The organism is Pseudomonas sp. R37(2017) (assembly GCF_002113375.1).
Classification (GTDB): Bacteria; Pseudomonadota; Gammaproteobacteria; order Pseudomonadales; family Pseudomonadaceae; genus Aquipseudomonas.
Genome location: NZ_NEHO01000021.1, coordinates 1 through 55,355, shown reverse-complemented (window position 1 = coordinate 55,355; position 55,355 = coordinate 1). Strand labels below are relative to the sequence as shown.

Sequence of the window (55,355 nt, the reverse complement as noted above, 5' to 3'; positions counted from 1 at the left end):
CTGTTCGATCCCGAGGGCGGGCATTTGAACCCGCTGAAACTGGCCCTGGGCCTCGCGGATGCGATTGAGCGGGCCGGTGGGCGCATCCACGAGCAAAGCAAGGCGCTGAGTTATGGCGAGGAGGGCGACGGCTTTGTGGTGACGACCGAGCGCGGTCGTATTCGCGCCGATGTGCTGGTGCTGGCGTGCAACGCTTACCTTGATCGGCTTGATCCGCAACTGGCCAGTTGTGTGTTGCCGGTCGGGACGTATCAGGTGGCGACCGAGCCGCTCACCCGGGACCAGGCCACGGCGCTGTTGCCGAGCAATGTGTGCGTGACCGACAACCAGTTCGTACTCGATTATTTCCGGCGCACCCCGGATAACCGCCTGCTGTTCGGCGGTGGTTGCACTTACCTGGGCGGCATGCCGAAGGACATCGCCGCGGCCACCCGGCCGTTCCTGGAGCGTGTGTTCCCGCAACTCACGGGCGTCGGGCTGGAGTTCGCCTGGGGCGGGCACATCGACCTGACCCTCAAGCGCACCCCGGATATCGGGCGACGGGGCGATCTGTACTGGATGCAGGGCTATTCCGGGCATGGTGTGCTGCCGACCCTGGCCGCGGCGCGGGCGGTGTCCGATGCGGTACTCGGTCAGCCTGACGAGTTGTCCTTGTACCAGGGCCTGAACAACGGCAGTTTTCCCGGCGGCAAATACCTGGCCGCGCCGTTGGAAGCCATTGGCAAGGCCTGGTATCGACTGCGCGACAGCATTTGAAGCGACACTTTCCGGAAGCCTCGATATGGACATGCAAGAAGAAATCTCGGCGCTGGCGATCCTGATCCAGGACCTGCGCAAGCACAAGAAATACACCCTCAAGGACCTGGCGGACAAAATCGGTCGCTCGGTCGGTTTCCTGTCCCAGGTCGAGCGCGGCCTGTCGCGCCCGACGGTGGCGGACTTGACCGCCATCAGCGAAACCCTGGGCGTGCCGACCACCTATTTCTACAGCCTGCCCAAACCCATGGCCTTGTCCTGGGTCACCCGCCCGGACGAGCGGCGCACGCTGTACTACGCCGACGGCATCACCGACATCCTGGTGTCGCCAAAAATGCGTGCCTCGTTCTCGATGCTCGAAAGCCAGCTCGAACCCGGCGCCAGCAGCGGCGACCGGCACATGAAGGACAGTTCGGAGCAGGGCGGTTACGTCCTCGAAGGCGAGCTGACCCTGTGGCTCGACGACAACGAGCCGGTGACCCTGCGCCCCGGTGACAGCTTTCAACTGGCCAGCCATGCGCACTGCCGCTACGGCAACCTGTCCGACCAACTGACCCGCGTGCTTTGGGTTTACACCTGATAACAACAAGGAACAAAACGATGGATGCTGTGTGCTCTGATCTGCTGGCCGAGGTTCGCAACTTCCGCCACTGCAACCCCGAAGTGCGTTACGTCGACCTGATTTCCCTGGACATCCCGGGGCATTTCTACGGCAAGCGCTACCCGATCGAGATGCTGGAAAAAGTCGCTGCCGGCAGTGCCCTGAAACTGCCGCAGAACTGCATACTGCTCGGCACCCAGGGCGGGTTGTTCAAGATCGGTGATTACTGCTTCAACGATGGCGATCCGGATGCGCTGCGCCGCCTGGTGCCTGGCACGTTGAAGCGGGTGAACTGGGAAAAGCAGCCCCTGGGGCAGATGCTGATCACCTCCGACGGCACGGAAAAACCGATCGAATTCGAGCCACGGGAAGTGCTGGCGCGGGTGCTGGACCGGCTCAAGCGCAAAGGCATTCATCCGGTGGTGGCATTCGAGCTGGAGTTTTACCTGTTCGACAGTCGCTTGAAGGACGGTTTGCCGCAGTTTCCCCGTGATGAGTTGAGCGGCGATGCCGATGATCAGCCGAACATGCACATCGAGCGCTTGTCGCGCTTCGCCCCGGTGCTCGATGAAATGGTCGAGACGGCACGAGCCCAGGGCGTCGATGCCACGGTGATCACCGCCGAACTCGGCCCGGGCCAGTTCGAAATCAACTTCGGCCATTGCGACGACGGCCTGCGCGCCGCCGACTGGGCGGCCCTGTTCTGCCGCAGCACCCGCGGCGTGGCACTCAAGCACAACTTGCGCGCCAGCTTCATGGCCAAACCTTACTTGCAGCACCCCGGCAGCGGCATGCACGTGCACGTCAGCCTGTATGACCAGGCCGGCAACAACTTGCTGGCGGCGAACGGCCAGCGGGCGTTGCGTCATGCGGTGGCCGGTTGCCTGGATGTGTTGCCGCACTGCATGCCGATTTTTGCCCCGAACCACAACGCCATGCGCCGCTTGAGCGCCACGGTGAACGTCGCGTCCCGCGCCAGTTGGGGCTTCGAGGATCGCGACGCGTGCTTGCGTATTCCGGAGTCGGACATCAAGAACCTGCGCATCGAACATCGCCTGGCGGGCGCCGATGCCAACCCGTACCTGGCATTGGCGGCGATTCTGGTGGGGTTGGAGCAAGGTCTGGAAGCGGAGCGCGAGCCGATTGCACCGCTCAACGAAGACCGCGGCAGTGGCATCGATTTTCCGTTGGAAATGCTCGAAGCGGTGCGGTCCATGCAAAATCATTCAGCGCTGCGCGAAGGCTTGGGGGCGGAGTTCGTGGACGTCTACTGCGAAAACAAGCGTCAGGATCATCTGGCATTTCTGCATGACATCAGCGCGCGGGAGTATCGCTGGTTCCTCTAGTCGTCCTTAGAAAATATGTGGATATTGAAGGGGTTAGAAGAATTAGTAACTGGATAGTGAATAAAAATATCTTGTTACAGCAAGAAATATTCCGTAATATTCGCGCCGCGTTCACCACCACGGTTTATGCATTTTTAGATCCCGGGCGTCCATCAGCTGCCCGGGATTTTTTTTGCCTGAAATTTTAGTCGGTCGCTGATTCCATCATCGGCGCCCGCTTGCCGAGCTTCATCAGCCAGTAATAACTCAACGCCGGCACCAGCAACCCGACGACCCACGCCAGGTCCACCCCGTCCAGCGCGGTGGCCACCGGGCCGACGTACAGCGTGGTGTTCATGAACGGAATTTCCAGGGCAATCGCCAGCAGGAAACTGCCGCAGGCGATCCGGTTGACCCGGCCGTAGATCCCGTTCAGGTCGAAGATGTCGTCAATCCGGTACTGGCCTTTGCGCAGGCAGTAGTAGTCCACCAGATTGATCGCCGTCCACGGGATCAGGAAATAGCTCATGAAGAAGATGAAGTTCAGGAAGAAGTTGATGAAGTCGTCCTGACCGATGGTGCACAGGGCCGTGGCCACCAGGCTGATCAGCAACATGAACACAGCGCGTACCCGCGGCGTTACTTTGAGTCGGGCAAAGGGTTCGATCACGGTGATGGTCGACATGAACGCGCCGTACAGGTTGAACACGTTGATCGACACCTGGCCGTAGACGATGAAAGCGAACAACAGCACCGCGCCAGTGCCGAACAGTCCGGCGACATGTCCGCCGACGTTGCTGGAGAAGTCGCCGATGCCAACGCTCAGGATCGCCCCGAGAATCATCATCCATGCGCCGCCGCTGACCGTGCCGGCGTAGCTGTACCAGAACACCCGGGCGGTCGGCGTGCTGCTGGGCAGGTAGCGCGAGTAGTCGGCGACATAAGGTGCGTAGGACAACTGCCAGGTCACGGCAATGCTCACCGCCACCAGGAACTTCGACAACGAGAAGCCGTTTGGCAGCCATTGTTCGGCCGGGATCGGCAACTGCAAGGCGAGCACCGTGGCGGCGGCAAACACCAGCAGCGACAGGATCGACAACAACTTCTGCAAACGGTGAATCAGGCGATAGCCATAGAGTGCGACGACAAAGCACGACGCGCCGATCAGGTAGATATTGCCGGGCATTGGCAATGGGCTGACCGATGCCAGCGCCTGGGCCGCGAGCAAGGTGTTGCTGACGAAGAAGCCCAGGTAAATCAGCATCACGAACAGCAGCGGCAACACCGCCCCCAACACGCCGAATTGCGCCCGGCTCTGGATCATTTGCGGAATGCCCAGCTTCGGTCCCTGTGCCGAGTGGGAGGCCATGAAGATCGCCCCCAGCAGCGAGCCGATGATGATCGCCAGGGCACTCCAGAACAGGTTGAGCCCCATGACCACCGGCAACACGCCGGAGGCGATGGTGGTGATGTTCATGTTGGCGCCGAACCAGATATGAAACAGCGAGCCCGGCTTGCCGTGGCGTTCGGTCTCGGGGATGAAATCGATGCTTCTTTTTTCGACTTGCATGGCGATCACTCCTGAGTCCGGACGAGATGGGATTGCAGGCGGGCGATGGTGCCGGGCAGCTGATGGGGCTGGTGGGCGAACAGGTCCGGATGCTCGGGAATCAGGCTGATGTAATCGAGTTGTTGCAGGGCGCGCCGGCATTCGGTGGTGGTGAGGACTTCCAGCGAATAGACCCAGTTGGCCATGATTAACAAGGCCGAGTAGTGCCCGGCTTCGGTGGTCGTGGTGCAGGCGTCGTTGACCAGGCGCACGCGATAGCCCAGGGCGAAGGCATCGAACACACTGGTCAGCACGCAGACGTCGGTCAGCACGCCACAGACGATCAGCGTGTCGACCTCCAGTGCCTTGAGTCGGGCATCCAGGTCGGTGCGGTGAAAGGCACTGTAACGGCCCTTGTCGATGATCCATTCACCGGGCTGCGGGGTCAGCGACTCGATGATTTCCACTTGCCGGGTGCCGGCGCGGTAACTGCCGGGGCTGCCATCGGCGGCAAGGGGTTCACCGGGAGGCATGTCACTGCCGTCGGCCTGATTGATGTGGCGGGTATAAATGACAGGCATCCGCTGATGGCGGACGGTATCGAGCAGGGTGGCGGTATTGGCGACCACCGTGTCGAGATTTTCCAGGACGAAGCCGTCCTCTTGCTGCATGTCGATGATCAACAGCGCGTTGTTATTGTTCATTGGGCAAACCTGATCAAGGCGAAACACAAGGCACCGCACGCGTCATGCCATGGCGAGACGCGGGGTGCGTGATTGGCTGTTCGGGTGGGCTCAGTGAACTATTTGCCAGAAGCCGTTCTGCTTGGCCGAAACGCTGGCGCGCAGGCGCTTGAAATGCAGGTGCGAAGCGGTCCATTCACCGCGCAGGTAAGCCCGCGCGGCGCCGCAGGGAAGGGCGAGTGATGGGAGACGAGCAGTCTTCATTGGAATCGACCCCTGTAGGAGCGAGTGCCCGCTTGCGGCATGCTCGCGATTGCGCTCTGACCGCCGAAATTGATGAGCCTGAGATAGCGCTTTCGCGAGCAGGCTCGCTCCCACAGTTGAGGTGTGCTGCGCCCCGGCTTCGCGTCCGGGGAGCAGGGTGGTGAAATCAGCGGAACGCTGGCACCACGTGCTTGATGAACAGCTCCAGGGATTTTTTCTTCTCCGCGTGGGGCAGGCTGTTATCGCACCAGAAGCTGAATTCGTCGACGCCCAGTTCCTGGTAGTACTTGATGCGCGGAATGATTTCTTCCGGGGTGCCGATCATGGCGGTCTTGTGCAGGCTCTCCAGTTCGAACTCGGGGCGACCGGCGAACTTCTCTTCCGGGCTCGGTGCGAGGAAGCCGTTGACCGGGGTGGTCTTGTTGCCGAACCAGGCATCGAAGGTGCGGTAGAACTTCGAGATCGCCTTGGCCCCGACTTGCCAGCCTTGCGGATCGTCGGCGGTGTGCACGTGGGTGTGACGCAGCACCATCAGTTGCGGGCGCGGCACGCCAGGATTGTTGTCGAGGGCGGCCTGGAATTTGTTCTTCAGGTCGAGGACTTCTTCATCGCCCTTCATCAGCGGCGTGACCATGACGTTGCAGCCGTTGGCCACGGCGAAGTTGTGCGAGTCCGGGTCGCGGGCGGCGATCCACATCGGCGGGTTCGGCTGCTGGATCGGCTTGGGCACGCTGGTGGACGTCGGGAATTTCCAGATGTCGCCGTCATGGGCGTAGTCGCCTTGCCACAGTGCGCGCACCACCGGAACCATTTCCCGCAGCGCCTGGCCACCGCTCGAGGCAGGCATGCCGCCGGCCATGCGGTCGAATTCCACCTGATAGGCACCGCGTGCCAGGCCGACTTCCATGCGTCCGTTGCTGATCACGTCGAGCAACGCACATTCACCGGCCACCCGCAGCGGATGCCAGAACGGCGCGATGATGGTGCCGGCGCCCAGGTGAATGGTGGTGGTCTTGCCCGCCAGGTAAGCCAGCAGCGGCATCGGGCTTGGCGAGATGGTGTATTCCATGGCGTGGTGTTCGCCGATCCATACGGTGTTGAAACCACCGGCCTCGGCCATCAGGGTCAGTTCGGTCAGGTCTTCGAACAACTGGCGATGGCTGACGCTTTCGTCCCAACGTTCCATGTGTACGAACAGGGAAAATTTCATGACGCTACCTCGGATTTCTTGTGGTCGTCCCGTCGACTGCGGGGTTGATGGTTATTGGTATACCATAATACGGTTAGGCTGCAAATTTTTTGCTGCTTTAACCTGTAGGAGCGAGCACGCTCGCGATGGTCGTCAATGATGACGCTGGGAGCCTGACACCCCTCGGTGTTCTCAGGTTCATCGCGAGCGTGCCGCAAGCGGGCACTCGCTCCTACAGAAAATGTGTGATCAAGCCAGAACGGGCAGGGCGCCCATCTTGCCGTGGCAATACACCAGTGGCCCGCTGCTCTGGTGGGGCACGATCAGGTTTTTCACGGCGCCGACCATGATGGCGTGGTCACCGCCTTCATATTCGCGCCACAGCTCACATTCGATGACCGCCGTGGCGTTGGCCAGAATCGGGTTGCCCAATTCGCTGAGCGTCCACTCGATCCCCTGGGCCTTGTCCTTGCCCTTGCGCGCGAAGGCATAGGCTTCGTTTTGCTGGCCGCCGGAAAGCACGTGGATGGCAAAGCGTTTGTTCTTGATCAGGACCGGGTAGGAATCGGAGCTGTAGTTGGGGCAGAACAGCACCAGGGCCGGGTCCATCGACAACGAGCTGAAGGCGCTGGCGGTCAGGCCGACGATTTGCCCGTCGTCGTCAAGGGTGGTGATCACGGTCACTCCGGACGGGAACGAACCCATGACTTGTTTGTAGATGGCGGCATCGATCATTGGACGGTCCTCGGGTGGTGTGACGCGTTTTTATGTGTTTGTAGGTATGATGGTATACCGTAATACATCGAATGCAAGGTCTTTTTAGGTGAACCGATAAACGTATGACTGTGGTCTGAAAGTCAATGATTACGGGGCTTTCGGCTAGTCCGTGCGAAGAGGTTTCGGCCAGGATTGCGGCTCAGATGCGCGTTCAAAGACCGGATCAGTCTTGTTTAAAGTTTGGAATACCATAATATGGTCTGCATCTGAGGGGCGACCAGAGAGTCCCCCCGGTTTGGCTTCATACAAAGACAAGAACAGACAAACTCGAGTTCATGCACATGTCCCAGATGTCCCGGCAAGATCCGTTGATCGAGAACCACACGGTCGACTACGTTCCTCTCGCAGAGCGCCATGGGAAGGCCCGCGATCTTTTCACCCTGTGGTTCAGTACCAACATCGCGCCACTGCCCATCGTTACTGGCGCCATGGTGGTCCAGGTGTTTCACCTCAATCTGTTCTGGGGGCTGCTGGCGATTGCGCTGGGGCACATGGTCGGCGGGGTGGTGATTGCCCTCGCATCCGCCCAGGGGCCGTGCATGGGCATTCCGCAAATGGTGCAGAGCCGTGGCCAGTTCGGCCGCTATGGTGCGTTGCTGATCGTGTTCTTCGCGGCGCTGATCTACATCGGCTTCTTTATTTCCAACATCGTGTTGGCGGGTAAGTCGATCGTCGGCATTGCGCCGTCGGTCCCGGTGCCGGCCAGCATCCTCATCGGTGCCCTCAGCGCCACGGCCATCGGGGTGATCGGCTACCGCTTCATCCATACCCTCAACCGTATCGGTACCTGGGTGATGGGCAGTGCGTTGCTCGCGGGCTTCCTCTATATCTTCGCCCATGACCTGCCGGCGGACTTCTTCACCCGTGGCGGATTCAACCTGTCTGGCTGGTTGGCCACGGTGTCGCTGGGCATCATCTGGCAGATCAGCTTCTCGCCCTATGTGTCAGACTACTCGCGTTACCTGCCGGCGGATATCGGCATCGCCCGGCCGTTTTTCGCCACCTACCTGGGGGCGACCCTGGGTACGATCCTGTCGTTCACGTTCGGTGCCGTGGCCGTACTGGCGACCCCGGAAGGCACCGAGGCGATGGCGGCGGTCAAGCAGTCCACCGGTTGGCTGGGGCCGATCCTGATGGTGTTGTTCCTGCTCAACATCATCAGTCACAACGCCTTGAATCTGTATGGCGCGGTGCTGTCGATCATCACCTCGATCCAGACCTTCGCCAGCCAGTGGACGCCGAGCATCAAGGTGCGTGTGCTGTTGTCGAGCATCGTGCTGGCGGGCTGCTGCGTGGTGGCGCTGGGCGCTTCGGCGAATTTCATTTCGCAGTTCATCGGCCTGATCCTGGCGCTGTTGCTGGTGCTGGTGCCGTGGGCGTCGATCAACCTGATCGACTTCTACCTGATCAAGCACCGCCGTTATGACATCGCTTCGATCTTCCGTGCTGACGGCGGTATCTACGGGCGCTTCAACCTGCACGCGATCATTGCCTACTTCATCGGCATCATCGTGCAGTTGCCATTCGCCAATACTTCACTGTACGTCGGGCCCTACGCCAATCTGGTCGAGGGCGCGGACCTGTCCTGGCTGGTGGGGCTGGTGGTGACGTGCCCGTTGTATTACTGCCTCGCCACGCGCAGCCAGTCGCAGCAAAGCCCTTCGGTGAAGTTCGGCTACACCGATTGAGGCAAAAGCGTTTCGTGTTCGTCTGAAAATGCCGGGCCCTCTGTAGGAGCGAGCATGCTCGCGATGGACGTCAACGATAACGCGTGCTGTCTGAATGCCCGCGTTGTCCCGGCGTTTTTCGCGAGCATGCTCGCTCCTACAGGGGAATCCATGCTCAGAACTGTTTGAAGGCATTCAGGCCACGCTGTACCGCCGGCCTGGCTTCGATTGATTCGAACCAGCGCGACAGTTGCGCAAGCTGCTTCCAGTCCAGCCGGTCTCGGAATGCGGTGGCAATGGTGAACGCCGAGATGTCGGCCATGGAGAACTGCTCTCCCGCCATGAAGCCCGCCGTCAGAAAGCTTTCCGAGTAGGTGAGCTGGTCGATCACCCGCAGATCGATGATCGCCGCCGCCTTGTCTTGCCCCGCCTGGTGCAGAAAAAAGGCGGCATGGCTGGGGGCGATGACGTCGGTCACGAAGAAGAAATAGCGATCGATCACCCGGGTGCGCGCAGGCCCTGGATGCGCCGGTGCCAGCTTTCCGGGCGCGATGGAATCGGCGTACTGGATGATGGCGTTGGACTGGTTGATGATCAGCGCCGGCGTGGTTCCGTGGTCGACCAGGGTCGGGACTTTCCCGGCCGGATTGAGTGCCAGGTAGGTCGACCCGCGGTGCTCCTGTGCGTACAGGTCGATGCTGCATGCCGTGTAGGCGATGCCGGCTTCTTCCAGGGCAATCGCGGCCCGCAGACTGTTGCCGGTGTTGGCGCCGTAAAGCTCGATTCGATTGTTCATGGGTCATCGCTCTTGTCGTGACATACAGGCAGCCAGCGAGTACTGCCCGTGCTCTCAGTATGGTGAAAATCCACCGCACCGATATTCAAAAAAGCTGAACGTCCATACCCCTGCGCGACAAGCCTTATCCCTGCACGAAAACTACTTTCACTGGGTTTGATAATGGCCGCTCGAAATGTTTTAAGAGTTTCACAAGCCATTCAGTCAACCCTTGTCTTGAACCTCCGATGCGTATGTCACTCGTCGGGCGCGCCTGCTTGCGCGCTCGTCTCGAGCGCAGATGCGTGGGCGGCTATCGGGGCCCTGGCTGGCGGTGAACCCTTCGAATAACGATAAGAAACACCCAGGAGCACCCTATGTTCAAACGAGCCATTCCCACCGCAGTTCTGTTGGCCAGCGGTTCGCTGTGTGCACAGGCCGCCGATTCCGCCGCCCATGGCTTTCTCGAAGACAGCAAGGCCAGCCTGTCGATGCGCACGTTGTATTTCAACAGCGACAATCGCGACGGTGCGGCCGATCCTTCGAAAACCGAAGAGGCGGCCCAGGGCTTCGTGTTGCGCTACGAGTCCGGTTTTACCCCGGGCGCGGTGGGGTTCGGCCTCGATGCCCAGGCATTGCTCGGCATCACGCTGGACAGTGGAGCGGGGCGCCACGTCGGTAGCGGCATGATTCCTTCTGACGGCGATGGCGCGGCCGACGCCTGGAGCAGCTTCGGCCCGACGGCGAAGATGCGTCTTGCCAGGACTGAATTGCGCTACGGCACCTTGTTGCCAAAGTTGCCGATCCTTCTGGCGAACGATGCCCGTGTATTGCCGCAATCCTTTACTGGTGCGCAGGTCACCTCGAACGACATCGATGGCCTGACGTTGACCAGTGGTGTGCTTGAGCATGCGGTAGGGCGCGCCTCGACGGACCGCACCGGCCTGTCGGTCGCCGGCGGCACCCGGGACAGCAACAAGTTCTACTACGCCGGCGCTGACTACAACCTCAGCAAAACGCTCAAGACCCAGTATTACTTCGCGCAACTGGAAGATTTCTACAACCAGAACTTCCTCGGTCTGACGCACATTCTGCCAATCGACAGCGCCAGCGCATTGACCACCGACCTGCGCTACTTCCGCACCACATCCAGCGGTGCCAACAGTTCGGCCGCCGGCCGCGCGCAAGGCTATCGGGTATCGGGCTACACCGACGACAACGACGGTGAAATCGACAACAGCACCTGGTCCGCGATGGTTACCTACACCCATGGAGGCCATGCGGTGACGGTGGGGCATCAGCGCGTGGGCGATGGCAGCAACTTCGTCCAGCCCAACCAGGGCAGCCTGGTGGACAAAGGGGCGGGCGGTGGCAGCGTTTACCTGCCCACCGACAAGATGATCCAGAACTTTGCCCGGGCCGGCGAGCAGACGAACTTTGGCCAATACACCTACGACTTCGCGCCCTTGGGCGTACCTGGCCTGAAAGCTTCGATCGTGTACCTGAAGGGCACGGACATCAAGGCGCAGAACGCCAGTGACCAATCCGAATGGGAGCGCGACATGACCCTGGATTACGTGCTGCAGTCGGGTATGTTCAAGGGGGTGGCTTTCTCCTTGCGCAATGCCAAGTCCAATACCGATGCGGGCCGTAATGTGGATCAGAACCGGTTCATCATCAACTACACCTTGTCGCTGTTGTAAAACGCCACAAGCCCTTGTGGGAGCGAGCCTGCTCGCGAAGGCGGCGTGCCAGGCGACATCAATGCGTCTGATACACCGCTTTCGCGAGCAGGCTCGCTCCCACAGTGAGTTGTGTACAGCCACAGAAAAGCGATCTCTCAAGGCTGGCCGTTGCTTGCACTCACCCGTGGTTGCTCCTTGTCCCAAAGCGCAACCAGCCCGCCGAAAGTCCCGACATAGGCCGTACCGTCCGGCGCCAGGGTGATCGGCGACCAGTTGTTGTCGAAGGCCTGGCCGACTCCGCTCAATGCCTTGAATCGGGTCTGGCCGCTGGCGAAATCCAGCGCCATCAGGTACCAGGCGTTCTCGCCGTCGGCCTGGGGCTCGAAGGTGTAGAAGTACAGCAGACCGTTAGCCACCGAGAGTTTCGGCACCACCGAAGGCGAACGTTCTTTCGATTCCCAGACTCGGTCGCAGCCCGACTCGTCGGCGCGGATGTCGATACGGCTGATACCGCCGTGCACGGCCTGCCAGTCCTTCTGCGCGAAGGCGCTGGTGTAGCCGGCGTTGTTCTCGAGAATGATCGAGCGTCCCCAGCCAATAGCCGAGTTGTCGGTGGCCGAGGCGTTGTTGTCGAACACCGGCAGTTTGCAGATCAGGCGATTGCCCGCGTAGTCCTGTTCGCGACGGTAGACCAGCAGGTTGATGCGCCCGTCGCTGTTGTCGGTGATGGTGACGTAGCGCTCGCCGAGCAGGGTCGGCGTGGTGCCGCTGCCCTGGTTGATCGCGCCGACCTTGCGCCCGGTGCCGCGGTCGTAGGCTTCGCGCCAGCCTTGCACTGGCTTGCCGTCGGCATCGGCGGCGAAGCGGTACATGGCGTGATCGGACACCAGGTAGACGCCATCGGCCGCCACCGACATGCCGTTCTGGATTTCTTCGTTGGCCAGTTGAATGCCCTGGACCTTGCCGGTATTCGGGTTCAGGGTGCCGATGCGTCCGCGTCGGGTGAGCCACCAGATCAAGCCCTGGTGGTCGGGCATGACGCCGGTGATGGGGTCGCATTCACCCTTGGGAAACCAGGACGTCGGGCGTACGCAATCGTGGGGCACCTTGTCGCTCAGGTCCCAGTCATCGACCTTTTCGAAAGTCCAGTCACCTGACGGGGCCTGACGATGCACGACGCGCTGGATGTGTTGCTCGGCATCGGCGATGACCACGCGGTTCTGCTCGTCGACATAGAAATAGGCGCCGGAGGTGTCCGCCATGATCTTGTCCGGGTCCAGGGTAATGAGCGCGTGGAAGGTCGACGGTCGCGGCGGCAGTGGGTAGCGGGCCAGCAACTTGAGGGTGCGCGGTTCGAGCAGTTGCAGTTCGAATTGCATCAGGTTGGCGCACAGCACCACCAGGCGACCCTGCTGATCGAAGGTATGGATCGGGCACATGCCGCCGGGCTTGCGACTGCCAACACGGCTGTTCACGTGCATGTCGCCGCCCAATGGGCCAGGGCCGGGGTGCGTGTCTGAGCTATGGCCGTCGGAATGCATGTAGCTGCTGCCATTGCTGGCCATGAAGGGGTTGGCGGTCACGGTACCGCTCAACGGTTGCGCCACAGCGGCACTGCCGATCAGTGGCGCGGCAGTGCCGGTGCTGGTCAGCGGTTGCGGGTCATAGGGTTCGGAACAGGCACTGAGCAGGCCGAGCAGGGGCAGGGCAAGCAGAAGTGGAGCACGCATCGAAGCCTCGCGATCTTGTTATTGGCGTAGTGCGTAATAGGCAGCAAACAGGCTGGACTGGCATCGGCAGTTTGGACTAATCCTTGCTCGAATGCCTCGCGACGCCGATCAAAGCGGACAGTTATTTTGGCCGTTTCGATCTCCTTTTGGCCTGCCTCACGCTGTGAACCGTTCACGCTGTCAGCAAGAATCAGGCACGGGTTGCCAAGCCCACCCAGAGTCGAATCACAACCAGAAGCTTCACTTCCTTGCCCTTGGCTGTTTTCAAGGCCGCTGCCGTGTACAGAACATAAAAACCATCGAACTCACGCCACACTTGGGGAAATGATCCATGGACACAATGAAACGCATACTGGGCGCCACCGTTTGCGGACTGTCGCTGCTGGCCAGCGCGGTACAGGCCGAACAGAAAGAATTGCGCGTGTACAACTGGGCGGACTACATCCTGCCGTCCGTACCCAAGTACTTTGCCAGGGACACCGGGATCAAGGTGACCTGGGACACCTTCGACACCAACGAGTCCCTGGAAGCCAAGCTGCTCACCGGCAACTCGGGCTACGACCTGGTGGTGCCCTCGAACCAGTTCATCGAAACCCAGATCAAGGCGGGCGTGTTCCAGAAACTCGACAAGTCCAGGTTGCCGAACTGGTCGCACCAGGACCCGGCGTTGCTCAAGTTGCTGGACAAGAACGACCCGGGCAACCAGTACGGCGTGCCCTACATGTACGGTACCGTGCTGATCGGCTTCAACCCGGCCAAGGTCAAGGCGGCGCTGGGCGAGAATGCGCCGGTGGACAGCTGGGACCTGGTGTTCAAGCCCGAGAACATGGAGAAGCTCAAGGCCTGCGGCGTCGCCATGCTCGACTCGCCTTCGGAGATCCTGCCGCTGGCCCTGCATTACCTGGGGCTGGACCCGAACAGCCAGAACCCCGAAGACTACGAAAAAGCCAAGGCGCTGATGCTCAAGGTCCGCCCTTATGTCACCTACTTCAACTCCGCCAAGTACATGACCGACATCGCCAACGGCGATATCTGCGTGGCCATCGGTTACTCCGGCAGCTTCTACCAATTCGGCAACCGCGCCAAAGAGGCGGGCAACGGCGTGGTCGTCGACTGGCGCCTGCCCAAAGAGGGCGCGCCGATCTGGTTCGATACCTTCGCCATCCCGAAAAGCGCGAAGAACGTCGCCGAGGCCCACGAATTCCTCAACAACCTGCTGGACCCGAAAGTCATCGCGCCGATCAGCGACTTCCTCGGTTACCCGAATGCCAACAAGGACTCGCTGGCGCTGATCAACAAGGACATCACCGGCAACCCGAACCTGACACCGACCAGCGAAGCGCTGGCGACGCTGTACGTGGTACAGCCATTGCCGCAAAAGCTCGAGCGGGTGCGGACACGGGTGTGGACCAGCATCAAGTCCGATCAATAACATTTACGTGAAATCCCTGTAGGAGCGAGCCTGCTCGCGATAGCGGTGGGTCAGTCAAAGCCGTGTCGACTGACCTACCGCTATCGCAAACAAGCCACTCCCTGCTACCCCGGCAATTTAAGCTCCGCGCACAACCCGCCACCCTCACGATTGCTCAAGGTCAGCGCCCCGCCAATCGCGATCGCCAGTTGCTGGGCAATCGCCAGTCCCAGCCCGGTGCCGCCGGTGCTGCGGTTGCGGGAGTTCTCCACGCGGTAGAACGGTTCCATCACTTGCTTGAGTTCTTCCTCGGCGATGCCCGGGCCACGGTCGAGGATTTTGATCGAGAGGTTGCCATTGGCCTGCTTTTCCACCCGCAACTCGGCAGCACCGGCAAACTTCAACGCGTTGTCCGTCAGGTTGACCAGCACCCGACGCAAGGCGTGGGGGCGGGTGTCGATGACGGCGCCACTCTTGCCGGTGAGCCGAACGTCCTTGCCCACGTCCTGATAGTCGAATACCAGGCTGTCGAGGAATGAGTCGAGGTCGGTGCGGCGGCTTTCTTCGGTGGCGCCGTGGATGCTGCGGGCGTAGGCCACGCCTTCGCGCACCAGGTGTTCCATCTCGCCCAGGTCGTTGCACAGTTTGTCTTTTTCGCTGGAGTCGTCCATGAACTCGGCGCGCAGTTTCATGCGGGTGATGGGGGTTTGCAGGTCGTGGGAAATCGCCGCGAGCAGTTGCATGCGCTCCTTCAGGTACGCCGCGATGCGCGCCTGCATCGAGTTGAAGGCTTTGGCGGCGTGGGCGACTTCGGTCGGGCCTGTTTCGTCCAGGAGTACCGGGTGCGCGTTGGGGTCCAGGGTTTCCACGGCATCGGCGAGGCGGGTGAGGGGGCGGATGGCGATTCTGACCGCCAGCCAGGAGCAGGCCAGCATCAGCGCCAGTTGCCCGAGCAACACGATGGGCAGCCAGGGCGACAAGGGCACCATCGCCGGGCGCACGTCGATGGTCAGCGGGCTGCCATCGGCCAGGTTCAAATGCACTTGAAAATGCTTTTTCGGCCCGGGGATGTCGGTAAAGGACATCGGATAATCGTGGCCGATGGCGTCTTTGATCGAGGCCATGGCAACAGGCGCATCGGGCATGTCGCTGCCGATGGACGTGCCCGGTGAACCTTCATTGAGCAGGTAACGGTAATTGCGTCGCTCCAGTTGTTGCAGCCAGCTGGCTCGCTCATCGGCGGGCAAGCGGTCGAGGATGGCAATGGAGGTGGAAACGTCGGTCTCCAGGTTGCCGAGCATGGTGTTTTTCGAGGACTCGTAACGTTCGTAGTACTGCGCACCGAAGGACAATGCCTGGGCGAGGATCAGGCCGACCAGGAAAATCAGCGACAGCCGCGAGGCCAGGGTCCGCGGCCAATGCAGCGCCAGGGTCATGATTGATCGCCCAGGATTTCCACCGGCAGGGAAAACACATAGCCTTCGCTGCGCACGGTCTTGATGTAGGCTGGTTCGCGGGCGTCATCGAGCAAGCGCTGACGCAGGCGGCTGACCAGCAGATCGATGGAGCGATCGAACAGATCGGCGTCGCGGCCCTGGGTCAGGTTGAGCAATTGATCACGGTTGAGCACTCGTTGCGGATGGTCGAGAAACACCCGCAGCAATCTGTATTCGGCCCCGCTCAGGGCCACCATGGTGCCGTCTGCGTCGAGCAGGTGTCGGGCCGAGGTGTCCAGGCGCCAGCGGCCGAAAGCCAGCAGGCGACTGGCTTCGGTCACCACCAGGTTGGGCGGCAGCATGCGGGTGCGCCGCAACACCGCGTTGATTCGCGCCAGCAGTTCGCGGGCGGCGAACGGCTTGACCAGGTAGTCGTCGGCGCCCATTTCCAGGCCCAGGATGCGATCGGTTTCATCGTTGCGGGCGGTGAGCATCAGTACCGGCGTGGCCTTGTGCTTGCCTGCGCGCAATTCACGGCAGAGCACCAGGCCATCGTCCCCCGGCATCATGATGTCCAGCACGATCAGGTCCACCGGCGTGGTTTCCAGAAACGCGCGCATCTGCCGTCCATCCGCCACAACGGTGGTGCGCAGGCCGTTCTTCTTCAGGTAATTGCCTACCAGTTCGCGGATTTCGCGGTCATCGTCAACGATGAGGATGTGATCAACATGATCCATTGGGCCAACCTCCGATGAATGGGGAATGCCGCACAGTCTATCGAGCCTGGGCGGGCTCGCCTGCCGCCCTTTGTATTGCAGTGTATCTGGCTTGCCCGTGGATACACACGAAGGCAAAAAAGCCGAATTCCCGTGGTTTTGTATTGCTCTGTATCTGCGCCCGGTTCTGATACGTACCGATTGATTCGCGCCGATTCCCGACACAGACGAGATACCTCGCAGGCTTTTAATGGCTCCCATCGAGGCAAACCAGAGCGCCTCGCCCAACGAACCAACGACCTGTCGAAACCTTGAGGAATCCGCCATGAACACCAAGGCCATCTACGCCGCTTGCCTGTTTGCCGCCCTGAACATCTGCACCCTGTCGGCCCGTGCCGAAGCCGATGTCGCGCCCAGGACCTACTCCTACGGCAACCATCTGGACATCAGGAAAGTGGTGTCGCTGAGCGAGGACACTACACCTTCCTGCGGCGTGGTGAATGCACGTCTGACCTACCTCGACTCTCAGTCCATGACCCAGGTGCTGAATTACAGCAAGTTCGCCGACAACTGCAACTCGGAAAACTGAGTGTCGCGAACAACCATCGCTCAATCCATGTGCAACAGGAAGGACATCATGAACAACGTTTCCCGCATCTTGACCGCCATCGCCTTTTCCGTCGCCGGTGCTGCGGCTCATGCCAACGCCGCCGTCGACCAAAGCGCCTGTGGCAGCAGCACCTGCTTCCAGCTCACGCCAGTGACAGAGAAGGGCACCCAGGGCTTCCTGGCGCAAGACGGCTCCAGCCGCACGCCGCAGGGGCAGTCGCTGGATGAACAGACCGCTTGAGAACACCCCCATCCACTGTGGGGGCGAGCCTGCTCGCGAAAACGATTGTCCGGTTGGCGATGTGTCGCCTGACCGGACGCCTTCGCGAGCAGGCTCGCTCCCACATTGGCCATGTGTTGCTTTCTAATGTGCATCAGGTGATCCCATGTTACTCATCGCTTTCCTGGGCGGCATATTGACCGTCCTCAGCCCGTGCATCCTGCCGGTCGTGCCTTTCCTGTTCGCCGGGGCCGACCATACACGCTCCTCGATCCTGCTCACCCTCGGCGGCATGGTCCTGACCTTCGCCCTGGTCTCGAGCCTGGCCGTGGTCAGCACCGAGTGGGTGATACAGGCCAGCAACACCGGCCGCCACGTCGCTCTGTTGGTGATGGTGCTGTTCGCCCTGTCACTGATCTCGGCCCGGGTCGGCGACTGGCTGGCACGGCCCTTCGTGCTGCTGGGCAATCGCATTGACCCAGGCACGCGCAAGTTATCCGGACCGCTGGCTTCGATCATGATCGGTGTCGCCACCGGGCTGCTCTGGGCTCCATGCGCCGGGCCGATTCTCGGGGTGATTCTGACCGGTGCCATGCTGCAGGGCGCGAACGCCGGTACCAGTCTGCTGCTGGTGGCTTATGGCGCGGGCAGTGCGCTGTCCCTGGGCACCTTGATCTTTGCCGGTCGCGGCCTGGTCAATCGCTTGAAACCGTCGATTCCGGTGACTGGCTGGTTGCGTCGTGGCGCCGGGATCGCGGTGCTGGGCGGGGCAGCGGTGATCGCCACTGGCGCCAATGACCAGTTGCTGGCCAACACCTCATCCGAAACGGTCAGCCGTGTCGAACAGGGCGTGCTGGAGACCGTGCCGAAAGTCGTCGATTACCTGGTCAGCAAGGTAAAGGCCGACAGCACCATGGGCAACGCCCAGGGCGCCATGCCGTCGCTGTCCGGCGCGGTGGAGTGGCTCAACTCGCCGGCTCTGACCAATGAAGCGCTCAAGGGCAAAGTGGTGCTGGTGGACTTCTGGACCTTCGACTGCATCAACTGCAAGCACACCCTGCCGTACGTGAAGGACTGGGCGAAGAAGTATGAAAAGGACGGGCTGGTGGTGATTGGCGTACACACGCCCGAATACGGCTTTGAACGCATCATCGACAACGTCAGGGCCAAGGTGAAGGAATACGGCATCACCTACCCGGTGGCGATCGACAACAACTACGCGATCTGGCGCAACTTCGACAACCAGTACTGGCCGGCGCACTACATCATCGATGCCAAGGGGCAGGTGCGTTACACCCACTTCGGTGAAGGCAGCTACGACACGCAGGAGAAAGTGATCCGGCAGTTGCTGGAGGAGGCCAAGGCCAGATAGGTTCTCGTCTCGCCACCGGTTCAGCGACCGCTCAAGTGATTCGACGTCGCCTGACCGCGCCGCCATGCCGCCGGCGGGGCACCAAACTCGCGGCGGAAGGCGCGGCTGAAGGCGGTATCGGTCTGGTAACCCACTTCTTCGGCGATCCGCGTCAATGAGCTGTTGCTGCTGCGTAACAGGTTGGCGGCCAGCAACATGCGCCATTGCGTCAAATACTGCATCGGCGAGATCCCCACCAGTTGCTGGAAACGTTCGGCCAATACCGATCTCGAGGTGCTGGCGGTGCGCGCCAGTTCGTCCAGCGTCCAGGCGTGGCAGGGTTTTTTGTGCAAGGCGTTGAGGGCGGCCCCGACAATGCGGTCGCGCACGCCGGCCAGCCAGCCGGTGCGGCCTTCGCCCTGTTCATTCATGTACAGGCGCAGCACTTCGATGAACAACACTTCGGCGAGTTTGGCCAATACGCCTTCGCCGCCGGGGCGGGGCGAGCGGGCTTCGGCAAGTGCATAGCGCACGGAAGACTCCAGCCAGATACCGGCACTCGAACCGCGCACATTGACCCGCACCACGGCGGGCAAGCCCTTGAGCAACATGCCCGCCAGGCGCGTGTCGCACGCCAGGTAGCCACACACCAGGCGGGTGACCGCGCCACCGCCGCCATAACTCAGCTGCCGGGGCCGCCGCGCCAGCACCGCATCGAGTCGCGCACCCGTGGCCGGGGGCAATCCCGGTCGGGAGCACATGCGATGGGCATCACCCTGGGGGAAGATCACCACGTCGCCCGCGCTCAGCAGCAGCGGCGGATCATCCCCCAGTTCGACATAGCACTCGCCCTCGGTGATCAGGTGAAAGATCACCACCCGTTCCGCATCGGGCTCCAGAAACGGCGCCGCCGTGTCGGCACTGGGCGACTGATAACACCAGGGCGCGGTGAACCGGGCGTTGATGAAGATCGCGCCCACCAGGTGGACGACGCGCAGGGTCTGGGACAGAGCGTCCATAGGGAGCTCCCGTGGAAGGATTCCTGATTGTGAACGCGTCGGCGCGCAACGTGGAATCTCCGGACGATCGGACAGGCTTGGGCGACGATCGGACAGGACGCCAACGCCCGCCAGGACGATAGTTTGTCTACAGGGTCAGTACCGACCCTGCCACCCCGAACAAGAAAAGAGAGGTTGCCATGCCGAAGTTCGTCATTGAACGCGAGATCCAGGGCGCCGGAGCTCTGTCGGAAAGGGATTTGAAAGCCGCTTCGCAAAAGTCCTGCCGGGCGTTGCGCGATTTGCCGGAGGTGCAGTGGCTGCAGAGCTATGTCACGGGCGACAAGCTCTACTGCGTGTACATTTCGCCGAACGAAGAGCAGATCAGGGAGCACGCCAGGATCAGTGGTTTTCCCGCCAACCGCATTTCCCAGGTCATGAACGTCATCGATCCGACGACGGCGGAGTAACTGCCCGTCAGGCCCGACTCGTGTTTCAACCCAGAGACTGTCTCCATGAGTACACCCATTGATCTGACTGCCCTGAAAAACCGCCAGATGGCCTCCTGGGCCAGCGGCGACTACGCCGTGATCGGAACCACCCTGCAAATCGTCGGCGAACAACTGGCCGAAGCCTGTGACCTGTTGTGCGATGAACGCGTGCTCGATGTCGCCGCCGGCAACGGTAACGCGACCCTCGCCGCCGCGCGCCGTGGCTGCCAGGTGACGTCCACCGACTATGTCGCGGCCTTGCTGGAGCGTGGCGAAGAGCGCGCCCGGGCAGAGCGCCTGAATGTGTCCTTCCAGGTCGCCGATGCCGAAGCCTTGCCCTTTGCCGATGGCAGTTTCGATGCCGTGCTGTCGACCTTCGGCGTGATGTTCACGCCGGACCAACCCAAGGCCGCCGCAGAGCTGGCGCGGGTTTGCCGCCCGGGTGGGCGGATCGGCCTGGCCAACTGGACGCCGGAAGGTTTTGTCGGTCAGATGTTCAAGACCCTTGGCCAGCACCTGCCACCTGCGCCGGGCGCGAATCCGCCCTCGCGCTGGGGCACCGAAGCCTGGTTGCACGAGCATTTCGACGAACGGGAATTCCTGCTCCAGGTGACGCGCCGCACCTTCAATTTTCGCTATCGCTCGACGGCGCATTTCATCGACACCTTCCGCAATTGGTACGGGCCGATGCACAAGGCCTTCGCCGCGTTGCCCGAGGACGGGGCCAAGGCACTGGAAGCGGACCTGACCGGGCTGATCGACCGGATGAACCGGGCGGGAGACAAATCGCTGGTGGTGCCGAGCGAGTATCTGGAGGTGGTGATTACGCGGCGGTGAGCGATAGCGATGCAATGCCCCCTGTAGGAGCGAGCACGCTCGCGATGGACGTCAACGATAACGCGTGCTGCATGAATGCCCTCGTTGTCCTGGCGTTTTTCGTCGGAACGCCGCCTGGAGCATGCCGCAAGCGGGCACCCGCTCCTACACCACCTCCGCCCCCCGCGCCTCCAGCAACTCGCGCAACACCGACCGGTGACAATGCGCTTCATCCTCGCAATAACAGCCCACGGCCAGGGACGTCCGGTGGGACAGTGCAGCCAGCAGGTCCAGCATCTGACTGGCAGCAGGCTGGTTCATCTCCGCCTTGAACTTGCGCCGGAAAACCTCCCAGGCCTTGGCATCCTGCGCAGCCTTGGCCTCGGCCACCAGTTCCGCGCTGGGTGACAGCAGCGGCTGCCAGACATCATAGAAATCCCGTCGGGCGAACTCGGTTTTCGCAACGCCACGGGGAGGGCGGCGTACCGTGCCCAGGCGCAAACCTTCGTCGGGGCGGCGGGGTGAACCGAGTTGAACGATATGGACCGGCATGGCTATTTGAGCCTCGATTCGTCGAGCCATTCCAGCGCCGTGCGCCACAGGCAGATGCCCAGGAAGTACGCCGACATCAGCAGCCACAAGCCCATCACCAACGGATTGATCACCGGATGGTTGAGCACCAGCGACAAACTGCACAGCAACCAGATGGCGGTCACCGCAATGTTGATCGGCATGAACCGGCGCACGCGGAACGGATGCAGGAACTTCATCCGGGTGACGGTCAGCAGGGCCAGGCCAATGATCGTTGCGAAAGTGATCCACGGTGACGGGGCGATGATGTACAGGCACAGGGCAACCACGTTCCAGGCGGCGGGGAAGCCCTGGAAGTAGTTGTCCTTGCTCTTCATGTTGACGTTGCAGAAGCAGAACAGCGACGACACCAGAATCAGCGACACGCCGAGCAGCAAGGTGTAGTCCGGCAACGGGATGTAGCGGTAGATGAACAGGGCAGGGATAAACACATAGGTCAGGTAATCGATCACCAGGTCGAGGATCGAGCCATCGAAGCTGGGCAGCACCGACTGTACATTGACCTTGCGCGCCAGCGCCCCGTCCAGGCCGTCGACGATCAGGGCGACACCCAGCCACAACAGACAATGGGTCGGCTGGTTATCCAGCAGGGACAGGGTGGCGAGAAAAGCGGTGACCACGCCAGTGGCGGTAAAGCCATGGGCGCCCCATGCTTTGAGCCTGGCGATGTACAGGGTTGAAATCACGGGGGCGTTCTCCAGTGAATGAAGCATGCCAGTTGTCACCCCGCGCACGGGGTGGCGACGAACCGGGTCGGGTTGCAGGTATCGACCGGGTATCCGGGAATAAGGTTCACCATTCATGAATCTTAGCTGCGCCGCAAGGAAATACCCCGGACAAGTCCTCAGTGGGCCGGGGCGTCAGCCCAACGGTGCCGGTCCGGGTCTTTTCAACGCCAATTGAATGATTGCCCCAATTGCTCGCTCTGCCTGGTCAGGAGACGTTTGCGAGAAGTCCTGAGGGAATCAAGGGAACGTGCTTGCAGAAGTGGGGGGGCGCCATGGGCGCGCGATCACCGCCGCAATGCGTCGGCGGGTGGGGGTGAAAAAATAGCGCCTGGCGGGAAATTCATGTAGGAGCGAGTGCCCGCTTGCGGCAAGCTCGCGATGGTGGTTAACGATAACGCGTGTTTACTGGTTAAACGCGGCGTTCTCGAGTCCATCGCGAGCGTGCTCGCTCCTACAGGGGGTTACTTCAGGAATGCCTGGAAGTCGCTACCCAGTTTGTCGATCGCCGCCTTGAAGTCCTTGGCGGTAATCTTCTGGCTTTCGTTTTCCAGGGTCGTGCCGAACACCTTGCGCACCACTTTGGCCACGGTCTGGTTGCTCTTCGCGTCGACGAACTCGGCTTCGATGAACAGGGTGGTATCCTGGTCACGGTGACCGGTGGCGGCCTGGGTAGCGCCGACTACGGCCGCGATGGGGACCACTTCATACCACTTCATGCCTTCGTTCTCGGCGTTCACCCCGGTAATCGCCGCGCGCATGATCAGCGGACGGGAACCGGCCGGTACGGAAGAGGTGCTGGACACTACACGGTACTTCTGACCCAGCGTGCCCTTGGCCTTGTTGGTCATGTAGTTCTGAATGTCGGTCAGCGTCTGCTGGTTGACCCGCTCATCCGGCTTGGGCGCCGGGTACAGTTCCAGTTTGTTGAACACCACGGTGTCATAGGCATTCGGGTTCCACGAAGGGCTGACCCAGCGCATCGCGGTACCGCCGCTCGGCGTTTCGACTTCCTGCAGGTTGTTGTAGTTGGACAGGAAGCCTGAGTACTGCTCCCTCTCAGTCACTTTCGAGGTGCAACCGCCTAGCAACAGACTGGCCAGCGTGGCGCCGACGAGCAGTTTTCGGGACAGATTCATAGTTGTGTTTACTCCTTGGATGAAATCTTCGTTTTTTTTGTCAGCAGTACATCAGAATCGCCAGGTCATGTTCCCGGTCAAGGCCTGAATCCAGGCATTGTCGAATTCACCGGATATTCGATTGCCCGAGGACTTGGTCTGGTCCACCGGCATGTCGCCGAGCCAGACCATGGCCCAACTGACGTTGACATCGGTGTCCTTGTCCAGAGCATAGGTGGCTCCTGTCGCAATGCGCCAGGATTCGGCCATCGGGATGATCACGCTGCGGTTGCTGTCCGAGACGGCGCTGCTATCGTAGGCCATCCCGAAGTTCCACAACAACTGTTCGGTGGCCTGGTACTGAGCGCCAAGGGAGAGGTGCCAGGTGTCCTTGAACCCGGCATCGACGGTTGTCGATTGCGAGCCAAACGCCGTGGTGTCGACTTCAACCCCGATATCGCCGAACTCTGACCAGTCCTGCCAGTTGGCCGAGGCAAGCAAGGCCCATTGCCGGTCCAGTTGCTGGAACAGGCTCAGGGTGAGCGTCTGCGGCACCTTCATGTCGAGTTCGGTATTGGTGTTGTTGACGCGCTCGAGCAGGCGGCCGTCGCCCTTGACGTCCAGCCGGTCCTTGAAGTCCAGGTCGACCTGGCTGGTGTAGGCCAGGCCTATGCGCGTACCCGGTTGCGGGGCGTAGATCACCCCGACGTTGGCACCGTAACCCCAGGCATTGTCCTCGTATTTGTACTGGCCGTCCGCGCGGTCGGTAAAGCCGAACGGTGAGCGGTCAATCGCCGTTTGCGCCTGCAACATGCCATACATGGCCTTGATGCCCAGGCCCACCGACCATTGTTCGTTGAAGCGGTAGGACACGCTCGGCACCAGCGACAGTCCGAGCAGGCTGGAGTTTTGCGCGAAGTAGCGGCCTGACCAGTCGTTGTCGTAATTGACCGCCAGGCCGAAGTCGCCATAGGAGCCGAAACCGACACTCCAGTGATCGTCGAGTTCATGGCTGATGAAGAAGCTGCCGCCGGGGATCGGATCAAGGGAATTGCCACTGCCGCTGCCGGACACATTGGTGCCGGAGTCACGGTCGAAGGTCAGATCGCCGTACAAGACCTGCAAGCCACCGGTGATTTGTGTGCCGGGCAGGTAGCTCATGCCTGCCGGGTTGCTGGCGATGGTCGAGGGGCCTTGGGCACGGGCGGCGGCACCGGCGTTGGCCAGGCCGGCGTTATCGGTGCCGATCTCATAAAGCATGATGCCACCTGCCCAGGCTTGCTGACAGCACAGGGCAAGGAGCGTGAAAGTGGGCAGGGCATAGTTTCTTGTTGGCATCTAATTACCTCAGCAAATGTCCATTTTTTCGAATCCGGGTGGTGTTCACCAACTGCCCGTGGATCCGGCTGTCTACTTGGCCATCTCGGCCCGCACTGCGGTGATCCTGGCTTTGACCGAGTCAAGATTGAATTTCATAGCCCCAGCGAAGAGCGTAGGTTTGAATTGCGAAATATCCAGTAATGGATAGTCAAAAAGTGTGTAATTTCAAGTGTTTTTGCAGCAAATCGAACGGACGCTTGTCTCACCAGCGAAACATGGGCAACGGCCGCAGCGGCGTGCGCAGCAATTGCCGGGCGGAAAGCTTCATCAACATCGAGTGAAAACCGTGATCGGGAAAGGTCGACCGCACGGTTCCGATGAAGCTGCGGGGCAGGCCGAAACGCACCAGGCCCAGGGATACGTCCACCAGATCGGCCTGGCGAAAGGGTTCGACGCTGTCGGCACAGGCACCGTGATATCGGCGCAGCTTGTGATGCTCAAGTATCAACGCACTGACTTCAACCTTCAGGTCCGCCCGTTGCCGGCTGTCGAGGTACTCAATGGCCAGGGCTATGGAGGGCGGCAGGTAGTCAAGGGTGTCATCGGTCCAGATACCCAGGTCGTGAAACGCCGCCGCGATTTGTACGGCGTCCGAGGGCAAACCTTCGGTTGCGCTGAGGGCCGCATGGAAGTTCAGCACCCGGTAAATGTGGTTGCGGTAGCCCTGCAGGTCGGCACCGATGGCCAGGGCGAACGAGGTGAGAATCTCGTCGGTGAGGGGGAACTCGAGAATGGGGTTCATCAGGTGTCACGCAACAGGTCGTTGGCATTGAGCAGCTCGTAGGCAATCTCCGGGCGCTTTTCCATGGCTCGGCGAATGGCGGCGGGGATGTTGGCGCGGGTCTTGCGACACAGCCCGGGCAACTCGCCAACCTGGATGCCGATGCCGCGCATGGTGCGCACTTCATTGAAACCGGGGGCGATGTCCACGCGAATACCCAACTGCTCGAACATGCGTCGCTGCACGTGCTCGAGATCGCTCAGGCTCTGCAGGTTTTCCAGGCGTTCGATCAGGCGCTTTTCTTCGTTGCGGGTCAGAAACAGAATGCGCAGGTCCGCCCCTGGCGTTTCCAGCAACGGGTCACGCCCGCAGTCGCAGGCGCCGGGCGGGCAGGGTGAGCGGATTGGAGCGGTGGTGGTCATGGGGTCAATCATAGAGCGCTGTGATTGAATTTGCCCATAGGGATTTTGGGTGTACGCAACGCAATGTGGGAGCGAGCCTGCTCGCGAAAGCGGAGTGTCAGTCGCCATCTAGGTTGACTGTCAGGCCGTCTTCGCGAGCAGGCTCGCTCCCACAGGGGTTGCGGTGAAACTGCGTGACTTATTTCAGTACCAGCATCCGATAAACGCCGTCTTCGACTTCGATCCCGTGGGTGTCATGGGTGAAACCGGGGAAGGATCTGTCGAAGGCTTCCAGGGCCTTGAGATACGCCAGTAACGGGCCGTCCGCGGGACCGGCGTTCTCGCCTGGCATGAGCAACGGAATGCCTGGCGGGTACGGCACGATACCGGTTGCCGCGAGGCGGCCGGCGGCTTCCTCGAGGGTCACCAGTTCGATGTCGTTGCGCACCAGTTTTTCGTAGGCCTCCACCGGGCTGAACTCGGCGTGTGGCAGGGTGCCGAAGGCCTGGGACATGTTGGCGGTGGTCTTGTGCTTCTTCATGGCGGCGAAGATTTCGTCGGCCAGATCCTTCAGGCCCATGCCGGCATAGCGTTGCTGGTGAGCGTTGTACAGGTCCGGCAGGCACAGTTCGAGCTCGGCGTTGTCGTCGTAGTCGCGCTTGAAGTCGAGCAGGGCGTTGAGCAGTGTGCCCCACTTGCCTTTGGTGATGCCGATGGAGAACAGGAACAGGATGGTGAAGTCGGTGGTCTTCTCGACCACGATACCCTGACGGCTCAGGTAGGCCGTGACCACACAGGCCGGGATACCGGAGGCAAGCAGGTTGCCGTCGTCGCCCATGCCCGGGCTGAGCACCGAGACCTTGATCGGGTCCAGCATGCAGTAGCCATCTTCGATGTCACCGAAGCCGTGCCATACCGCGTTCGGGTGCAGGACCCAGCAGTTCGGGTCGGTTTTCAGCGTGGCCGGATCGACCTCATGGAACGGCACGGTCGCCGCGCCCACTTGTACGGTCGGCGGCTGCCAGCAGGTGAAGAACCAGTCTTCCTTGCTGAGCATCTCGTTGTGCATGCGCGAGAGCACCTGGCGGAAGCTGATCGCTTCTTCGATCGACTCGCTGGTGAGAATCTGCCCGCTCGGCGCTTCCATCATCGCCGAGCTGACGTCGCAGGACGCCATGATCGCGTAGTTCGGCGAGGTCGAGGCGTGCATCATGTACGACTCGTTGAAGCGTGCATGTTCGATCGGGTTGCGGCCGTTGCGCACGTGGATCATCGAGGCCTGGGACAGCGCGGCCAGCAACTTGTGGGTCGACTGGGTGGCGAACACGGTCGGCTTGGACTTGTCGTGATCGGATGGGTCGCCGTGCATGGCATGGCGACCGGTGTACAGCGGGTTGAAGCGTGCGTAGCCATACCAGGCTTCGTCGAAGTGCAGACGGTCGACACTCTCGCCCAGCAGGTCTTCAACGCGGGTGACGTTGTAGGTCAGGCCGTCGTAGGTGGAGTTGGTGACAATCGCGTGCACCGGCGTCGGGTCGATGCCTCGCTTGACCAGTGGGTTGTTGGCGATGGCGGCTTTCACGCCTTCGGCGCTCAGGGTCTGCGGCAGGATCGGGCCGATGATGCCGTAGCGGTTGCGGGTTGGCACCAGGTAGGTCGGAATCGCCCCGGACAGGGTCATCGCATGCTCGGCGGACTTGTGGCAATTGCGGTCGCACAGGGCGATCTGGTTTCGCGTGACGCTGGCCATGAGGATGACGCGGTTGGACATCGACGAACCGTTGGTCACGTAGTAGGTGCGATGGGCGCCGAAGACCTTGGCGGCATAACGCTCGCCCTGGCCGATAGGGCCGCTGTGATCGAGCAGCGAACCCAGTTCGCCGACCGAGATCGACAGGTCGGAACGCAACAGGTTCTCGCCGAAGAACTCGTAGAAGGCCCGTCCGGCGGTGCTTTTGAGGAAGGCTGTACCGCCGGCATGGCCGGGGGTGTGCCACGAGTATTCATAGGTACGGGCAAACTTCACCAGTGCGCCGAACATCGGCGGCAGGGCGGCCTGGCGGTAACGCTCGATAGCGGCCAGGATGCGCCCGCTGAGGAAACCCGAGGTGTCCTCGGGCAGCCAGATGAAGTCGTCGGCGTGTTGCATCACCAGCAACGGAATGCTCGATGCGGTGGTGCGGTCGCTGATCAGGAACACCGGCACACGTGTGTTGCGCTCGCGCAGTTTGACCAGCAGTTTGATGCAGTCGGCGTGACCTTCGCTGGTGTCCATTTCCCATCGGATCAGCACGCATTGAACGGCCGGGTCCGAGCGCAGGATCGAAGCGGCATCGGTGAGGCTTTCCGAGGCCAGTACGCTGACGCCACGTCCTTCTACGTCGTGGACCAGTTGGTCCAGGGCGCGGCCGAACACCGTTCGTTTGTCCGGCGGACTGCTGACCAGCAGCGCCAACATACCCAGAGAGTGTTTATATTCCGTCATGCTTGAACCTCCATGGTGGCTTTATTCAGATTGTTAACAGGCACTGGCTGGGCAGTGAGATGCTGCGCGCTGACGGTTTGCGTCGGCACGCTGTTGTTGAGTGCTTCGAGGCGGATCAGGCGGTTGTTGACGAAGCCGAACAGGGTGTAGCCGACGATGGTGGCCACGCCGCCCAGCATCAGGGCCTGTTCGCCGGAGCTGTACAGCGCCAGGTAGCTGTATGCCGCTGCGATCACTGCGACGACATTGGTTGCCAATGCCTTGCCTTCCGGAACGTTGGACACCTTCTGCATGGTCATCAATGCAGCCATGGACAGGATGTAAGGCACCAGGTTGGTGACTACCGCGAGGTTGACCAGGGTGTCGAACTGCTTGCTCAGGTCAGGACTGATGGTGAGCAGGGCCAGCGCGGTCTGTGCGGTGAGCAGTACCAGCATGCCGATGATCGGCGTGCCGGCCTTGTTGCCCTTGGCGAAGATGGGCAGGAAGTACCCGGTGTTCGCGGAGCTGGCGTAAACCTGAGCGATAGTGAACTGCCAACCCAGCAGCGAACCGATGCAGGCAAGCACCATGGCCGCCATCACGATGTCGCCGACCATCGGGGTGAACATCTTGGCGAATACCAGGCCGAAAGGCGCGGTGGACGCGACCAGTTCTTCGTTGCCGACGATACCGAAGATCACGTTGGTGGAAACGATGTAGATCACCGCCGCACCCAGGGTGCCGCCCAGTACGGCAATCGGCACGTTACGTTCAGGGTTTTCCACGGCGTCGGTGTTGGCGCAAGCCGACTCCAGGCCAAGGAAGGCCCACAGGGTGATCGCCACCGAGGCGCCGGCCGCTTCGTACCAGCTCTTGTCGTGAGGGTTCCAGCCGGCGGCATAGACGCTGCTGTCGAACCAGAACCAGCCAACGGTGGATACCAGTACCACCGGTGCAATCACACCCCAGACCGTCACCGCGCCGATACGGCCGGTAATGCGGGCGCCGCCAAAGTTGGCGAAGGTGGTGATCCACAACAATGCAATGGTCGCCAGACCTACTTGCAACGAATCCAGTTTTATCCCGAACAACACCTGGATGTAGCCAACCGCAGTAATACTGATCGCCACGTTGGCAATCAATAGCGAGAGACCGTAGGTGTAGTTGGTGATGTAGTTACCCGCTTTACCGAACGTGTATTCGGCATAACCGCCCATGCCGCCGGTCTTGCGACTGAGCATCCCGCATCGCGCAAAGGCGTAGGCCAGAGCGAGGGAGCCGGTGGCTGTCACCAGCCAGGAGAGGATTGAAATTGCGCCGACTTCCGCGAGTTTCGTCGGTAATAGCACAATACCTGAACCCAACATGTTGACTGCGGTCAACATAGTCAGTTGCCCCACACTCATTTTCTTTGCGACTGACATTCCGTTGCCTCACTTAGTTGCCGATTGAGAGTCTATCTATAGCAAAGGATTGAAAACTCGCAAGAAATGGCATCCGCCATCCCGTTTTTGCACTAGTTTGCAAAAAGGGCACGATGCTGGCCCCCGAGTTGAAAATTCCCCCGCAAAATTAATTCATTTTCAGCCAGTTAAACAGGTCAAGATGCGCAAGACATGGATCGCGTTAGTCCCGCTAGTAGTTGCGGGTATTGCCAATTCGGCGCCAGCCAAAGAGCTGGCCAGCAATGACAAGTACATGTGCAGTTGGGGTGCGGGCACCGCTGCAAGGGCACAGGAACTAAAACTCTCCGGTGTTTCCCTGTATGCCGCCCGGCAAAAGATCCAAGTCTACAAGTTTGCCAAGTCCTGGATGCGCATGATGGCTCTGGGCATTACAGAACAAACTTATGACAGTTCGTCGCGATTGCAGCCGACTGCCGTACGGCAGAGCTTTTATGAGGACTGCGTCCGGTACAAGTTGGCGCATAAATGAAGAAACGGGCGTCGGTCGGATAGACCACGGTGTGGCCCTGTGGCGTCTATATTGATTGACCATCCCGGCGACTGGATGGGATGCCAGGATCGGTTACTTACAACTCAATCAGGAGGTCACCATGAGCCAGATCGATAAAGTGTTGTACACCGCCCAGACCCACACCACCGGCGGGCGCGACGGCGCGTCGCGCAGCTCCGACGGGATCCTCGATGTGAAGCTGTCGTCGCCAGGTGCTGGCGGTGGCGGAACCAACCCCGAGCAACTGTTCGCTGCCGGATGGTCGGCCTGTTTCATCGGCGCCATGCAGGTGGCGGCCAGGGAAATGAAAGTGGCATTGCCCAAGGATGTGGCCATCGATGCCGAAGTCGACCTGGGCACCAATGAAGGCGGTTATCTGCTTCAGGCGCGGCTCAATGTCAGCCTGCCAGGGCTGGATCGCGAGACGGCGCAGAAAATCGTCGACACCGGACACCAGTACTGCCCGTACTCGAAAGCCACGCGCAACAACATCAAGGTCGTGCTCAAGCTGGTTTGACTCGAACTGAACCTGTAGGAGCGAGCATGCTCGCGATGGTGGACCAGACACCTCGGGCTCTCAGGCAGCCAGTGTCATCGTTGACGACCATCGCGAGCATGCTCGCTCCTACAGGTTCTGTGTTTCCAATCAGTTCATCTTGCTGTGATCATGTTGCATCGAGCTGTGATCCATGGTGGCGATCGCCTTGGCAACGGCTTCAACCTGAATCGACTCTTTCACACCCTTGGCGTCTTCCACGGTCAGGGTCAGCGGCACCTTGTCGCCTTCCTTGATCTGGCTCGTCAGGTTCATCAGCATGATGTGGTAGCCGTTGGGATCGAAGCTCACCGCTTCACCGGCCGGCAGCTCAACGGACGGCACCTGCTGCATTTTCATCACGTCGTCTTTCATGCTCATTTCATGAATCTGCACCAGCCCGGCAACCGGCGTCTGCACGCTCAGCAGCTTGCTGTCGCCGCTCGCGGTGACGGTCATGAAGGCACCGCTCGATGGCTGGCCGGCCACGGTGGCGCGGACCCAGGCGTCCTGGACCTCGGTGTGTGCCGACGCCTGGAAGGCCAGGCCAGCCAGGGACAGGCCCAGCGCCAGTTGCCTGCAACCTTGTGCGAAACGGTTTTTAGCCTGCGGTGCATTCATTTTCAGCAAACCTCCATTACGGTGAGCAGGTCTTCTGCGCACTCTTGGGCCGTCAGGGACGCGGACAGTCCCAGGCGCAGATTGCCCCGGGAGTCGAAGACATAGCTGGTCGCGGTATGGGAGAGGGTATAGGTGTCGCCGCTCGGCACTTTCTCGAAGAACACGCCGAACTCCTTGGCGGTGGCGGCGGTTTCTTCGAGGGTGCCGTACAACGCTTCGAAACTCGGGTCGAATGCCTTGACGTACTTGTCGAGCAGCTCCGGGGTGTCGCGCTCGGGGTCCAGGGTGATGAAGACCACCTGCAGCCTTTCGCCATCGCGACCCATCAGCTTCTTGGCCTGCGCGGCGCGGGCCAGGGTGGTCGGGCACACGGCCGGGCATTGGGTGAAACCGAAGAACACCATCGGCATCAGGCCGCGATAGCTGCCCAGCATCCGGGTTTCGCCCTGGGTGTCCTTGAGCTTGAAGTTGCGCCCCATGATCTTGTCGCTGAGGTCTTTGCCGTACTTGAACGACAGCTTGCTGCTGTCGTCGCAACCGGCGAGCAGGCCCAGGCTCAACAGGCCCATGCCTTGCAGGACGGTTCGGCGGGTATACGAAGTACTCATGGAAAAAAGCATCCTGTCGAACAGGCTGAACTGACAGCACGATGGCTGTACAGACGAAAAAATCGCGGGGATGTTAACAAACTGTGCCAGTGCCCGAGGGGCGGATGCGACCATTGGACCGGCGCTGAGGCGTGACATAGTGTCGCGCCGTCAGGGCGAAAGTGCTCTTGTGGCGAGGGGGCTTGCCTGTGGCGAGGGGGCTTGCCCCCGTTCGACCGCGAAGCGGTCGCCAAACTGATGAATGCGGTTTACCTGACAAACGCATTGCCCGTATTTGGGACTACTTCGTAGTCCAACGGGGGCAAGCCCCCTCGCCACATTCTTTGCGCTCAGGATTATCGACGCAGCTTCGCGCAATGATCCTGTGCCGGCTGTGCGGCGGTGTACCACACGTAATCCGCGCTGTCGGCGGTCACGGTCTTGCCCGCTTCGGCCAGGATCAGCACGGCGTTGCCTTCACCGGCACCCAGGTCCTTGAGGTGCAGCGGCACCCCCAGGTCCTTGCGCACATGGAACGCGCCGGCCAGCAGCAATGCCGGTGTCGGCGCGGCCATCAGGCGTTCGGCCATGCGCCGGTCACGCTGTTGCTGCACGGCGAGCATGGCCGGCATCTGGGCTTCGGGCAACAGGCCGCAATGGGATTCGCGGATATCGTCGAGCAAGGTCGCCTGCACCTGTTGGGTTGTGGACGCTTGCCCTGCGAGCACCGGGCGCTGCTTGTAGATCTGCATGATCTGCGCGCGATCCAGGTTCGCCGCCAGCAGTGGATAGGGTTGGTGCAGCGCGTAGGTGACGAGGGCGCCATAGACGCTCCAGTCCCAATTGGCCTGCCAGGCCAGCGCCGTGAACGCGTCGGCCGGTGGCTGGCCAGCGCGGGTCGCGACCTGCGCGGCATCGACTTTGGCCTGTTGGTCGGGGTTGAGCATTTCCATCAGCAGGCTGCCCTGGGGACGTTGTGCCGCCAGTTCGCGCAGCAACCAGAGCTGCAGGGCGTGGTGGTCCGGGTTGTCGTGCTGTTCACCGACCAGTACCCGAGGTGCGGCGGCCAGGCGCTCGACCAGTTCCTGCGGGGTCAGCGTGCGACCGCTGGCGAGTTCGCGGATGACACCGAGGTCGGCATGATCGCGCCCTTGCGGGGCAATCGGTGCCGGAGGCGGCGTTACGGAATGGGATTGGCAGGCAACCAGCAGGCTGAATGCACACAGCAACAGAAAGCGCATCGGTTTTCCTTGAAAAGATAGAAGCCCCCTCGATCAATGAAGGAGGGGGACGGTTTCAACGCGCGATGATCAACGGATGGCCACGTTCCGGATGTTGATGGATCAGCACCTCCAAACCATACACCGCCGCCAGTGCTTCGGCGGTCAGCACCTGTGCCGGGGGACCGTAGGCGTGGGGCAGGCCTTGTTGCAACAACAGTAGTTGATCGCAGTAGCGTGCAGCCAGGTTGAGGTCGTGCAGAATCACCAGCACGGCGGCCCCGCGCTCGGCGAAGTCGCGCACGGCTTGCAAAATGGTGTGCTGGTGCAACGGATCGAGCATCGACGTCGGTTCATCGAGCAGCAGGGTTTGCCCTTCGGCCCCCGGCCAGAGTTGAGCGAGCACCCGCGCCAGATGCACACGCTGGCGTTCGCCGCCGGACAGGGCCAGATAGCTGCGTTCGGCCAGGTGCAGGGCATCGGCGCAGCGGAGTGCCTCGGCGACGATTTCGCCATCGCGCACACGACCGCTGGCGTGAGGCAAGCGACCCATGCCGACGACTTCATTGACCGAGAACGCAAAGTTCAGGCTCGAACTCTGCGGCAGCACCGCCAGGCGTTTGGCCCGCTCCTGACCCGGCCAGTCGGCGAGCGGACGCTCGTCGAGGCTGACGGTGCCTGCGCTGCTCGCCAGTTCGCCGCACAACGCGGCGAGCAGGGTGCTTTTGCCGGCGCCGTTCGGTCCCAGCACGCCGAGTACTTCACCGGGGTGCAATCGGATATCGATGTTCGCCAGTACCGTGCGATTGCCACGGCGTACCAGCAGATTGTTTGCCCGCAGCATCAGGAACGTCCTCGTACCAGCAGGTATAGAAAGAACGGCGCACCGATCAAGGCGGTCACGATGCCGATGGGCAATTCTGCCGGCGCCAACACAAGGCGTGCGGCCAGGTCGGCCAACAGCAGCAGGCTGGCGCCGGCCAGCAACGACGCGGGCAGCAACACCCGGTGATCCGGGCCGACCAGCAGGCGCATCAGGTGCGGCACCACCAGGCCGATAAAACCGATCAGGCCGGCCGCCGCGACGGCCGCGCCGACGCCAAGCGCCGTGCACAGCACCAGCTCAAGCTTGATCCGCTCGATGTCGAAGCCCAGGTGACGGGCCTCCGATTCGCCCAGCAACATGGCATTGAGCGCCGTCGCCCGCCGTGGCAACCACAACGCCACGCCGAGGGTGACGATCAACAACGGCCACAGGCGCGGGTAGCTGGCACCGTTGAGGCTGCCCAGGTTCCAGAACGTCAGTGTGCGCAGGGTCGCATCATCGGCCAGATAGGTGAACAGCCCCACGCCGGCACCGGCCATGGCCGTCATCGCCACACCCGCCAGCAGCATGGTGGCAACGTCGGTTTGCCCGTTGCGGCGGCCGCAGCGATACACCACCGCCGTGACGATCAAGCCACCGGCGAAGGCACTGAGCGACAGCAGATAAGGTTCAACCGCGGGCGGCATGCCACCCAAAAGGCTGCCACCGACGATGGCGATGGCGGCACCGAGCGCCGCGCCACCGGAGACGCCGACCAGGCCCGGGTCAGCCAAGGGGTTGCGGAACAACCCCTGCATCGCCACGCCGGACAACGCCAGTACCGAACCCACGGCAATGCCGAGCAGGCTGCGCGGCAGGCGAATCTGCCCGAGGATCAGTTGCGCCTGTTGCGTGTCGCCACCTTCCAGCGGCAACCCGAGCAGACGCATCCCGGCCAGCAGGGTATCGCCCAGCGGCAGGCTGACTGGCCCGAGGGCCAGGGACAGCCAGAACACCAGCACCAGCAACAGCAACAAACAGATCAACGTCGGGCGCGGCCGAAAAATCGCCGTCATTGGGTGATCTCGGCGGTCTTGGCCTTGGCGTCCGGGGAGAACGCCGTGGCACAGCCCGGCAGTGTTTTCATACGCATCGGGACTATTCCTTCGCCGATCAGAGGGGGGCATCGATGCCTTCGTAGCGGGTGATGATGCCATTGACGCGGCTTGCGCACACGCAGGTAAGGTTGAACATCGGGTCGAGTGCGTTGAATCCATTCAGCGGCAGTTGCATAGCGCCTCTTATCATGAGAAGAACTTGTGATCATCAAGATTAAAATGAGTTTGTCTCACTCGCTGGCACTGTCGACAATGGCCCCATTGAGAACGCATTGGAGTTATTTGTCATGGCCTTGGCCCATTCCCTTGGATTTCCGCGCATCGGTCGCGACCGTGAACTGAAAAAGGCTCAAGAGGCGTTCTGGAAGGGCGAACTCGACGAAGCCGGTCTGCGTGCCGTGGGCCGTGATCTGCGCAAGACCCACTGGGACTTGCAGAAAAAAGCCGGGATCGAGCTGTTGCCGGTCGGCGACTTCGCCTGGTACGACCAGGTCCTGACCCACTCGTTGATGTTCGGCGTGATCCCTGAGCGCTTCCGCCCCCACGACGGCCAGGCCAGCCTGCAAACCCTGTTCGGTATGGCTCGCGGTGTGACCGACAGCTGCTGCGGCGGCGCCCACGCCCAGGAAATGACCAAGTGGTTCGACACCAACTATCACTACCTCGTGCCTGAATTCAGCGCCGAGCAACAGTTCCAGCTCGGTTGGGATCAGTTGTTCGAGGAAGTCGAAGAAGCCCGCATGCTGGGGCACAACGTCAAGCCGGTGATCATCGGCCCGCTGACTTACCTGTGGCTGGGCAAGGCCAAGGGCGCCGAATTCGACAAGCTCGAACTGCTCGAGCGCCTGTTGCCGCTGTACGGTCAGATCTTCCAGCGCCTCGCCGCACAAGGGGTTGAATGGGTGCAAATCGACGAGCCGATCCTGGTGCTCGATCTGCCGCAGGAGTGGAAAAACGCCTTCGAACGCGCCTACAACCTGATTCAGCGTGACCCGCTGAAGAAACTGGTCGCCACTTACTTCGGTGGCCTGGAAGAAAACCTCGGCCTGGCTGCCAACCTGCCTGTGGATGGCCTGCACATCGACCTCGTCCGCGCGCCTGAGCAGTTCCCGACCATCCTCGACCGCCTGCCGGCCTACAAAGTGCTGTCGCTGGGTGTGGTCAATGGCCGTAACGTCTGGCGCTGCGACCTGGAAAACACCCTGGCCACCTTGCAGCATGCTCACGAGCGCCTGGGTGATCGCCTGTGGGTCGCGCCGTCCTGCTCGCTGTTGCACAGCCCGGTCGACCTGGGTCGTGAAGACAAGCTCGATGCCGAACTGAAAAGCTGGCTGGCGTTTGCCGTGCAGAAGTGCGAAGAAGTGGCGGTGTTGGCGCAGGCGGTCAACGAGCCCGAAGCGCCAAAGGTGCTTGAGGCGCTAAGTCAAAGCCGTGCCGTGCAGGCCAATCGCGCTGCGTCGCCACGCATTCATAAACCGGCTGTTCAGGCGCGGGTTGCGGCGATCACCGCCAGGGACAGCCAGCGTCACTCGCCGTTTGCCCGGCGTATCGAGAAACAACGCGCCGGCTTGAATCTGCCGCTGTTTCCGACCACCACTATCGGTTCGTATCCGCAAACCGCGTCTATCCGTTTGGCACGCCAGTCATTCAAGCAAGGCAAGCTGACCGAAACCGAATATACCGAAGCGATGCACAGCGAGATCCGTCACGCCGTGCAAGTGCAGGAGCATCTGGGCCTGGATGTGCTGGTGCACGGTGAAGCCGAGCGTAATGACATGGTCGAATACTTCGCCGAGCAACTCGACGGCTACGTGTTCACCCGTTTCGGCTGGGTCCAGAGCTACGGTTCGCGCTGCGTGAAACCGGCGGTGATCTTCGGCGACCTGAGCCGTCCGAAAGCCATGACCGTGGAGTGGATCCGCTACGCCCAGGGCCTCACCGACAAAGTGATGAAGGGCATGCTGACCGGTCCCGTGACCATGCTGATGTGGTCGTTCCCCCGTGAAGATATCAGCCGCGAAGTGCAGGCCCGCCAACTGGCGCTGGCGATTCGCGACGAAGTGGTCGATCTGGAAGCCGCCGGCATCAAGATCGTGCAGATCGACGAAGCCGCGTTCCGCGAGGGCCTGCCGTTGCGCCAGGCGCAGTGGCAGTACTACCTGGACTGGGCGACGGAAGTGTTCCGCCTGTGCGCCTCTGGCGTGCGCGACGAAACCCAGATCCACACCCACATGTGCTACAGCGAGTTCAACGATGTGATCGAGTCCATCGCCGCCATGGATGCCGACGTGATCACCATCGAAACCTCGCGCTCGGACATGGAGCTGCTGGACGCGTTCGAAGCCTTCGCCTACCCGAATGAAATCGGTCCGGGTGTATACGACATCCACTCGCCACGGGTGCCGGACTCCGCAGAAATGGCCAACCTGCTGCGCAAGGCGGCCAAGCGCATCCCCGCCGAGCGCCTGTGGGTCAACCCCGACTGCGGCCTGAAAACCCGCGGCTGGCCGGAAACCGAGGCAGCGCTGGTGCACATGGTCAATGCGGCGCGCCAACTGCGCAAAGAATGGGCCTGACGCCAGAAAACCTGTAGGAGCGAGCATGCTCGCGATGGCGGCGTATCAGGCGACATCGATGTTGGATGTGCCGGCCCCATCGCGAACATGTTCGCTCCTACAGGCGTGGCTCGGCCACCAACAGTAACGACTGCGGCACGGGGCTTTGCGGGTGTTGCGGTTCCTGCAGGCCGGCCAGCGTAAAGCCGGCCATGTCCAGGGCATTGAGCCAACTGGACAGGGTACGGAAATACCACGGCATCGGTTGCCACTGCCCCTTGAAGCCGGCGAAGGTCTCTTCCCGCCAGCCATCCTGATAATCGCCTGCCGCCGCAGCCCACGGATGCAGTGTCTGGATCACCAGCGCGCCACCCGGGGCGAGCAGGGTGTTCATGGCGCCGAGCAGGGGAATGATGTCCTGGTGCAGCAGGGCGAAGTTGGCGCAGATCAGGTTGTAGTCGCGGCCGATGTCGACTTGCGCCTCTGCCAGCGCTTCGTAACTCGCCACGTGCACCGGCGAAGAACCCGCCGCCCGCGCCGCCTCTGCCAGCGTTGCATCGCCATCCACGCCCACCGCATCGATGGCACGGTCAGCCAGCGCACGCAACAACCAGCCTTCGCCGCAACCCAGGTCGAGCACGCGCTCGGGCTGGCGACCGAGCACCGCCAGGAGAATGGCCTGGTCGGTGACCTGTTGGCGGCTTTCGATGCTGCCCGTGCGGATGGCGTCGATCCAGGCCCGGGCGTTGTGGTGCCAGCTGTCGAGGAGGGTGGATTCGGGGGCTGACATGGTCGATGTCCGGCGCAAGGGGATGGAAGAAAGGATAGATCAGCGGTGGGCCGGTTTTACCCGGCACCACCGACAACGCTGCGAAGACTGGACGCGAGGCTAGGCGCTTTTCGTGGCTGCCAGATGATAGGCGACCAGCGCATTGGCGTGACCATGACCCATGCCGTGTTCGGTCTTGAGCCAGGCCACCATCTCCATGTGTTTCTTGTCGCTGATGGTCTTGAGCAGGTCCAGCCAATGGCTGATCGGCTGACCATACTTCTTTTCGATCGACGGGAAGTACGAAGCCGGTCCTTTGGTTTTTGTCTCTTCGGTCACGATGCAAACTCCCTTGCCAATAGTGTGAGTTCGAATGCAGCGCCGATTACGTTACTTATTTGCCGTCGGTGAGTCCATCATCCGGGCGGACGAACCTGAAGGACGTCGCTCTCAATAATTCATCCCGTCATCGATCGCGATGCCCTGGGCACGCATGGCCTTGATCAACTCGCCGCGGGTGCCGGGCAGGTTGAGCATGGTCTTGGCCCGTAACGCGGTGACCTCTTCGGCGGTATACGGCTGATAGTCGGCCGGCACGCTTTTGCCTGCCATGCCGTCCTCGCGCATCAGCCAGTTGAGCAAGTCCGCCAGTTGCGCGTTGTTCAACGCCGACTGCGACATACCCGGCACCCGCACGAGGAATTCGCGGCCACCGGGTACTTTCAGGAAGTTGCCGACAAAGTCTTTCATCCGTGGTGTGTCGTTGGCGGCCGAACCCGTGCCGTCGCCCAGGTGGCAACCGGCGCATTGCAGTTGGTAGTTCACGCCGACGCTGTACCCGGCCTGGGCAATCGGGGTTTGCACCGCTTCATTGCCCGGCGCGTGATGCTGGTTCGGGTCCGGAATGGCCCGTGCCTGGGCAAGCGGGGCGCTCAGGGCGCAGACGAGACCGAGCAATATCAAACTACGCATGTAATCCAACTCCGCTGATGACCGTTCGGCACCTGTAGGAGCGAGTGCCCGCTTGCGGCAAGCTCGCGATGGACGTCAACGATAACGCTGGCAATCTGATTCAACGCGTCGCCCTTGAGTTCTTCGCGAGCATGCTCGCTCCTACAGGTACAGGTACAGGTACAGGTACAGGTACAGGTACACACACAAAACAGTAAAAAAAGGAAAAGCAGTCACAGAAAAAAAGCCGCCGATTGCCCGAGCAACCGGCGGAAATTGCGCGTTTAGACGGCGACGCCGCGGATGATCGAAACGGTGCAGTGGTAGATGTGCGACTTGGCGGCCAGGCACCAGTTCACATCGTTGTTGTTGAACGGGCGGTAGGCCGGTTCTTCACTGTCGTTACGGGTGCAGGCGCACTGGGCGCAGCTTTGCTTACCGCAGCAGTCGTTGTAGGAAATGATGTAGTCCTTGCCATCGGCCGGATTGCGGCAAGTGCCGATCCAGGTCACTTGCGAGGCTTCGGTGCCCGGTGGGCAGGAGGTCACCGATCCGCCGCAGCAGCTGCACAGAAAGCCGTCGATGGAGCAGTAGCGCCAGTAGTCGCAACTGTTCGGATCACCCGGGTCGCCAGCCTGCGCCGGCTCCGCGGCCAGGGCCTTGCTGGTGCGATCCAGCGGCAGCAGCAGGGGCAGGGCGGCACCGGCCACCATCAGCGAACCCATGCGCGACAGCAATTTACGGCGCGACGTGGTGTCGGCGACACGGCGGGTCGAGCGCTCGAACAACAGATCCAGCAGTTTCATAAAGGTCTCCCTGCCTTATCAGTGGCTATGGCCGTGGCTGTGGTCGTGGGTGTGCGGTTGGGCATTGAGGTACTGCTGCAGCGTGGCGTGCTTCAAATGCTCGACCTCGAACAGGCTGTCCAGGTGCTCGCGGGAGTTGACCAGGCCTTTGGCGCGCAGGGTGCCGGCCTTGTCGATCAGCGCGGCGTACGGCAGCTTGCCGATCTGGTAGGTCATGCCCACTTCCGGGCCGACCACGTAGGTGGCGTCTTCGAGTTTGTGTTCGCGGATCAGCGCTTGCTGGGCGTCCATGTCGCCATCGCTGACGAACACCACATCCAGGCTGCCGGCTTGCTCCTTGGCGATGGATTTGATCGCCGGCAGCAGCGACTTGCAGATCGGGCAGGTCGGCGAGAGGAAAAACAGCAGTTGCGATTTCTCACCGGCATAACCGAAGTTGACCGGGCGACCGTGACGGTCGGAGGCGGTGATTTGTGGCGCGGGCTCATTGACCGCCACGCCTTTGTCGACCATCAGCGCGCCGGCTGGCGCGAGGCGGCCGTGCAGTACGCCAATCTGCCGCACCAGGCCCATGACGACAAACGCCACAGCCACCAGCAGCACCCAGAGCAGAACGTTGGAAACAATCAAGCCTTCCATTTCGATTACCTACCAATCAATTTGAGCAGAAGAGGGGAGTTCGCCAGCAAGCCATCGGCAGCGGCGTAGATGAGCAGCGCAACAGCGGCGGCGGCCAGGGTCACGAAGCCATCGAACAGGTTGAGGTCGCGGGCCACCGGCGCCACGCTGGCCACCAGCGCCAGGGCGACCAGTGCGCTATTGCGCGCCAGCAACACCGGGCGCAGCGGTTGTGCCTGGTCGGGGCCGGCGCAACCGCAATCGATGTCCGCGCGACCGCGCCACAGGTTGATGCCGATGGCGGCGGCGTACAGCGCCAACAGACTGGCGGCGCTCAACGCCGCGAAACCGCGACTGACCGGCACCAGCAGGGCGAATGCAATGGCCAGTTCCAGCAGCGGTACCAGCCGTGCCGTCGGGCGCACCAGCGCTTCGGGCAGCAATTGGTAGTCCGCCAGTTGCTTCCTGAAGCGGGCCGGCGCGCGCAACTTGTGGGTCGCGGCACTGGCCAGCAACACCGCGATAGCGACGGCGCTGGCAATGATGAAGATCGGATCTGTGTGCATGGCCGAACCTCTTAGTAGCTCAGGACCTGAGTCGCGGTCTTCGCGACTTTCGGCATGCTGCCGGTGAGCTTGTTGGTCTTCAGATCGAAAATCTGCAAACCGCCTTCCACGTCAGCGCCGAGCAACAACGGTTTGTCGTCGCCGGTGGCCTGCATGCTCCACACCGGAGCCGTGGCTTCCAGGGTGGCTACTTTCTTGTGGGTCTTGAGGTCAAACGCCCAGATCAACGGGCTCGGGTCTTCCCACTTCATGGCTTCGTGGGCGTCGTGCATCAGCACGTACAGGCGGTCCAGCTTCGGCGCCACGGCCATCAGCTGCCAGCCACCCGGCGCCCAACCGGCTTTCTTTTCCTCGTCGGTCACCAGCGACCAGGACGGCAGGACCTTCGGCGCGTCGCCAGCGAAATCCACCGGGCGCACGGTGCCGGTGGTGGTGGTGAAGTAGTAGGTGTCGCCGACGTTGACGGCGCGCTCTACCAGTTTCTCCGCGTTCGGATCAAAGAACGGCGTGCGACTGCGCGCGGTTTCCTGACCCTGATCGTTGAGGGTCACCACTTGCAGGCTGCCGTCACCGCACAGCGAGGCGAAGCGGCGGTTGCCGATCGGGTAGTTGAGCACGCAACCGGGAATGGCGATTTCGGTGGCAACGGCCTTGGCCTGGGTATCGACCACGGTGACCGAGGTCGACGGGGTGAAGTTGTAGACGTAGACGAACTTGTCGTCGCCGCTGGGCTTGAGCGAATAGCGCTGGGTCAGCGATTCGGCGCGCTTGTTCGGGATCAGCACTTCCCAGGTCGGCGACAGGGTCGAGCTGTCCCAGGCGGTCAGCACGTCGGTACGGGTGCCGCGGGTGCCGCGCGAGTACCAGATGTCCGCACTGTAAATAGTCTTCTTGTCGTGACTGAGGGTCGACGGCGCGGCAAAGCCGGTCGGCACCATGCCGAGGACGCGCTTCTGGTCCGGGTCGACCACGGTCACGCGGCCCGCCACGAAACTGTCGAACTCGACGTCGATGACAAACGCGCGGTGAGCTTCGGGTGGAAACGCCAGAACGGTCTGGCCAATCGTGCCGGCGGGCAAATCCGCGCGGGCACTGTTCATACCGAGTACAAGCAGGCTCAGGCCTAGCGCTGACTGTACGGAGATCCTGTTTGTTCGCATTAGGGGAACTTCCTGAATTGTTGTTAACGCGGATCGCGGGTGCTTTGGCAGATTTTTACCCTTTGATTCTGCCGCGCCCCGCGATCGGGAGAATTGCCCTGCCTGCCAAGTGGTTGTGTGTCTGTGCCAGTGTCATGAAACTCGTTTCGAACGCACCGGATTTATCTGTGAGCACCCTGTGGCGAGGGGGCTTGCCCCCGTTGGGTCGCGTAGCGGCCCCAGCATTTTCCAAGTCACACCGTGACAGCAGGATTTGCGGCTGCTGCGCAACCGAACGGGGGCAAGCCCCCTCGCCACAGGGTTTGTGTCAGGCCACAGGGTTTATGCAGGTCAGGCTGGATTCGCGAGGGGCAGGGAGAAGCTGAACACCGCACCACACGGCTCCAGGTTCTGCGCCCAGATATCGCCGCGATGGCGGCCGATGATGTTCTTGCACAGCGCCAGGCCGATGCCGTTGCCGCTGACCTTGGACGAGAAGAACCCGTCGAACAGCTTCTCTTGCGCCTGGGCCTGAATGCCGCGTCCGCTGTCTTCGATGCGCACCAATGCGACATCGTTCTCGCGGCTGGCATGGATACGCAACAGTCGCCGTTCGGTGGGCAGGTCGGCCATTTCTTCGATGGCGTTGAAGGCCAGGTTGAGGATCACCTGGCCGATCAGCACCTTCTCGCAACTCACCTGTAGCGGCTCGGGTGCGGTGACGACTTCCACGCGCACCAGGCTTGGATCGGCGCGCAGGCTGATGAAGTAGCGGGTTTCGCGCAGCAGTTCATTGAGATCGACCCGTTCTTCGCTCTGCTCCAGCTTGACCACGTAATCGCGCACGCTCTTGATGATCACCGACGCATGCTCGATTTGCCGCACTGCGCTCTGCAAGCCCCAGGTCACGCCAGGGTCGGCATCGGCCACGTTGCCCAGGCGAATCACCGCGCCTTCAATGAAGTTGCGGGTCGCGGCCAGGGGTTGGCTCAGTTCGTGGGCGATGGCCACGGCCATTTCGCCCATGGCGTTGTAGCGCGCCAGGTATTCGAGTTTCTGCTCGCTGACCCGCCGCGCTTCCTCGGCCTGGACTTGCTCGGTGACATCGCGAAACAGCAGCAAGTGGCCGATCAGGTCGTCCTCGATCTCGATGTAGCGGCAGGTTGCGTCATGCCAGCGCCATTGGCCGTCGCGCCGCTGCATCTTGTAATGCACGTTGAACGGCGCGTGCTCCGGTGTCTCATGGGCGAGTTGTTGCAGCAGGCGCTGGCGCGAGGTGTCGTCGCACCAGGTAAGGAAGTTCTTGCCCATCAGCTTGTGCACTTCGCTGTTGAGCAGGTGCGCGCCGGAGTCGCTGATAAAACGGATGTCGCCCTCGGGACCGAGCACCGCCACGCCTTCGGCCAGGTCCTGCATGAATGCCTTGAGCCGGCTCTCGAAACGCTTGAGGTCGCGCTTGACCTTGTCCTCTTTGGAAATGTCGCGGAACTGCACCATCAGCACATCGCGCCCGTCCAGGTGCACCAGGGTCGCCACCGCCTCGGCAAGAATCTCCACCCCTTGCTTGGAGCGGTAGCACCATTCGATGGCGCGTTGCCCGGTGCGCGCGGCGCCTTCGAGCCAGCGCAATCCCACCGAGCGCCGGTATTTCGGTGCATCGCGGGTCATGTCCGGGGCCTTGAGCGGCGTCAGTTCTTCCAGGGTAAAGCCCAGCGCCGCCAGGGCGGCGGCGTTGGCCCAGAGGATTTCCTTGGTGTGCGCGTCATGAAGAATGATGCACAGCGGCATGGCTTCGATCAGCGCATAAAAGTCGTTGGGTTTTGGCTGGTACATCGCACGGCCCCTGGCGGCAGAGATTTGCAGTATGGCGTTTTATACCTGCTCGCACAGCGTGATGCGCTCAGAGGTAACCGGTGTGGGCCTAGGGGTTTTCTTTAGCGAGGGGGCTGCACGCACCAATAGTTGCGCGGGGATGCGGTTTTTACACTGGCCCCCAATGCAAGGGCAACGCCCCTGTCCCTGTAGGAGCGAGCATGCTCGCGATGGTCGTCAACGATGACGCTGGATGCCTGACACCCCGCGGTGCTCTCAGGTGCATCGCGAGCATGCTCGCTCCTACAGGGATCGGTGTAGCCCCTCTAACAATAAACAAAACGGAGAACGAGCCCATGCTGCGTTCAGCTGTCGCGCAACAAGACCCTGTGTCCGGCCCGGTCGTGCCAATGGTCGAGAGTCAGCTATTTCAGCAAGTGCTGGATGAGGTCCGTCAACGCCGCGAGGAGTTCGACGCCGGCTCCCACGTGCCTCGGGACATGATCGAGCGCTTCAAGCAGGTCGGTATCTACCGCGCCGCCACGCCCAAATGCTACGGCGGCGACGCACTGGCGCCTGCGCTGTTCCTGCAAATGATCGAGCGCATCTCCGAAGCCGACGGCTCGGCGGGCTGGGTGGCCAGCTTCGGCAGCGCCGGTGTCTATCTGGCGGCCTTACCGCCGGAAACCCTGGCTGAAATCTACGCCGAAAGCCCTGACCTGGTCTTCGCCGGCGGCCTGTTCCCGTTGCAACCGGCCGAGGCAGTCGAAGGCGGCTGGCAGGTCAACGGCACCTGGAAGTTCGCCAGCGGCAGTAAAGGCGCAGACCTGCTGGGTGTCGGCATCGGCGCCAGCGCGGCGGGGGGCAAGCCTCGTACGGCGGTGTTCCCGGCCAGTCAGGTCGAGATCGTCGAGAACTGGGACGTGGTCGGCCTCAAGGGCACCGGCAGCCATGATCTGCGCGTCAGCGACAAATTCGTCGAGGACCGCTGGACCTTCATCCGCGGCGGTGCCGCGACCATCGATGAACCGCTGTTCCGCTACCCGTCGATTGCCTACGCCGCGCAAGTGCTGGCCGTGGTCAACCTCGGCCTGGCCCGTGCGGCGCTGGACGAAATCAGCCGCATGGCTGGGGGCAGCGGCATCACCGGCGCGCCGAAAATGGCCGACCGCGCTTACGTGCGCATCGAGATCGCCAAGGCCGAAGCCAAGCTGATGGCCGCACGGGGTTTCTTCTACAACGCCACCGAGCAGGTGTGGGACTCGATCCTGGCCGGCAACCCGGTCACGCCGGAGCAGACCAGCCTGTTGCGCCTGTCGGCGATCCACGTGTCCCAGGCCGGTGCCGAAGTGGTGCAAAGCGCCTACAGCCTGGCCGGTACCACCGCCATTTACCTGCGCCATCCGCTGCAACGCTACCTGCGCGACTCGATGGTCGTGACCCAGCACGCCTTCCTCAGCGAAGGCCTGTACGACGGCGCCGGCTCGGTGTACCTCGGCGTCCCGCCGTTCCCGGGCTACATCTGAATTCATTTTTCACTTATTCAAGGATCAACAGCATGTCCCAAGCTACCCAGGAACCGTTGCGCGTCGTCTTTTGCATCGGCATCACCCAGAACTTTTTCGACCTGCCCACCGGCGAAGGCCTGAGCGTGTGGAAAGGCTTCAGCCAGATGATGGGCGACCTCGGCGCGATGCCTGGTATCACCGTGCTTGGCGCCATGGACGACGATCGCTTGATGGTCGGCCCGTCCACCACCTCGCCCTGGACCGTGTACATCATGGCCGACGTCGACTGCCACCAGTCGGTGATCGACGCCTGCAACCTGTTCCGCACCACGCCGGTCGGCCAATACAGCCTGTGGCGCTACGCCAAGGTGGAAGCACGCATTGGCCGCCCCTTGACCATCCCAGACGCGGCCAAGGTGTAAGCCATGAACGAGGCCTTGCTGCAGCGTCTGGCGACGCTCGAAGGGGAAAGCGCAGTGCGCCGCCTGATGGCGCTCTACATGGACCTGTGCGATGTGCCGCGGGCGCCGATTCACCTGAGCCAGTTGGCGCAATTGTTCACCGAGGATGCGATCTGGGAAGGCCTCGGCACCCAGACCGCACAGACGTTCGGTCAACATCACGGACGTGCGGCGGTGGCGGCCTTTGTCGGTGGTTATCTGCCGCCGTCCGATCACTTCAAGTTGAACCTGCACTACCTCACCAGCGAGTCGATCGTGGTCGACGGTGACAAGGCGCAGGGCCAGTGGATCATGCAGCAGATCTCGACCTACGCCGATGGCCGCAACGAGTTGTTCGGCACCCGCTTGAACATTGATTTCCGTTGTGTCGACGGCGTCTGGCTGATCGCGCATTTCCGTACGCAGCGTTTGTTCAATACGGAGTTGAGTGCATGAGTACCTTCATCAGCGAATTCCTGCTGGGTGGCAACGGCAAACGCGTTGCTATCAAAGACTCCATCGACATCGCCGGCCATCCGACCCGCTCGGGCAGCCGTGCCTTTGCCGACGCACCGGCCGCGACGAAGAACGCCGAAGTGGTCGACGCGATCCTCGACGCCGGCTGGCGGATCGTCGGCAAGACCAACCTGCATGAACTGGCTTTTGGCGTGACCGGCATCAACGACTGGACCGGCACACCGATCAACCCGCAAGCGCCGGATCGCGTGCCGGGTGGTTCGTCCAGCGGTTCGGCGTCGGCGGTCGCGGCAGGCCTTGCGGACATCGCCATTGGCACCGACACCGGTGGTTCGGTGCGGGTGCCGGCGGCGTGCTGTGGCATCGCCGGGTTGAAACCGACTTATGGCCGGGTCAGCCGTGTCGGCGCCCATCCACTGGAATCGAGCCTCGATTGCGTCGGGCCGTTCGCCAGGTCCATGGACGACCTGATCGCGGCGATGCAGGTGATCTGCCCGGGCTTTGCCGCCCAAGGCTTGCCGAACGATGGCGCCAGGGTCGGCTTTCTCGACGTGGCCTGCGATGCGCACCTGCAAGCCAGCCTGGGCGCCGCCGCCGATCGCGCCGGATGGCGTCGCAGCCACCTGCAGCTGAGTGAATTCGAAGCCGCGTTTGTCGCCGGCCTGACCGTGATCAATTTCGAAAACTGGGCGGCCTTCGGTCACCTGACCGGCAAGGGCCTGATCGGCGCCGATGTGGAAACACGTTTGCTGGCGGCCAGCCGTACGACTCGTGAAGAACTCGCAGAGGCTGAAGCTGTGCGCGCGCGCTTCACGCAACAGGTGGATGCGGCACTGGAAGACTTTGCCGTGTTGCTGCTGCCGACACTGCCGACCTTGCCACCGACCCTCAGCGAAGCCCGCGCCGGCAGCAAGGCCGTGGCTGGCATGACCCCGCTGGTACGGCCTTTCAACCTCAGCGGTCACCCGGCGCTGACGGTGCCGGTGGAACTCGACTGCGGCGGGCTGAAAGTCGGCCTGCAAATCGTTGGTCGAAAAGGTCAGGACGAACTGGTTTGCGCCTTTGGTGCGCAGCTGCAACAGAGCATGGTCGGTTAGCCCCCGGCTCCAAAACCCAATCATAAAAAGAAGCCATGAGGAGAACCGCATGAGCACTCATGAATACCGGCTGATCGCGACGTCGAAAAGCCCCGAAGACCTGGTCCGGCACGACCGCGTCGACGTCTCGCTGTACAACGACCCGGCGCTGTTCGAAGCCGAGCTGGAGAAGATTTTCTACCGCACCTGGGTGTGGGTTGCCCACGAAAGCGAAGTGCGCAACAGCGGCGACTTCAAGACCGCGATGATCGGCCGTCGCCCGGTGATCGTCGTGCGCGACAAGAAGAACAACATCAACGTATTGGAAAACCGCTGCCGTCACCGCGGCGCCACCGTGTGCGAGAAGCACAAGGGCAACGCCACCGGTTTCACCTGCCCGTACCACAGCTGGTCCTATGGCCTGGACGGCAAGCTGCGCGCGCTGCCATACCCGGATGGCTACGAAGGCATCCTGGAGAAATCCGAACTGCCGCTGACCAGCCTGCGCGTCGAAAGCTACGCCGGCATGATCTTCGCCAGCTACAACGACGAGATCGAACCGCTGGAAGACTTCCTCGGTGGTGCCAAACACTGGATGGACCTGTTCATGAAGCAGGGCGCCGGTTACCCGATCAAGACCCAGGGCGAACACAAGTTCAGCTTCAAGGGCAACTGGAAGATCCAGCTGGAAAACACCACTGACGGTTACCACTTCCCGATCGTGCACAAGTCGTTCATGTCGTCGGTGGATGAAGAAACCTCGGAAATGCTCTCGTTCATGACCGACGAACAAGCCGTGACCCACTCGCTGGGCAACGGCCACAGCGTGATGGTGATGGTGCCGGAGCACGTCGACCTCGATCACGACGACGGCACCGAGCAGTTGCAGGAACGCTTTGCCCACGTCACCGAAGAGCTGTCGAAAACCATGCCGGCCGATCAGGTCCGGCGCATCGTGCGCTCGCTGCACGGTGCCGGTTTCAACCTGAACCTGTTCCCCAACATCGCCATGTCGATGTCGTTCTTCCGTGTGCTGCGCCCGGTATCGGTCAGCGAAACCGAGATCCGCCACGTTGCCCTGGGCATGGACGGCGGCCCGGAAATCGCCAACCGCGAACGCATGCGCATTCACGAACACTTCCAGGGCCCGTTCGGTTTCGGCAGCCCTGACGATGCCGAAGCCTGGGACCGCGTGCAGCGCGGCTCGTATGCCGGCGTCGATGCGCCGATCCTGGTCAACCGCGGCCTGAACCGCGAAATCACTGCTGAAAACGGCGACAAGGTCAGCCACGCCACCGACGAAGGCGGCATGCGCGGTGCCTACGACATGTGGAAAAGGATGATGAGCCAATGAGCAATCACGACACCCTGAACGGTTTTTCCGGCCCGTTGGCCCAGGCCATCGAATTCATCTGGCGCGAAGCCGAACTGCTCGACCACAAGCACTACGCCGAATGGGCGACCCTGTGGAGCGAAACCGGCAAGTACATCGTACCGATCGACCCGGATACCGAAGACTTCGAGGCGACGCTCAACTACGCCTACGACGATGCACGCATGCGTGACCTGCGCATCGAACGCCTGACCGCCGGCTACTCGCCGTCGGCGGTGGACGCGGCGAAGACCATCCGCACGGTCTCGCGTTTCCGTCTGGTGGAAACCGCTGGCGACATCGTTGAAGTGAACTCCGCGCAGTTGCTGTACGCCTACAAGCGTGGCGTGCACACGCCGTTCGTGGCCGACCTCAACCACCGTATCCGCTTCACCGACGGCGTGCCGAGCCTGGAGCGCAAAGTGGTGCGCCTGATCAACTCCACCGACAGCCTGAGCGCGCTCGGCTTCCTTTTGTGAGGGCAACAGCATGAGTCGAGTAGCCCTCGTAACGGGTGCCTCGCGTGGGCTGGGCGAGTGCATCGCCCGCCGTCTGCACGCGGCGGGTTATCGCGTCGGCCTGGCCGATGTGCACCTCGATGGCGTTCGTCATCTGGCCGCCGAGCTCGATGGCAGCGGCGCCACGGCCGTCGCCATCGAACTGGATGTGCGCAGCAAGGCGGACTTCCAGCGTGCCCGCGACCTGCTCGCCACGCACTGGGGCGGTACCGACATTCTGGTGAACAACGCCGGTGTGTCGAAAGTCGCGGCGTTGATGGACATCACGCCGGAAGAATTCGACGAGTCGATGGCGATCAACCTGCGGGGCACCTTCGTGGCCTGCCAGGTGTTCGGTGCGCACTTTGCCGAGCGTGGCTTCGGACGCATCGTCAACATCGCGTCCCTGGCAGGGCAGAACGGCGGCACCGCGACCGGCGCGCACTACGCGGCGGCCAAGGGCGGCGTGGCGACCCTGACCAAGGTCTTCGCCCGTGAACTGGCGCCGCAAGGCGTAACGGTCAACAGCATCTCGCCAGGTCCGCTGGACCTGCCGGTGGTGCGCGAGAGCGTGGCCCCGGAGCGTCTGGAGCAGATTCTGAAAATGATCCCGGCCGGCACTCTCGGTGACCCTGGGTTCATCGCCGACAGCGTATTGCTGTTGATCGCCGACAACGCGACCTCCGTAACGGGCGCGTGCCTGGACGTCAACGGCGGCTTGTTCATGCGCTAGACAGCAAAAAAAACCTGTAGGAGCGAGCATGCTCGCGATGGACCTGAGGTCACCGCGGGGTGCCAGGTTTCCAGCGTCATCGTTGACGACCATCGCGAGCATGCTCGCTCCTACAGGGCGCGGTAAAACCAAAACAAGTATTCAGGTGATGCCATGATGAAGGTGAAAATCGAAAGGATCGTCGACGAAGCACTGGATATCCGTTCCTTTCGCCTCGTGCGCAGTGACGGCCAGCCGCTCGACACCTATGAACCGGGGGCCCACGTCGACCTCACCGGGCCGACCGGGGTGACCCGCCAATATTCCCTTTGCAGCCCTCCACAGGATCGCCGCGCCTACCTGGTGGCGGTGAAGAAGGAAGCCCAGTCGCGTGGGGGTTCCGTGGCGTTGCATGAGCAAGTGGAAGAGGGCATGGAGCTGGAAATGGGGGCGCCACGCAACCTGTTCCGTATCGATGAAAGTGCCCGCGAACATGTGCTGTTCGCCGCCGGCATCGGCGTCACGCCACTGCTGAGCATGGCTTATCGACTGGCGGAAAGCGGCCAGCCGTATCGCCTGCACTATTTTGCCCGTTCGGCCCAGTACGCCGCGTTTACCGAGCTGTTGGCGACAAGCTTCGCCGATCACGTGGAGTTCCACTACGGCGTGGAGCCAGCGGGCCTGGACGACGCCTTGAGCGCATGCCTGGAGCGCGCCGACAGCGCCGCCCATGTCTACACCTGTGGCCCGGCACCGTTCATGAACAAAGTGGTGGAAGTGGCCGCGCGCACTCGTGCGGACGACGCCATCCACCTGGAACACTTCGCCGCGGACCCGGCCGCCAACAGCGCGCCGACCGGCAGTTTCGAAGTGGAGCTGGCCAGTTCCGGCGTTGTGCTGCACGTGCCGGCCGACAGCAGCCTGGTGGACGTGCTGCAAGCCCACGGCTGCGACATCGACACCGAGTGCCGCGAAGGCATCTGCGGTACCTGCATCGTCGAAGTGCTCGACGGCGTGCCGGAGCACCGCGACAACTGCCTTTCCAACAAGGAAAAGGCCTCCAACAAGCAGATTTGCGCCTGTGTTTCCCGGGCGCTTTCCGCTCGTCTGGTATTGGACATCTAAGGTCAGGGAAAGCTGGAAAGCATGGGCCGGAGCCTGTTGAATGGGCGCCCGGCGGCTGTCGAGGGAGGCGATGGCTACAGAAACAACGGTTTTGACGAACCGCTCGCTGAAGCGGTCGAAAAATAACAACAAAAACGTGAGGCTTTGCGGACATGATTACAGCATCGACGGTGCGCAACGAGGCGTTCGAAAGTTGGTTGAGCCAGGTGAACCAGGCCTGTGGGCGTTTCGATGCCCGGGCGCTGGACACCGATTTCTACGGCGAACTGGCGGTATTTCGCAGCGGTGCGATCAACCTCAGTGTGGTCGACATGGCGCATGTGCATTTGTATCGCACCAGCAAGGACGTCAGCAGCGGCAGCGACGGCCACTACTACGCAGTGTTCCAGATGCGTGGCAGCTCGCAACTGGAGCAGGGCGACAACCGTGCGCAATTGGGCTGTGGTGACATCGCGCTGATCGACGCCAGCCGTCCGAGCGACATGATCTACAACGACGATTGCCGACAGCTGTCGCTGATTCTGCCGCGCCAGGTGGTCGAGCGTGGCTCGCACTTCAATGCCGTCAACTGCGCCACGCGCATCGCCGCCAGCAGCCCCCTGGCGGCGATGGCCAACAAGCTGGTGCTGGACACCCGCCAGCAGGAAGGGCTGGAAATGCAGGAGAGCGAGGCCGTGCTCGATGCCCTGGCCAGCCTGCTGCTGCCAGGCATCAGCGCCCGTGACGGCGCTGCCGATCCCCATGAACGGCAGTTCCGCAAGATCATCGCCTTCATTGATGCACACCTGAGCGACGAGGCACTGTGCCCCGAGCTGATCGCCCGTGAAGTGGGCATTTCCGTGCGTGGGCTGTACCGGATGTTCTCCAAGCGCGGCCTGGTGGTGGCGCAATACATCAAGCATCGCCGCCTGGACTTCTGCGCCGAAAACCTGCGCCGCGCAGATGTCGAGCAGAAGTTGTCGGCGCTGTGTTATGCCTGGGGTTTCTCGGATTCGAGCTACTTCTCGTCGGCGTTCAAGTCACGCTTCGGCGTGTCACCGGGGGCTTATCGCAAGCGGTATAGCCAGGGCTGATACCCGCCATTGATGTTGAATGTGCCGGCCTCTAAAGGTTGATCTCAGCCAGACAGATCTGTAGGAGCGGGTGCCCGCTTGCGGCATGCTCGCGATGGTCGTCAACGATAACACTGGCGACCTGACACCCCATGGTGTCTGATCCTCCATCGCGAGCATGCCGCAAGCGGGCACCCGCTCCTACAGAAGAGCTTGCTCGCGATGGCGGCGTCATGAACGCCGCAGATCCCTCAGTGCCGCACCGGCTCATCCACCGGTAAATGCAGCACCTCGCGCACCAGCATGGCAATGCTGGACACGCCCATCTTCTCCTTGATCTTGGTACGGTGCACGTCAACGGTCTTCACGCTGATGTTCAGCTCCCGAGCGATCACCTTGCTGGCTTTGCCATCGATCACCAGCATCAACACTTCGCGCTCGCGGCTGGTCAGCAGCGCCAGCTTGCCTTGCAGGTTCTGACGCTGCTGCTGATCGGCCTGGGCATGCACGGCGGTCTTCAGCGCGGCCTGGATGCGGTCGATCATCTGTTGCGGGTTGTAGGGCTTCTCGACGAAATCCAGCGCGCCGTTCTTCATCGCCGTGACCGACATCGGAATATCGCCATGGGCCGAGACGAAAATGGTCGGCAAGGTACTGCCGCGCTGGTTGAGGATTTCCTGCAACTGGAAACCGCTGGTCTCCGGCATGCGCACGTCGAGCACCAGACAAGCGGGCTGTTTGGGGTCGTATTGACTGAGGAACTCTTCGGCGCCGGCAAAGCACTGCGCCTGCACGCTGACCGACTCCAGCAACCAGGCCAGGGAAGTGCGCAGGTCTTTGTCGTCGTCAACGATGTAAACAATCGGTTTGCGGGTTTCCATCGGGGTTGCCACGAAAGTTTTTTAATTATTGTTTTCGCACGCGAACGCGCGGCACGCATCGGCTCGTCTTTGTGGAGCCAGTGAGCAGAATACCCACTGTGGCCGGCCCTTGCGATAAAGAAACCACCTAGTCGACTAGCGGAAACCCAACCCCGCCATGGGGATCGTCAGAATGGTTGCGCGGCGCCCACAGCCTTAGTCTAGTTCCATCACCTACGGACCGCGCAACGACGGTCCTCCAGAAGGAAGGGGCATCGACATGGCCGACCTGAGCCAGCAGCAAATCGACTTTCGCAACGCCATGGCGCAGCTGCCTGCTGCGGTGAACATCATCACCACCAACGGCCCGGGCGGTCGCTGTGGCATCACCGCCAGCGCCGTGTGCTCGGTGACCGACTCGCCGCCCACGGTGCTGGTGTGCGTCAACCGCAACAGCGCCACCCACGACGTGTTCCGCACCAACGGCCACCTGTGCGTCAACGTGCTGTGTGGCGAGCAGGAAGAACTGGCCCGGCACTTCGCCGGCATGACCCAGGTGCCGATGGCCGAGCGCTTCGCCTGGGACCTGTGGGACGACGGCGCGGCCGATGTGCCGGTGCTGCGCGATGCCCTGGTACAGCTGCAAGGGCGGATCAGCGAGTGCAAGGAAGTGGGCTCGCATTCGGTGATGTTCGTCGAGCTGACGAAGGTCGGCGTGCGCGAACCGCGCGACAGCCTGGTGTATTTCAACCGGTTGTTCCATCGGCTTGAGCATGCCAGTGCGGCTTGATCGAGACCGCGTTATCGTTCTTCGCGAGCAGGCTCGCTCCCACGGGTTTTGTGAACCACGCAGATCCCTGTGGGAGCGAGCCTGCTCGCGAAAGCGGTATCAATCTGGAATGCATGTTTAACGGCTGTAGGAGTAACTTCCTGCAAGCCACAACCCCTTGCGGCATTGCCTACAGCTACGCCAGAATCCGCCGGCTTGTGCGCCCTGGAGGCCATCGGTAACTTGGTCCGCGTCACTGATATCCAGTGATCGGGTTTAGCAGCCCGTGGTATTTGAAGATCGTACGAGTGTCCGTCAGGCAGGTATTCCATATCTGCATTTGATGGTGGCTGTGCGTAGGGCGCCTTTGGGCGCGCCGGCTTTCTTCTTATCCCCGGTCTGCTAACCTGCGTACAGCCGCCACCCCCTCGTTTAGCAGCGATGGCGTGGTTGCTTCACAACGGATAAGAAGATCATGTTGAAGGTTACCCCCGATCCACCGGACAACAACGCTTGCCCCAACCCCTCGGCCCACATCATGGCCACCCCGCACAAACCCTCCACCCTGTTCACCATCAACCCTGACATCGACACCGAAACCCTGCTGGCCCACGCCTGCGAATCGCTGGCCTCTGCGAGCGTCATGGCCAATGACCTGGCGGGTTTTCTGGACGGCACGCACCGCAATACCCTGCTGGGTATCGCGCAAGTGATCATGTTGGGGGAGTTGGCGGTGAACCGGGCTTTGGATCAGATCGATCCGCCGGGCTAACCACCAAACACTGTAGGAGCGAGCATGCTCGCGATGGCGTCGTGTCAGGCGCCTCAATGTCGAATGTGCTGGCCCCATCGCGAGCATGCTCGCTCCTACATCTATGGTTACCCCCTTTTCTGCAATACTGTTTTTGATGTTGTGTTTGGCTTGCTTTCATCTATCCGGCGTCTGAGTGGGGGTGT

The 55,355-nt window shown here is 61.7% G+C and carries 57 protein-coding genes (1 of these 57 running past the window's edge); 25 read left to right on the top strand and 32 right to left on the bottom strand.

The annotated features are described in order from the left end of the window. The 3 genes in view from CAG47_RS24650 to CAG47_RS24640 are tightly spaced (at most 25 nt apart) and all read left to right on the top strand, a layout consistent with a single transcriptional unit that may run on beyond the window. A protein-coding gene (locus tag CAG47_RS24650; protein ID WP_085728296.1) for an FAD-binding oxidoreductase crosses the window boundary here: on the top strand, positions 1-756 show its 3' portion. It extends 534 nt beyond the left edge of the window; 756 of the gene's 1,290 nt are visible here — the last part of the coding sequence; its start codon lies beyond the left edge, outside the window; it ends in the stop codon at positions 754-756. A 25-nt stretch (positions 757-781) separates the two neighbouring features. Beyond that, positions 782-1,336 carry a helix-turn-helix domain-containing protein gene (locus tag CAG47_RS24645; RefSeq protein WP_085728293.1) on the top strand — a complete coding sequence of 185 codons (555 nt, stop codon included), beginning with the start codon at positions 782-784 and terminating at the stop codon, positions 1,334-1,336. Between the two features lie 20 nt (positions 1,337-1,356). Beyond that, the gene (locus tag CAG47_RS24640) at positions 1,357-2,703 is read left to right on the top strand and encodes a glutamine synthetase family protein (RefSeq protein ID WP_085728291.1); all 1,347 of its coding nucleotides are present in this window, start codon (positions 1,357-1,359) and stop codon (positions 2,701-2,703) included. 184 nt (positions 2,704-2,887) lie between these two features. On the opposite strand, the gene CAG47_RS24635 is transcribed toward CAG47_RS24640, so the two are convergent. From CAG47_RS24635 to CAG47_RS24620, 5 genes are all read right to left on the bottom strand, one after another. After that, positions 2,888-4,252: a cytosine permease gene (locus CAG47_RS24635; protein ID WP_085728288.1), complete on the bottom strand. Its 1,365-nt coding sequence runs from the start codon at positions 4,250-4,252 to the stop codon at positions 2,888-2,890. A gap of 5 nt (positions 4,253-4,257) precedes the next feature. After that, positions 4,258-4,935, bottom strand: coding sequence for a cysteine hydrolase family protein (locus CAG47_RS24630; RefSeq protein ID WP_085728286.1), 678 nt, complete (start codon positions 4,933-4,935; stop codon positions 4,258-4,260). 90 nt (positions 4,936-5,025) lie between these two features. Next, entirely contained in the window at positions 5,026-5,178 is a 153-nt protein-coding gene (locus CAG47_RS28785) for a hypothetical protein (protein WP_177409070.1), read from the bottom strand. A 166-nt stretch (positions 5,179-5,344) separates the two neighbouring features. Beyond that, entirely contained in the window at positions 5,345-6,388 is a 1,044-nt protein-coding gene (locus CAG47_RS24625) for an LLM class flavin-dependent oxidoreductase (protein ID WP_085728284.1), read from the bottom strand. Between the two features lie 228 nt (positions 6,389-6,616). After that, the gene (locus CAG47_RS24620) at positions 6,617-7,102 is read right to left on the bottom strand and encodes a flavin reductase family protein (protein WP_085728282.1); all 486 of its coding nucleotides are present in this window, start codon (positions 7,100-7,102) and stop codon (positions 6,617-6,619) included. A 323-nt stretch (positions 7,103-7,425) separates the two neighbouring features. Here CAG47_RS24620 and CAG47_RS24615 point away from each other — a divergent pair, with 323 nt between their 5' ends. Next, positions 7,426-8,832, top strand: a complete 1,407-nt coding sequence (locus tag CAG47_RS24615; protein ID WP_085728280.1) for a cytosine permease — start codon at positions 7,426-7,428, stop codon at positions 8,830-8,832. A gap of 154 nt (positions 8,833-8,986) precedes the next feature. Here the strand turns inward: CAG47_RS24615 and CAG47_RS24610 are convergent, their stop codons facing one another. Beyond that, positions 8,987-9,607 carry a glutathione S-transferase family protein gene (locus CAG47_RS24610; RefSeq protein WP_085728278.1) on the bottom strand — a complete coding sequence of 207 codons (621 nt, stop codon included), beginning with the start codon at positions 9,605-9,607 and terminating at the stop codon, positions 8,987-8,989. A gap of 356 nt (positions 9,608-9,963) precedes the next feature. Between CAG47_RS24610 and CAG47_RS24605 the strand changes: the two genes are divergently transcribed. After that, a complete protein-coding gene (locus CAG47_RS24605) occupies positions 9,964-11,289 on the top strand; it encodes an OprD family porin (protein ID WP_085728276.1) in 1,326 nt (441 codons plus the stop codon). Positions 11,290-11,426: 137 nt separating this feature from the next. Here CAG47_RS24605 and CAG47_RS24600 read toward each other — a convergent pair whose 3' ends face one another. Continuing rightward, entirely contained in the window at positions 11,427-13,001 is a 1,575-nt protein-coding gene (locus CAG47_RS24600; protein WP_085728275.1) for a hypothetical protein, read from the bottom strand. Positions 13,002-13,332: 331 nt separating this feature from the next. On the opposite strand from CAG47_RS24600, the gene CAG47_RS24595 reads away from it, so the two are divergent. Beyond that, positions 13,333-14,433, top strand: coding sequence for a polyamine ABC transporter substrate-binding protein (locus CAG47_RS24595; RefSeq protein WP_085728272.1), 1,101 nt, complete (start codon positions 13,333-13,335; stop codon positions 14,431-14,433). Between the two features lie 104 nt (positions 14,434-14,537). On the opposite strand, the gene CAG47_RS24590 is transcribed toward CAG47_RS24595, so the two are convergent. Next, positions 14,538-15,848 (bottom strand): ATP-binding protein, encoded by a 1,311-nt coding sequence (locus CAG47_RS24590; protein ID WP_085728270.1) that lies wholly within the window; start codon positions 15,846-15,848, stop codon positions 14,538-14,540. Further along, entirely contained in the window at positions 15,845-16,585 is a 741-nt protein-coding gene (locus tag CAG47_RS24585) for a response regulator (protein ID WP_085728267.1), read from the bottom strand. Before CAG47_RS24585 ends, CAG47_RS24590 begins: the two co-directional genes overlap by 4 nt. Before the next feature lie 304 nt (positions 16,586-16,889). Here CAG47_RS24585 and CAG47_RS24580 point away from each other — a divergent pair, with 304 nt between their 5' ends. The 3 genes from CAG47_RS24580 (at position 16,890) to CAG47_RS24570 (ending at position 18,765) form a co-directional block, all read left to right on the top strand. Further along, complete coding sequence (locus tag CAG47_RS24580; RefSeq protein WP_085728265.1) at positions 16,890-17,153, top strand: DUF2790 domain-containing protein; 264 nt, start codon at positions 16,890-16,892, stop codon at positions 17,151-17,153. A 48-nt stretch (positions 17,154-17,201) separates the two neighbouring features. Then, entirely contained in the window at positions 17,202-17,414 is a 213-nt protein-coding gene (locus tag CAG47_RS24575; protein WP_085728263.1) for a hypothetical protein, read from the top strand. A 145-nt stretch (positions 17,415-17,559) separates the two neighbouring features. Beyond that, positions 17,560-18,765, top strand: a complete 1,206-nt coding sequence (locus tag CAG47_RS24570; protein WP_085728261.1) for a cytochrome c biogenesis protein DipZ — start codon at positions 17,560-17,562, stop codon at positions 18,763-18,765. A 20-nt stretch (positions 18,766-18,785) separates the two neighbouring features. Here CAG47_RS24570 and CAG47_RS24565 read toward each other — a convergent pair whose 3' ends face one another. Continuing rightward, positions 18,786-19,763: an AraC family transcriptional regulator gene (locus CAG47_RS24565; RefSeq protein WP_085728259.1), complete on the bottom strand. Its 978-nt coding sequence runs from the start codon at positions 19,761-19,763 to the stop codon at positions 18,786-18,788. A gap of 179 nt (positions 19,764-19,942) precedes the next feature. Between CAG47_RS24565 and CAG47_RS24560 the strand changes: the two genes are divergently transcribed. Beyond that, positions 19,943-20,212, top strand: coding sequence for a DUF4242 domain-containing protein (locus tag CAG47_RS24560; protein ID WP_085728257.1), 270 nt, complete (start codon positions 19,943-19,945; stop codon positions 20,210-20,212). 45 nt (positions 20,213-20,257) lie between these two features. Further along, positions 20,258-21,070: a class I SAM-dependent methyltransferase gene (locus tag CAG47_RS24555; RefSeq protein WP_085728255.1), complete on the top strand. Its 813-nt coding sequence runs from the start codon at positions 20,258-20,260 to the stop codon at positions 21,068-21,070. Positions 21,071-21,214: 144 nt separating this feature from the next. On the opposite strand, the gene CAG47_RS24550 is transcribed toward CAG47_RS24555, so the two are convergent. From CAG47_RS24550 to potE, 8 genes are all read right to left on the bottom strand, one after another. Then, entirely contained in the window at positions 21,215-21,601 is a 387-nt protein-coding gene (locus CAG47_RS24550) for a DUF488 domain-containing protein (protein WP_085728252.1), read from the bottom strand. Between the two features lie 2 nt (positions 21,602-21,603). Continuing rightward, the gene (gene pcsA, locus CAG47_RS24545; RefSeq protein ID WP_085728249.1) at positions 21,604-22,326 is read right to left on the bottom strand and encodes a phosphatidylcholine synthase; all 723 of its coding nucleotides are present in this window, start codon (positions 22,324-22,326) and stop codon (positions 21,604-21,606) included. 503 nt (positions 22,327-22,829) lie between these two features. After that, positions 22,830-23,504 (bottom strand): DUF3313 domain-containing protein, encoded by a 675-nt coding sequence (locus tag CAG47_RS24540; RefSeq protein WP_085728247.1) that lies wholly within the window; start codon positions 23,502-23,504, stop codon positions 22,830-22,832. A gap of 51 nt (positions 23,505-23,555) precedes the next feature. Continuing rightward, positions 23,556-24,821 carry an OmpP1/FadL family transporter gene (locus tag CAG47_RS24535; RefSeq protein ID WP_085728246.1) on the bottom strand — a complete coding sequence of 422 codons (1,266 nt, stop codon included), beginning with the start codon at positions 24,819-24,821 and terminating at the stop codon, positions 23,556-23,558. Between the two features lie 244 nt (positions 24,822-25,065). After that, positions 25,066-25,605, bottom strand: a complete 540-nt coding sequence (locus CAG47_RS24530; protein WP_085728245.1) for a phosphohydrolase — start codon at positions 25,603-25,605, stop codon at positions 25,066-25,068. Next, on the bottom strand, positions 25,605-26,006 hold the full coding sequence (locus tag CAG47_RS24525; protein ID WP_085728243.1) for a hypothetical protein: 402 nt from the start codon (positions 26,004-26,006) through the stop codon (positions 25,605-25,607). The genes CAG47_RS24530 and CAG47_RS24525 overlap by 1 nt, the downstream gene beginning before the upstream one ends. A 178-nt stretch (positions 26,007-26,184) precedes the next feature. After that, positions 26,185-28,470, bottom strand: a complete 2,286-nt coding sequence (locus CAG47_RS24520) for an Orn/Lys/Arg decarboxylase N-terminal domain-containing protein (protein WP_085728241.1) — start codon at positions 28,468-28,470, stop codon at positions 26,185-26,187. Next, positions 28,467-29,876: a putrescine-ornithine antiporter gene (gene potE / locus CAG47_RS24515; RefSeq protein WP_085728239.1), complete on the bottom strand. Its 1,410-nt coding sequence runs from the start codon at positions 29,874-29,876 to the stop codon at positions 28,467-28,469. Before potE ends, CAG47_RS24520 begins: the two co-directional genes overlap by 4 nt. A 181-nt stretch (positions 29,877-30,057) precedes the next feature. Here potE and CAG47_RS24510 point away from each other — a divergent pair, with 181 nt between their 5' ends. Together CAG47_RS24510 and CAG47_RS24505 are read left to right on the top strand one after the other, a co-directional pair. Continuing rightward, entirely contained in the window at positions 30,058-30,387 is a 330-nt protein-coding gene (locus CAG47_RS24510) for a hypothetical protein (RefSeq protein WP_085728237.1), read from the top strand. Positions 30,388-30,508: 121 nt separating this feature from the next. After that, the gene (locus tag CAG47_RS24505; RefSeq protein WP_085728234.1) at positions 30,509-30,925 is read left to right on the top strand and encodes an organic hydroperoxide resistance protein; all 417 of its coding nucleotides are present in this window, start codon (positions 30,509-30,511) and stop codon (positions 30,923-30,925) included. 129 nt (positions 30,926-31,054) lie between these two features. On the opposite strand, the gene CAG47_RS24500 is transcribed toward CAG47_RS24505, so the two are convergent. From CAG47_RS24500 to CAG47_RS24480, 5 genes are all read right to left on the bottom strand, one after another. Beyond that, the gene (locus CAG47_RS24500; RefSeq protein ID WP_085728232.1) at positions 31,055-31,564 is read right to left on the bottom strand and encodes a copper chaperone PCu(A)C; all 510 of its coding nucleotides are present in this window, start codon (positions 31,562-31,564) and stop codon (positions 31,055-31,057) included. Positions 31,565-31,566: 2 nt separating this feature from the next. Further along, positions 31,567-32,172, bottom strand: a complete 606-nt coding sequence (locus CAG47_RS24495) for an SCO family protein (RefSeq protein WP_085728230.1) — start codon at positions 32,170-32,172, stop codon at positions 31,567-31,569. A 335-nt stretch (positions 32,173-32,507) separates the two neighbouring features. Next, positions 32,508-33,392, bottom strand: coding sequence for a ChaN family lipoprotein (locus CAG47_RS24490; RefSeq protein WP_085728225.1), 885 nt, complete (start codon positions 33,390-33,392; stop codon positions 32,508-32,510). Between the two features lie 55 nt (positions 33,393-33,447). Then, entirely contained in the window at positions 33,448-34,215 is a 768-nt protein-coding gene (locus CAG47_RS24485; RefSeq protein ID WP_085728223.1) for a heme ABC transporter ATP-binding protein, read from the bottom strand. After that, positions 34,215-35,198 carry an iron ABC transporter permease gene (locus CAG47_RS24480; RefSeq protein WP_177409073.1) on the bottom strand — a complete coding sequence of 328 codons (984 nt, stop codon included), beginning with the start codon at positions 35,196-35,198 and terminating at the stop codon, positions 34,215-34,217. Before CAG47_RS24480 ends, CAG47_RS24485 begins: the two co-directional genes overlap by 1 nt. A 383-nt stretch (positions 35,199-35,581) precedes the next feature. On the opposite strand from CAG47_RS24480, the gene metE reads away from it, so the two are divergent. Continuing rightward, positions 35,582-37,870: a 5-methyltetrahydropteroyltriglutamate--homocysteine S-methyltransferase gene (gene metE, locus CAG47_RS24475; protein ID WP_085728220.1), complete on the top strand. Its 2,289-nt coding sequence runs from the start codon at positions 35,582-35,584 to the stop codon at positions 37,868-37,870. A 97-nt stretch (positions 37,871-37,967) separates the two neighbouring features. On the opposite strand, the gene CAG47_RS24470 is transcribed toward metE, so the two are convergent. The 8 genes from CAG47_RS24470 to CAG47_RS24435 all read right to left on the bottom strand — a co-directional run bounded on the left by CAG47_RS24470 (position 37,968) and on the right by CAG47_RS24435 (position 44,531). Continuing rightward, a complete protein-coding gene (locus CAG47_RS24470) occupies positions 37,968-38,639 on the bottom strand; it encodes a bifunctional 2-polyprenyl-6-hydroxyphenol methylase/3-demethylubiquinol 3-O-methyltransferase UbiG (RefSeq protein WP_085728218.1) in 672 nt (223 codons plus the stop codon). 99 nt (positions 38,640-38,738) lie between these two features. Continuing rightward, positions 38,739-38,957, bottom strand: coding sequence for a DUF4287 domain-containing protein (locus CAG47_RS24465; protein WP_085728216.1), 219 nt, complete (start codon positions 38,955-38,957; stop codon positions 38,739-38,741). A 111-nt stretch (positions 38,958-39,068) separates the two neighbouring features. Next, positions 39,069-39,590, bottom strand: coding sequence for a cytochrome C (locus CAG47_RS24460; RefSeq protein WP_085728214.1), 522 nt, complete (start codon positions 39,588-39,590; stop codon positions 39,069-39,071). A gap of 263 nt (positions 39,591-39,853) precedes the next feature. Continuing rightward, positions 39,854-40,375, bottom strand: a complete 522-nt coding sequence (locus CAG47_RS24455; protein ID WP_085728209.1) for a methylamine dehydrogenase light chain — start codon at positions 40,373-40,375, stop codon at positions 39,854-39,856. A gap of 18 nt (positions 40,376-40,393) precedes the next feature. Then, complete coding sequence (gene mauD, locus CAG47_RS24450) at positions 40,394-41,014, bottom strand: methylamine dehydrogenase accessory protein MauD (protein WP_085728207.1); 621 nt, start codon at positions 41,012-41,014, stop codon at positions 40,394-40,396. A 5-nt stretch (positions 41,015-41,019) separates the two neighbouring features. Next, entirely contained in the window at positions 41,020-41,559 is a 540-nt protein-coding gene (locus tag CAG47_RS24445) for a MauE/DoxX family redox-associated membrane protein (protein ID WP_085728205.1), read from the bottom strand. An 11-nt stretch (positions 41,560-41,570) separates the two neighbouring features. Continuing rightward, positions 41,571-42,719: an amine dehydrogenase large subunit gene (locus CAG47_RS24440; protein ID WP_085728203.1), complete on the bottom strand. Its 1,149-nt coding sequence runs from the start codon at positions 42,717-42,719 to the stop codon at positions 41,571-41,573. Positions 42,720-43,049: 330 nt separating this feature from the next. After that, positions 43,050-44,531 (bottom strand): ATP-binding protein, encoded by a 1,482-nt coding sequence (locus CAG47_RS24435; protein ID WP_085728201.1) that lies wholly within the window; start codon positions 44,529-44,531, stop codon positions 43,050-43,052. Positions 44,532-44,866: 335 nt separating this feature from the next. On the opposite strand from CAG47_RS24435, the gene CAG47_RS24430 reads away from it, so the two are divergent. From CAG47_RS24430 to feaR, 9 genes are all read left to right on the top strand, one after another. After that, on the top strand, positions 44,867-46,036 hold the full coding sequence (locus CAG47_RS24430) for an acyl-CoA dehydrogenase family protein (protein ID WP_085728199.1): 1,170 nt from the start codon (positions 44,867-44,869) through the stop codon (positions 46,034-46,036). Positions 46,037-46,068: 32 nt separating this feature from the next. After that, the gene (locus tag CAG47_RS24425; protein ID WP_085728197.1) at positions 46,069-46,440 is read left to right on the top strand and encodes a hypothetical protein; all 372 of its coding nucleotides are present in this window, start codon (positions 46,069-46,071) and stop codon (positions 46,438-46,440) included. Positions 46,441-46,443: 3 nt separating this feature from the next. Continuing rightward, positions 46,444-46,914 carry a nuclear transport factor 2 family protein gene (locus CAG47_RS24420; RefSeq protein ID WP_085728195.1) on the top strand — a complete coding sequence of 157 codons (471 nt, stop codon included), beginning with the start codon at positions 46,444-46,446 and terminating at the stop codon, positions 46,912-46,914. Further along, positions 46,911-48,032 (top strand): amidase, encoded by a 1,122-nt coding sequence (locus CAG47_RS24415; RefSeq protein ID WP_085728193.1) that lies wholly within the window; start codon positions 46,911-46,913, stop codon positions 48,030-48,032. The genes CAG47_RS24420 and CAG47_RS24415 overlap by 4 nt, the downstream gene beginning before the upstream one ends. Positions 48,033-48,081: 49 nt before the next feature. Beyond that, the gene (locus CAG47_RS24410; protein ID WP_085728191.1) at positions 48,082-49,365 is read left to right on the top strand and encodes a Rieske 2Fe-2S domain-containing protein; all 1,284 of its coding nucleotides are present in this window, start codon (positions 48,082-48,084) and stop codon (positions 49,363-49,365) included. Next, positions 49,362-49,862: an aromatic-ring-hydroxylating dioxygenase subunit beta gene (locus CAG47_RS24405; protein WP_085728189.1), complete on the top strand. Its 501-nt coding sequence runs from the start codon at positions 49,362-49,364 to the stop codon at positions 49,860-49,862. The genes CAG47_RS24410 and CAG47_RS24405 overlap by 4 nt, the downstream gene beginning before the upstream one ends. 10 nt (positions 49,863-49,872) lie before the next feature. Beyond that, positions 49,873-50,613 (top strand): SDR family NAD(P)-dependent oxidoreductase, encoded by a 741-nt coding sequence (locus tag CAG47_RS24400; protein ID WP_085728186.1) that lies wholly within the window; start codon positions 49,873-49,875, stop codon positions 50,611-50,613. 153 nt (positions 50,614-50,766) lie between these two features. Continuing rightward, positions 50,767-51,717, top strand: a complete 951-nt coding sequence (locus CAG47_RS24395; RefSeq protein ID WP_085728184.1) for a PDR/VanB family oxidoreductase — start codon at positions 50,767-50,769, stop codon at positions 51,715-51,717. 152 nt (positions 51,718-51,869) lie between these two features. Next, complete coding sequence (gene feaR / locus CAG47_RS24390) at positions 51,870-52,790, top strand: transcriptional regulator FeaR (RefSeq protein ID WP_085728182.1); 921 nt, start codon at positions 51,870-51,872, stop codon at positions 52,788-52,790. Between the two features lie 230 nt (positions 52,791-53,020). Here feaR and CAG47_RS24385 read toward each other — a convergent pair whose 3' ends face one another. Continuing rightward, positions 53,021-53,650 (bottom strand): response regulator transcription factor, encoded by a 630-nt coding sequence (locus CAG47_RS24385; protein WP_085728180.1) that lies wholly within the window; start codon positions 53,648-53,650, stop codon positions 53,021-53,023. Positions 53,651-53,909: 259 nt separating this feature from the next. Between CAG47_RS24385 and hpaC the strand changes: the two genes are divergently transcribed. Together hpaC and CAG47_RS24375 are read left to right on the top strand one after the other, a co-directional pair. After that, complete coding sequence (hpaC, locus tag CAG47_RS24380; protein ID WP_085728178.1) at positions 53,910-54,419, top strand: 4-hydroxyphenylacetate 3-monooxygenase, reductase component; 510 nt, start codon at positions 53,910-53,912, stop codon at positions 54,417-54,419. A gap of 454 nt (positions 54,420-54,873) precedes the next feature. Further along, a complete protein-coding gene (locus tag CAG47_RS24375; protein WP_085728176.1) occupies positions 54,874-55,170 on the top strand; it encodes a DUF6124 family protein in 297 nt (98 codons plus the stop codon). Positions 55,171-55,355 lie beyond the last annotated feature (185 nt).

What these genes read in the sequence shown, in the direction of transcription:
- CAG47_RS24645 (WP_085728293.1), top strand. Translation starts at nt 782, where the DNA reads ATGGACATGCAAGAAGAAATCTCGGCGCTGGCGATCCTGATCCAGGAC.
- CAG47_RS24640 (WP_085728291.1), top strand. Translation starts at nt 1,357, where the DNA reads ATGGATGCTGTGTGCTCTGATCTGCTGGCCGAGGTTCGCAACTTCCGC.
- CAG47_RS24635 (WP_085728288.1), bottom strand. Translation starts at nt 4,252, where the DNA reads ATGCAAGTCGAAAAAAGAAGCATCGATTTCATCCCCGAGACCGAACGC.
- CAG47_RS24630 (WP_085728286.1), bottom strand. Translation starts at nt 4,935, where the DNA reads ATGAACAATAACAACGCGCTGTTGATCATCGACATGCAGCAAGAGGAC.
- CAG47_RS28785 (WP_177409070.1), bottom strand. Translation starts at nt 5,178, where the DNA reads ATGAAGACTGCTCGTCTCCCATCACTCGCCCTTCCCTGCGGCGCCGCG.
- CAG47_RS24625 (WP_085728284.1), bottom strand. Translation starts at nt 6,388, where the DNA reads ATGAAATTTTCCCTGTTCGTACACATGGAACGTTGGGACGAAAGCGTC.
- CAG47_RS24620 (WP_085728282.1), bottom strand. Translation starts at nt 7,102, where the DNA reads ATGATCGATGCCGCCATCTACAAACAAGTCATGGGTTCGTTCCCGTCC.
- CAG47_RS24615 (WP_085728280.1), top strand. Translation starts at nt 7,426, where the DNA reads ATGTCCCAGATGTCCCGGCAAGATCCGTTGATCGAGAACCACACGGTC.
- CAG47_RS24610 (WP_085728278.1), bottom strand. Translation starts at nt 9,607, where the DNA reads ATGAACAATCGAATCGAGCTTTACGGCGCCAACACCGGCAACAGTCTG.
- CAG47_RS24605 (WP_085728276.1), top strand. Translation starts at nt 9,964, where the DNA reads ATGTTCAAACGAGCCATTCCCACCGCAGTTCTGTTGGCCAGCGGTTCG.
- CAG47_RS24600 (WP_085728275.1), bottom strand. Translation starts at nt 13,001, where the DNA reads ATGCGTGCTCCACTTCTGCTTGCCCTGCCCCTGCTCGGCCTGCTCAGT.
- CAG47_RS24595 (WP_085728272.1), top strand. Translation starts at nt 13,333, where the DNA reads ATGGACACAATGAAACGCATACTGGGCGCCACCGTTTGCGGACTGTCG.
- CAG47_RS24590 (WP_085728270.1), bottom strand. Translation starts at nt 15,848, where the DNA reads ATGACCCTGGCGCTGCATTGGCCGCGGACCCTGGCCTCGCGGCTGTCG.
- CAG47_RS24585 (WP_085728267.1), bottom strand. Translation starts at nt 16,585, where the DNA reads ATGGATCATGTTGATCACATCCTCATCGTTGACGATGACCGCGAAATC.
- CAG47_RS24580 (WP_085728265.1), top strand. Translation starts at nt 16,890, where the DNA reads ATGAACACCAAGGCCATCTACGCCGCTTGCCTGTTTGCCGCCCTGAAC.
- CAG47_RS24575 (WP_085728263.1), top strand. Translation starts at nt 17,202, where the DNA reads ATGAACAACGTTTCCCGCATCTTGACCGCCATCGCCTTTTCCGTCGCC.
- CAG47_RS24570 (WP_085728261.1), top strand. Translation starts at nt 17,560, where the DNA reads ATGTTACTCATCGCTTTCCTGGGCGGCATATTGACCGTCCTCAGCCCG.
- CAG47_RS24565 (WP_085728259.1), bottom strand. Translation starts at nt 19,763, where the DNA reads ATGGACGCTCTGTCCCAGACCCTGCGCGTCGTCCACCTGGTGGGCGCG.
- CAG47_RS24560 (WP_085728257.1), top strand. Translation starts at nt 19,943, where the DNA reads ATGCCGAAGTTCGTCATTGAACGCGAGATCCAGGGCGCCGGAGCTCTG.
- CAG47_RS24555 (WP_085728255.1), top strand. Translation starts at nt 20,258, where the DNA reads ATGAGTACACCCATTGATCTGACTGCCCTGAAAAACCGCCAGATGGCC.
- CAG47_RS24550 (WP_085728252.1), bottom strand. Translation starts at nt 21,601, where the DNA reads ATGCCGGTCCATATCGTTCAACTCGGTTCACCCCGCCGCCCCGACGAA.
- CAG47_RS24540 (WP_085728247.1), bottom strand. Translation starts at nt 23,504, where the DNA reads ATGAATCTGTCCCGAAAACTGCTCGTCGGCGCCACGCTGGCCAGTCTG.
- CAG47_RS24535 (WP_085728246.1), bottom strand. Translation starts at nt 24,821, where the DNA reads ATGCCAACAAGAAACTATGCCCTGCCCACTTTCACGCTCCTTGCCCTG.
- CAG47_RS24530 (WP_085728245.1), bottom strand. Translation starts at nt 25,605, where the DNA reads ATGAACCCCATTCTCGAGTTCCCCCTCACCGACGAGATTCTCACCTCG.
- CAG47_RS24525 (WP_085728243.1), bottom strand. Translation starts at nt 26,006, where the DNA reads ATGACCACCACCGCTCCAATCCGCTCACCCTGCCCGCCCGGCGCCTGC.
- CAG47_RS24520 (WP_085728241.1), bottom strand. Translation starts at nt 28,470, where the DNA reads ATGACGGAATATAAACACTCTCTGGGTATGTTGGCGCTGCTGGTCAGC.
- potE (WP_085728239.1), bottom strand. Translation starts at nt 29,876, where the DNA reads ATGTCAGTCGCAAAGAAAATGAGTGTGGGGCAACTGACTATGTTGACC.
- CAG47_RS24510 (WP_085728237.1), top strand. Translation starts at nt 30,058, where the DNA reads ATGCGCAAGACATGGATCGCGTTAGTCCCGCTAGTAGTTGCGGGTATT.
- CAG47_RS24505 (WP_085728234.1), top strand. Translation starts at nt 30,509, where the DNA reads ATGAGCCAGATCGATAAAGTGTTGTACACCGCCCAGACCCACACCACC.
- CAG47_RS24500 (WP_085728232.1), bottom strand. Translation starts at nt 31,564, where the DNA reads ATGAATGCACCGCAGGCTAAAAACCGTTTCGCACAAGGTTGCAGGCAA.
- CAG47_RS24495 (WP_085728230.1), bottom strand. Translation starts at nt 32,172, where the DNA reads ATGAGTACTTCGTATACCCGCCGAACCGTCCTGCAAGGCATGGGCCTG.
- CAG47_RS24490 (WP_085728225.1), bottom strand. Translation starts at nt 33,392, where the DNA reads ATGCGCTTTCTGTTGCTGTGTGCATTCAGCCTGCTGGTTGCCTGCCAA.
- CAG47_RS24485 (WP_085728223.1), bottom strand. Translation starts at nt 34,215, where the DNA reads ATGCTGCGGGCAAACAATCTGCTGGTACGCCGTGGCAATCGCACGGTA.
- metE (WP_085728220.1), top strand. Translation starts at nt 35,582, where the DNA reads ATGGCCTTGGCCCATTCCCTTGGATTTCCGCGCATCGGTCGCGACCGT.
- CAG47_RS24470 (WP_085728218.1), bottom strand. Translation starts at nt 38,639, where the DNA reads ATGTCAGCCCCCGAATCCACCCTCCTCGACAGCTGGCACCACAACGCC.
- CAG47_RS24460 (WP_085728214.1), bottom strand. Translation starts at nt 39,590, where the DNA reads ATGCGTAGTTTGATATTGCTCGGTCTCGTCTGCGCCCTGAGCGCCCCG.
- CAG47_RS24455 (WP_085728209.1), bottom strand. Translation starts at nt 40,375, where the DNA reads ATGAAACTGCTGGATCTGTTGTTCGAGCGCTCGACCCGCCGTGTCGCC.
- mauD (WP_085728207.1), bottom strand. Translation starts at nt 41,014, where the DNA reads ATGGAAGGCTTGATTGTTTCCAACGTTCTGCTCTGGGTGCTGCTGGTG.
- CAG47_RS24445 (WP_085728205.1), bottom strand. Translation starts at nt 41,559, where the DNA reads ATGCACACAGATCCGATCTTCATCATTGCCAGCGCCGTCGCTATCGCG.
- CAG47_RS24440 (WP_085728203.1), bottom strand. Translation starts at nt 42,719, where the DNA reads ATGCGAACAAACAGGATCTCCGTACAGTCAGCGCTAGGCCTGAGCCTG.
- CAG47_RS24435 (WP_085728201.1), bottom strand. Translation starts at nt 44,531, where the DNA reads ATGTACCAGCCAAAACCCAACGACTTTTATGCGCTGATCGAAGCCATG.
- CAG47_RS24430 (WP_085728199.1), top strand. Translation starts at nt 44,867, where the DNA reads ATGCTGCGTTCAGCTGTCGCGCAACAAGACCCTGTGTCCGGCCCGGTC.
- CAG47_RS24425 (WP_085728197.1), top strand. Translation starts at nt 46,069, where the DNA reads ATGTCCCAAGCTACCCAGGAACCGTTGCGCGTCGTCTTTTGCATCGGC.
- CAG47_RS24420 (WP_085728195.1), top strand. Translation starts at nt 46,444, where the DNA reads ATGAACGAGGCCTTGCTGCAGCGTCTGGCGACGCTCGAAGGGGAAAGC.
- CAG47_RS24415 (WP_085728193.1), top strand. Translation starts at nt 46,911, where the DNA reads ATGAGTACCTTCATCAGCGAATTCCTGCTGGGTGGCAACGGCAAACGC.
- CAG47_RS24410 (WP_085728191.1), top strand. Translation starts at nt 48,082, where the DNA reads ATGAGCACTCATGAATACCGGCTGATCGCGACGTCGAAAAGCCCCGAA.
- CAG47_RS24405 (WP_085728189.1), top strand. Translation starts at nt 49,362, where the DNA reads ATGAGCAATCACGACACCCTGAACGGTTTTTCCGGCCCGTTGGCCCAG.
- CAG47_RS24400 (WP_085728186.1), top strand. Translation starts at nt 49,873, where the DNA reads ATGAGTCGAGTAGCCCTCGTAACGGGTGCCTCGCGTGGGCTGGGCGAG.
- CAG47_RS24395 (WP_085728184.1), top strand. Translation starts at nt 50,767, where the DNA reads ATGATGAAGGTGAAAATCGAAAGGATCGTCGACGAAGCACTGGATATC.
- feaR (WP_085728182.1), top strand. Translation starts at nt 51,870, where the DNA reads ATGATTACAGCATCGACGGTGCGCAACGAGGCGTTCGAAAGTTGGTTG.
- CAG47_RS24385 (WP_085728180.1), bottom strand. Translation starts at nt 53,650, where the DNA reads ATGGAAACCCGCAAACCGATTGTTTACATCGTTGACGACGACAAAGAC.
- hpaC (WP_085728178.1), top strand. Translation starts at nt 53,910, where the DNA reads ATGGCCGACCTGAGCCAGCAGCAAATCGACTTTCGCAACGCCATGGCG.
- CAG47_RS24375 (WP_085728176.1), top strand. Translation starts at nt 54,874, where the DNA reads ATGTTGAAGGTTACCCCCGATCCACCGGACAACAACGCTTGCCCCAAC.